The following is a 55,444-nucleotide window of genomic DNA, read 5'->3' on the forward strand; positions in this document are numbered from 1 at the left end:
GAATATTGCCGATAGACTTATAAGCTTCAATTACTCCGGCAGCCACACGGTCGCAACGAACAATACCACCAAAGATGTTGATAAGGATTGCTTTTACATTGGGATCTTTCAAAATGATTTTGAAACCCGCTTCCACTGTTTGTGCATTGGCTGTACCGCCCACATCCAGGAAGTTGGCAGGCTGCCCGCCACTTAACTGAATCATATCCATGGTTGCCATGGCCAGGCCGGCGCCGTTTACCATGCACCCCACATTGCCATCTAACTTAATAAAGTTGAGATTATGATTGCCTGCTTCTACTTCAGTAGGATCTTCTTCTGATGTATCACGCATGTTAGCAATATCAGGATGACGCATCAATGCATTGTCATCAATATTCATCTTACAATCCACAGCAATGATTTTATCATCAGCCGCTTTAAACAAAGGATTAATTTCAAGCATACCGCAATCTAAACTTACGTATGCATTATATAGATTCGTTACAAACTTCACACAGTTTTTAAATGCTTCTCCGCTTAAGCCGAGATTGAAAGCAATTTTACGTGCCTGGAAACCTTGCAGCGGTCCACCAGGATGTACCCATTCTTTAAATATTTTTTCAGGCGTATCATGTGCCACATCTTCAATATTCATTCCGCCTTCGGTACTGTACATGATTACATTTTGCTTTTTGGTACGATCCAGCAAAATAGAAAGATAAAATTCTTTGCGCTCACTGGGTCCATCGTAGTACATATCCTGTGCTACCAGAATTTTGTTAACCACTTTACCGGCAGGGCCTGTTTGGATGGTTACCAATGTGCCTCCTAAAATGCCTTTGGCAAACTCCGTAACCTGGTCAATATTTTTTGCCACCTTCACGCCATTTACACCGGTTTCTTTAATTGCTCCTTTACCACGGCCGCCGGCATGAATCTGTGCTTTGATAACAGCAAAACTGTTACCAGTTTGTCCTTTAATCTGGCGGTAAGCTTCTTCTGCTTCGTGTACAGTACTGCAGGCAATACCTTCCTGTACCGGCACATTGTATTTCTTTAAAAGTTCCTTGGCTTGATACTCGTGGAGGTTCATATGGAAAAAATTTCGGCGAAGATAGGGAAGATGCTGTTTTGGAAGACAATGCTTTTACAATGTTCCGGTTAAAATATTGCTGTTTTCTGTTTGATCTGCATCTTTATCAGGGGCATTAAATTGTTATGTTGAACCTGCAGGGCGAACAGGCAAATGAGCGCTACACAGCAATTCAAAACAACTATATTTGTCGCCTTAATCTTTACTATGAGTGATATTCTTAAAAAGATCGGAGAAACGGTTGATTTTATCCGCCGTCATTATAATGAACCCTCGCAGGTAGGTGTGGTTTTGGGCAGTGGCCTCGGGCATTTTACAGATGAACTGCAGGTGCAAAAGGAAATCAGTTATAATGATATCCCGCATTTCCCCGTTTCAACCGTTGAAGGACATAAAGGCAAATTGGTTTTCGGAAAGCTTGGCAATAAGAATGTTGTAGTAATGGCCGGCCGTTTTCATTATTACGAGGGTTATAGCATTGAAGATGTAGTATATCCTATCCGTGTGATGAAATACCTGGGTATTGAAACCCTGATCTTAAGTAATGCCGCCGGTGGTGTGAACCCTGCTTTTAATGTGGGTGATTTGATGATCATAACTGATCACATCAGCCAGTTCAGCATCAATCCGCTCATTGGTAAAAACGAACCTCAATTCGGTACCCGTTTCCCTGATATGAGTGAGCCGTACAAAAAAGAACTCATCAGCAAAGCAAAAGCCATCGCTGCTGATTTAAAAATTGTAGTAAGAGAAGGAATTTACCTGAGTGTAACAGGCCCCACTTTTGAAACAAGGGCTGAATATAAAATGATTCATGTGCTGGGTGCTGATGCAGTGGGTATGAGTACCGTGCCGGAAGTAATTGTGGCCCGTCATATGGATATTCCTGTTTTTGCCATGAGTGTGATTACAGATTTGGGCATCCGTGAAGAAGAAAATGTGATTACACATGAAGAAGTGCTGGAAGCAGCACAGGCAGCGGAACCAAAGATGACGGCCATTGTTAAACATCTGGTACAGCAACTTTAAGAAGCTGTTTGGAAGCACAACAATGAATTCAACTATTTTTACAGCATCATTCACTTGGTCGGTGTCTTCACCGACCAAGTAGTTTAAGCAAGTACAGATTCAGATGATCCGCATTTTTTATTTAATGATTCTTATTGCTGCAACTGTTTCAGTTGTGGCACAACGCCCCGGTGGCCCGGGCGGCGGACGTAACCTGCTGCAGAATATGCCCAGCGGATTTGGCAGTTCACTTGGTGGCAGGGGAGGTGGATTTGGTGGTGGAAGTTCAGGTCCGTTCAAGGATTCATTGATACACCGTACCGGATTGGAAGATTCTGCAACCATTGCTTACCGCTATTTAGATACCGCCCGTTTTTATTTTCTTGACTCGAGTGTGAATGATTTCAGCCGTCGCTGGTATTTACCATGGACGCATGTTTTTTTAGGGAATACCGGAAGTGCTTCCCGTTCTCTCTTGTTTCAGCCTAACCTGCAGGCAGGATGGGATCATGGAATGCATGCATATGATGCGTACATACAAAAAATTCCGGAAGTAAAATTTTACAATACCACACGACCTTATACACAATTAGTATATGTGCTGGGCAGTAAAGCGGAGCAAAATATTACCGTATTTCATACACAAAACATCCGCTACAACTGGAACTTTGCTTTTAAATACAATCTCATCAATGCACCGGGTGTGTTCAGAAACCAATTGAACAACCACAATAATTATCTTTTTAACAGTTGGTATATCTCTCCAAAGAAAAGATACACGGCTTTCTTTATTCTTTCTGCCAGCAAGTTAGCAGCCAGTGAAAATGGCGGTATCAGCAGTAATCGGTTCTTAGACAGTTTACCGGCTTTCGGTAATCGTTTAAATATTCCTACCAACCTGGGCGGAGGTGCAGTTGGTATACAGGCTTTGTTTGGCAATACAGTCAATACCGGTAACCGTTACAACGTTACCAATTGGCTGCTGCGTCAGCATTACGATGTAGGTAAAAAGGATTCTATAATTACCGATTCCAATGTGATGTATCTCTTTTTTCCGAGACTACGTTTTCAACACACATTACAATACAACCGCTACCAGTTTGAATATAATGATGTAAAAGTTGATACTGCCGGTTACCGTAAACTGTATGGGTTAACAGATCTTCCTTCAAAGTTCGGTATCAAAGATTTCTGGCAGATACTGGATAATGAACTGGCTTTGTATTCTTTCCCTGATATCAAAAATCAACAACAGTACTTAAAGGTTGCAGCAGGCTATCAGAACCTGCGTGCAGATTTTGGAGTGAACACTACCAACTTTAATAATCTGTATCTGAAAGGAGAATACCGTAACCGCACTAAAAATAAAAAGTGGGATATGGAACTGGCCGGCACCTTTTTCTCAGCCGGAGAATATGCAGGCGATTACCAGGTAAGTGCCTCACTGCAAAGACTCATTGGAAATAAACTGGGCTTTCTTACACTTAGTTTTACCAATGTAAACCGAACTCCTTCTTTTGTACATAACGATCTCAGCAATTTTAAACGACTCAATATCGGTAACACAGATTTCAACAAAGAAAATACTACAGTAGCCGGTGTTCAATATGATTTGCCGCAAAAGCAATTGAGTTTAGGTGCCAAATATTTCCTTGCCGGGAATTATATCTATTTTAAAAGCATTTCCCAAGCGGAGCAGGAAGGCACACTCTTTAATGTGCTGCAATTATCTGCCCAGAAAAAATTCCGTTTGAGTAAACGCTGGAACTGGTATGCTGAGGCTTTTGCACAACAGGCTACTCCTAATGCGCCGGTAAACCTGCCCCTGCTCTTTACCCGTAACCGACTTGCATATGAAGGAAAAATGTTTAAGAATTTAAACCTGAGCACAGGCCTCGAGTTACGTTATCACACACCGTTTAAAGCAGATGGTTATTCACCTGTTCTGGGTCAGTTTTATTTGCAAAATGATACTACTATCAGCAATTTGCCTGATATAGCTGCTTTTCTTCATTTCAGGATCCGGAGCTTTTATATGTTCATTAGAGCTGAAAACCTGAACAGTATGCAGGTTTCGCCATCCTTTGGGTTCTTTAATAACAACCTGGTAACTCCTTCCCAGCCGATGCCCGGCTTTTTTATACGTTTTGGCATCTTTTGGGGCTTTGTTAACTAAGTTTAGGTTTTGTGACTTGTTTGCGGAGAATCTGCATTCTATCTTTGTAGTCATTATGCTGAAGAAGTTATTGATAGCATTTATTGCGATGTTTTACCTTGCCGTAAGCAGTGGTATGGCTGTAAACATCCATTATTGCATGGGTAAAATTTCTTCTGTTACGTTTGGCTATGAAAACGATGATAATGACGAAACCTGTGGCAAATGTGGAATGAATCAATCTGAAAGTCATTGTTGTAATGATGAGATTCAGTTTATTAAACTTACTGATGTGCAGCAGGGTTTTAAGGAATCAGCATCGATGGCGCCATTTACTTTTTCAAGTCCCGTGACAATTATCTCTCTCCAGCAATCTTTACAAGGTTGTTCTAAAGAATTACAAAATACTTACTTTGAACCGCCACCTCTTGTTCTCAACAAAGTTTACCGGGCGGTAAATGTTTTCAGAATTTAAGAATCAGTTCGTTGTTGCTTCAATAAACAACATTGATATGCGTTACTCATTTGAGTAACTTTGTATACATCTTGAATCGTATAAATCGGTTCCGGGTTATACCAAAGGAACATAATGATCATTAAAAATTCAAAACCAAAATACATTTTATGAAAACGTTTCAAATTTTATTTGCCTGCTTCTTTTTAATGGCAGGTGTTGCCAATGCACAAAAAGCAAGTGTAAAAACTTCATCTTTTAAAGTGTGGGGTAATTGTGGTATGTGTAAAACCACTATTGAAGGCGCTGCAAAAAACAGCGGGGCATCTTATGCCAACTGGGATATGAACTCCAAACTGTTAACCGTAAAGTACGCAGCTTCTAAAACAAATGAAGATAAAATTCAGAAAGGCATTGCTGATGCCGGTTATGACAATGTAAAATATACAGCGCCTGAAGCCGCTTATGATGGATTGCATGAATGCTGCAAGTACGACCGTAAAGCAGCTGATGTAAATTCAAAAGGCGATAAGGGTACAAAAGATGCCTGCTGTATGAAAGATGGAAAATGTGAAGGTGGTAAAGACTGCTGCAAAAAAACTGAAGGTAAAAGTGATTGTTGTGCAAGCGGTAAGTGTGCAGAAAAAGGCGGCTGCTGTGCAGATATGAAGTGTGAGAAAGGCGAAGGCTGCTGCAAGAAAGATGGCGCTACTGCAAAAGCAGATTGTTGTAAAGGTGGCTCCTGCAGCCATAAATAATTTTTTGAGTGAAGCGGACGCTCCGCTTCACTCATTTTTTTATCTATTAAATAGTGTGGTATGAAATATATTTTTCTGGTGTTTTTGTTTTTTAGTACATCCGTTAATGCACAATTTAAAAGTGCCCGCTTACAGGCATTGGGTTTAACCTGTGCTATGTGCAGCAACTCAATTACCAAGTCGCTCAAGACAATTCCCTTTATTGAAACAGTAGATGTAGATCTGAAAAATACCAGCTATGATTTAAAGTTTAAAGATGGTTCCGATGTGGATTTTGATATGATCCGTAAAAAAGTAGAAAGTGCCGGTTTTTCGGTGGGTATGCTGGTTGTATCAGCTGAGTTTAAAGAGGTAGCCATTAAAAATGATGCGTTGGTAATGGTAGGCGGACAGCTGCTGCATTTTGTTTCAGTAAAAGACCAGGTATTAAATGGTGAAAAGAGTTTTCAGATCATCAATAAATTTTTTGTTCCGCTGAAAGAAGCAAAGAAATATACTTCACTAAGCAAAAGTGAATTGCTCAAAACGGAAAAAGCAGGTGCTCAAGGAAAAGGTCTTGGTGCAGATGCATCCGCACGTGTATTTAATGTGACTATTTAAACGGTGCATGGCTGCGCCAGAATATTATTGTATGCTTCGTTTATCTTCAATCATCCTTTTAATATTTGCCTGTACTTCACTAAGTGCACAGGAGTTATATGTGTTTACAAATCCTGCTTCAAATATTCCGGGCAAAGCGCTGGTAGCCAAGCTTAGCAGTAAAAGCATGGTTTCGTATCACAATAATCAACGGGAATACCGGGTGGCTCCAGAGTTGCAGGCGGGTATTACTAAAAATTTAATGGTGGCAGGCGGTGTTAGTTTCTCTAATATGTTTTTTGATGATGCCATGCGTTTTGAAAGCGCCCGATTATATACCAAATACCGTTTCTACAGCAATGATGCGGCACACCGGCATTTTCGTGCTGCGGTTTTTGCACAAGGTGCGTGGAGTAACAATCCTTTAGTGTACCAGGAGCTGAACCTTGATGGCGACAACAGTGGTCTTCAGATAGGTGTAGTAGGCACGCAACTGGTCAATAAATTTGCTGTATCAGGTGGCGTTAGTTATGTAAGGCAATTGGAGAAAGCAAACAAGATTGAATTTTTCAGAGGCTTTTCTGATGAAGCCGTGCAATATAACCTGTCCATGGGTTACCTGCTGTTTCCCCGCAGTTATGAAAGTATTTCTCAAACAAACCTGAATTTGTATTGTGAGTTTCTTGGCCAAAAAAATACAGATCTTGATGTTGGCTTCCTGGATATTGCTCCTGCATTACAGTTGATTTTTAACAGCCGTGCAAGACTCAACATGGGGGCACGTTTTCAGTTAAAAGGAACAACACACCGCATGGCAGACCGTTCAGTGTTTTTAAGTCTTGAATATTATTTTTTAAATGCAATTAAATAGTGGTGATTCGCAGATTACTTTTCTTCATCTTGTCTTTATTTCAAAAAAAGAACTGCTGTAAATAACGGAGTACAGAAACCTTAGCTTTGTAAACGATGTTCAAAAAGCATGGTATTACAAAGGCTATCTGGCTCATTTCACTTGTAAGTTTACTTACTGATGTGGCCAGCGAAATGCTCTATCCTGTAATGCCCGTTTATCTCAAAACAGTAGGGTATTCCGTTTTTTTAATTGGCGTGCTGGAAGGTTTTGCAGAAGCCATTGCCGGTTTCAGTAAAAGTTATTTCGGCAGGTGGAGCGATGCTTCGGGTAAACGATTGCCTTTTGTACGTTGGGGCTATTTACTCAGCGCTGTTTCAAAACCCATGCTGGCGGTAACGGCACAATGGTGGTGGGTTTTTTTATCAAGATTTTTAGACCGTACCGGTAAAGGCATACGAACAGCACCAAGGGATGCTATGCTCAATGCTGCCTCCAATCATAACAACAAAGCAAGTGTGTTTGGTTTTCACCGTATGATGGATACAACAGGTGCTGTATTGGGCCCGGCCATTGCATTATTGTTTTTGTACTTATACCCCGGAAGTTATCAACTGTTGTTTATACTTGCTTTTATACCGGGTATGCTGGCAGTTGGCGTTACCGTACTGCTGAAAGAACAAAACAAAGCGGCGGCTGCAAAAAGAATCCCACCATTTCATCAAACATTTACTTATTGGAAAAAAGCCCCGGCTTCTTATGAAAAGCTCCTGGTTACTTTGATATTGTTTGCACTCATTAACAGCTCAGATGTATTTCTTTTGCTCAGGATTAAAGAAGCTGGTGTAAGTGATACCGCAGTAATCGGTATGTATATTTTTTACAACCTTGTTTATGCTATGGCTGCATTTCCGCTTGGTAAAGCTGCTGACCGTTTCGGGATGAAAACGATTTTTCTCGCAGGGCTTGTTTTATATGCAGCTACCTACGCCGGCTTTGCATTTGCAGCTTCACATCTGCATTTTGTACTATTGTTTTTATGTTATGGATTGTATGCAGCGGCTACTGAAGGTGTAGCCAAAGCATGGATCAGTACACTGGTTCCGGCCGGTGAAAATGCTTCTGCTATCGGGTTTTATACCGGCTTACAAAGTGTTGCCGCCCTTACCGCCAGCACACTTGCAGGTTTTATATGGATGAATGCAGGTTCTGTTTATGTTTTTGTTCCGGTGGCGGTGGCTGCCATTTTGATTGCGCTGTGGCTGCAATTCAGTTTCCGTTCCCCGGTTGAATCCCCCCGGTAACTCATTCTGCTGGTAAAAATATTTTGCTTTACTGAATTATTTTCTAAATTTGTCTAAATAAAAATTTAGACAAGTCTAAAAAATGAAACAGGTTTTACTTTTATGTTTATTGATGCTCAGTTGTTGTGTAGCTTCAGCACAACAGTTGGTACGTGGTGTAGTGATTAACCGTTTCACAGAAGAGCCTGTGGCTTTTGCCACCCTGCACATTTCCAAAGGGCATAAACATGTAACTACAGATGGAAGGGGAGCTTTTGAATTGTTACTTCAGGATGATAGTCTACAGGAACTCCGGGTTTCAGCTACCGGCTATAAAACAGAAATGATCCGCTTTTCCATAACAAAATCTTTTCTTGAAATACCGTTAGCTCCTGTTGATAAACAACTGGAGGAAGTAGTGGTGAGTGGTACACTTAAAAGTATACATCGCTCTTCCAGTCCCTTACCTGTAGAAACTTATCCTGCACGCTTTTTTAAACGTACTGCCAATAACAACCTGTTTGATGCATTAAGTATGATTAATGGTGTACAGCCGCAACTTACCTGTAATGTTTGCAATACAGGTGCCATTCAGATCAATGGTTTGGAAGGGCCTTATACAATGGTGTTGATTGATGGGATGCCTGTGGTGAGTTCTTTATCATCTGTTTATGGTTTTATGGGCATTCCCAATTCCATCATCAAGCGAATCGAAGTAGTGAAAGGGCCTGCGTCAACTTTATATGGAAGTGAGGCATTGGCAGGTGTCATCAATATCATTACGAAAGATCCGGCCACAAAAAATGAAATCAACGCCGGTACTACTGTTTCTTCCTATGGCGAAGTGAATACTGATTTTGCTGCCAATCTTCGGTTCAAAAAAGCAAGTGCTTTATGGGGAGTGAATCATTTTATGTTTCAAAACCGATGGGATGTAAATGGAGATGGTTTTACAGATGCGGCACTTCAAAACAGGATTTCAGTTTTTAATAAATGGAGTTTTCAAAGAAACAATCAACTGCCGGCTACTATTGCTGCACGCTATGTTTATGAAGACAGGTGGGGTGGTCAACTGCAATGGCAAAAAAAATACAGGGGTGGAAATGAAGTTTATGGTGAAAGCATTTACACCAATCGCCTGGAACTGTTAGGCACTTATGGTTTTAAGATAGGCAATGAACAAATTACGGCTGATTATTCTTACAACTTTCATCACCAGAATTCTTATTACGGTACAACTTATTATTCTGCCAATCAACATGTGGCATTTGCACAGGTACGGTGGAATAAACAAGTCAAAAATCATGAGCTGCTCTTAGGTGTACCGCTACGTATGAACCGTTATGATGATGCTACTGCTGCTACTCAAAAACCTGATGGAACCAATCTGCCTGCTGTTACCCGTTCTGTAGGTTTGTTTGTACAGGATGAGTGGAAGCTGATGCAGCAGATGACCTTACTTGCCGGAATGCGTTATGAACATACCAATCAACATGGTGCTGTTTTTTCACCGAGGGTGAGCTTAAAACTGCAAGCTGCGGAAAATCAAACGATCCGTTTAACCGGTGGAAACGGATTCAGAGTGGTGAACCTGTTTACAGAAGATCATGCAGCACTTACAGGAGCCAGAACTGTGATTATCAAAAATCAATTAAAGCCGGAGCGTAGCTGGAATGCAAATATTAACTGGCTTTCGCATTATCATGCAGGCAACGGATTACTTACCATTGATGCCAACTTGTTTTATACTTATTTCACGAATCGTATTGTTGCTGATTATTTCGTAAATCCTGAGTGGATTGTGTATGATAACCTGAGCGGGCATTCTGTTTCAAAAGGTATATCCGCTACGCTGGACTACAATACAGGAAAAGGGTTACGCATCAATGTAGGAGCCACCTTTATGAACGTTTATACTGTAAATGAACAAAAAGAAAAGGAACAGCAGGTATTCGCTCCTTCTTTTACAGCAAACTATGGAATAGGGTATACCATTCAACCATGGCGCTTAACGATTGACTTTACCGGTCGCACACAAGGGCCCATGCGTTTGCCTATTCTTCCAAATGATTACCGGCCTGAATATTCCCCGGTATATTCATTACTCAACCTTCAATTTGCAAAAAAGATAAAAGCAAATGCAGAATGTATGTTTGGTATTCAAAACCTGTTGAACTTTTTACCTACAGATCCCATTATGCGTCCCTTTGATCCTTTTGACAAAACGGTGGATGATCCCGTAGCAAATCCGTTTGGATATACATTTGATCCATCGTACAATTATGCACCCATGATGAAACGTCGTGTGGTAATTGGGCTTCGCTGGACGTTTAACTAAATCGTTTTATAACGAGTAAGCAAGACTTTTGATTATAGTTTCAATTACATCCGTTCCGGTACTTTAATACCTAATAACTGCATGGCGCCTGCAATAACATTGGCGGTGAAACTGCAAAGCAATAAACGTAATTGTTTTTTGTCGGCTGATTCTGCATTCATTACCGAATGTTCTGTGTAAAATGAATTGTATGTTTTTGCCAGGTGATATACATAATTGGCAATATGTGACGGGTCATGTTCTTTACAGGCCTGTTCAATTACTGCCGGGTAATTTTCAAGCTCAATCAGTAGCTCTTTTTCCAGTGGAAGCAGGTTTGCTGAAACTGTTGTAGTATCTGTTGCTTTTTCTTTTCTTAAGATTGATTTGATTCTTGCATGGGTGTACTGGATAAAAGGTCCGGTGTGTCCATGAAAGTCGATAGACTCTTCCGGGTTAAAGATCATTTTCTTTTTAGGATCCACACGCAGCAAATAATATTTCAACGCACCCAGGCTGAGAGTTTGATAGAGTTCTTTTAATTCTTCCTCAGTAAAATCTTTTACTTTACCCAGTTCTTCTGTTTTCTGTTTGGCTACCTGCTCCATTTCATCCAGTAAATCATCTGCATCCACTACAGTTCCTTCCCTGCTTTTCATTTTGCCGGTAGGTAATTCCACCATACCATAGCTTAAATGATAAATACCATCTGCATAGGACAATCCCAGTTTTTTACAAATGAGCTGCAGCACTTTCATATGATAATTCTGTTCATCACCAATCACATAAATACTTTCATCCATTTTAAATTCTTCATATTTCTGCTGCGCCAACCCGATATCCTGGGTGATGTACACGGAAGTGCCATCTTTCCTTTGCACTATTTTTTTATCCAATCCATCTGCAGTTAAGTCAATCCATACACTACCATCTTCTTTTTGCACAAATACATTTTTCTGTAAACCTTCCTCTACCGTTTTTTTACCCAGCAGGTAGGTATTGCTTTCATAATACATTTTATCAAAATCAGATCCGATGCGCAGATAGGTTGTATCAAAGCCGGCATAAACCCAACTGTTCATTTCTTTCCACAACTCTATTACTTCGGGTTTGCCTGCTTCCCAGTCCAATAACATCTGCTGCGTTGCTTTCATGATGGGGGCTTCTTTTTCAGCAGTTGCTTTATCCATACCGCCTGCTATCAATGCATCAACCTGTTTCTTATATTCATCGTTAAACTTAACATAGTAGTCTCCCACAAAGTGATCGCCTTTAGTATTAGTGCTGCCAGGGGTAGCACCGTTAGCAAACAACTGCCATGCAATCATGCTCTTGCAGATATGAATGCCTCTGTCGTTTACAATGCAGGTTTTGGCGATATCATAGCCATTGGCTTTATAAATTTCGGCAATGCTCCAGCCAAGAAAATTATTTCGCAGGTGACCAAGATGCAGGGGCTTATTGGTATTGGGGCTGGAATATTCTACCATTACTTTTTGGTGCTTTACATCGCCTTTACCAAAACAGATGTCGTTATGGTTTTTAGTGAGTACGCTTATCCAGTAAACATCGGCCACCACAAGATTGAGAAATCCTTTAATAAGGTTGAATGATGTAAACAGATGAGTGTTTTGCTCTAAAAGATAGTTGCCTAATTCATTACCCAGCAGTTCAGGGCTTTTGCCAATAGGTTTGAGCAAGCTAAACAGTACAATTGTATAATCACCCTCAAATTCGGGCTTGGTTTTATTGATCTGGAAATCTTTAGCAGTAAACGTTTTGCCATACAATTGTTCCAATGCGTTAATCGTTGCCGTTTGTATCTGTTGCTGAATACCCATAGTTTATATTGAGCCGCAAAAATAGAATAAAAAAAGCTGCTTCGGGAGCAACTTTCAAACTGAGTTATTTAATGAATTAACCACCAACTCTGAATTGAAAATTTCCATTACCGCCACGCATCATTTCACTTTGGGGTTTGATATCGTAACCTTTTGGTATTTCAAATACTTTGTCATCAATCTTGGCATTTTTATCAATCTTGGTTACCTCGTAAAATATCTTCATTCCATTACGCTGCACCATTTCCATTTCCATGGGAAAACCTTTCAGTTTGTTAATGCCGGGCACTTCTGAACGCATCATGCCGCTCATGCGCATGCCTTCTCCCATTTTAAATTCAGGTGTGTACCAGAGTTGTTGTTGTATTTCTTCACCCTTAGAGTTTTTATAACGTATTACGGCTTTGTAACAGGTAAAACCGGCAATAACTTTTGAATCGCTCAGGTATTCAATAAATGTTTCGGGTTTGTAGGCTTGTATTTTGGTTTTACCAGAGTCTGCACCAGCCATCAGTTTTTTCATCTCCTCTTCATTACTGTAAAAGCCCATTTTTTTGCCCATCATTTCCATGAGGGTGGTAGTGGTTTTTGTATCAGCATGATAATAGCTGTAGTTTTTTCCCATGCCCATATCATTCTCCGTCTTCATGTTCCCGTTTTTGAAAAACATCCTGGATTTCATATCCAGATCTCCGAAACGCATCACATTACCACCTCCGTCAGGTGAGGGTGGCGCATCACTTTCCGGTGGAGTAATACGCATTCGCATTTCAATAATGCCTTCCGTTAAAACTTCCTGGCTGAAGGCCGTAGCAAAACAGGTGATAAGGAAAAATGTGTTGATTATTTTTTTCATAAACAAAATTTGAGCAATGAAATTACGATCGCATTCGTAATTAGCTTATTCCGTTCATCCTTTTTGCGGTTCTTTAACTAAAAATTTCCAACGGAGGCTATAAAAAAATGAAGGGCTGATGAAAATCAGCCCCGTAACCTAAACCAACTGTATATGTATGAGAAAAAAGTTATTGGTTAATCATTTGATCCAATTGTTGATCTGCCTGTACTGCACCTTTTGTTAAGCTCTGCAGATTTACAAAAGTGGCATCCATCTGCTTGTCTGCAGCACGTGCAGCTTCTGGTGAAATGTTTTTGATGCTGTTTGCAGAAAACATTACATCCATTGCAGCATCAGCTTCGCTCAACTGTGGAGTCATGTTCTTTTTAAATGCAACAACCAGGTTCTTCATTTCCAGTTCATCATTGATTGCCACATCCATACCGGCATCAGCTGATTCCATTTCAGTAGCTAAATTGCTGCTGAAGTTGGCAAATAAGGTATTGCTGTAAAAAACACCGTTCATTGCATTGTCAGCATTTTCCAGCTCCATGCTCATTGATTTTCCAAAAGCTACAGCCATCTTATGTGCCATACGCTCAGCGGTTCTGAAATTGGCGTCCATATTCTTGTCGGCCTTTTTCACCAGTTCACTTTTAGTGGGGTTGAGTGCAGCAATGCGGCTGTTCATGTTTGTAAGAACTTCTTTATTGCGCAGACCGTTTTTAAAGGCGGAGTCACCGGCACGGCTGGTATCTTCAGTGGTAAAACTCATACCAACTGTAGCCATAAGCATCAAGGCAACACCAGCTAACAGGCTGGAAACCAAGTTCTTATTTTTCATTTTGAGTGTTCCGTTCATTTCGGAGTTCACTTTCAAATTTGTTCTCATCGTTTTGATGTTTTTAGTTTTTTATATCGTCCCTTTCGGGGCTTTTAATCTCATTGACATAACAAAGATACTATCAAGAGCAGGTACTTTGCAATACATAATACCTTGTTTGGCTCTATAACTTGATGAGTGGTAATTTTTGATTTTTACCGGCATCAAGCCTTTGTTTTGGTTTCGAATCGTTTGTTTTTGGATGCCCTTTTACTAGTTCTTGCAGTTTAACAGGGATTGAGTCGAAGTAAACTGACTAAGGCGGGGTTTCATTAACCAGGTCTTAGATTAGGTGTTGAGGGCACCTTTTTTGATTTGCGATGCAAAGATACAACAGGTAGTGTTATCAAAAAACAAATTTTCAAAAAATTTTGAAAATTGTAAAGTTTTTGACATTTCAGCCTGTCAGAGCATTTGTCATATCATCAAAGAACTTACATATGAATAGACGCAGCAAGGTGATTTTTGTTACATCTGTTACACAAAGCTAAACTGCTTTTTGGGGCGAAAGGAGGTAAAACAGGATGGAAGGACGCAATGAAAAGTTAACAGAAAAGCACTGCTTATTAACGGGGCAAATGCTTTCATGAATGGTGTTTTTGGGCAGATGAACTGTAATACCCGAAAGCGGTGATTAGGATGAATGGTTTTCAGGAAGCTTTAGCAGCACCGGGCTCAACTTTTTGGCAAGCCAGCTGTCTTTGATGGGGATCATCCAGTTATTTTCCAGTTCCTTTTTAGTAAGTACTGTATTATTATAATATATGGTATCCGGGTTAATAAAGCCGTTCTCAACAGCATACTGCAATTGGCCCAGGGGCAGGAGCTGAACTTTATCTTTTATGATGAAAGCCAGGTTCTGGCGGTCGAACATGGATACCTTATATAATTGTTCTATTTCCTTGATCAGCCGCACACTGCTGTCAGTACTGCAGCCGCTTACCCCGGTTGCACGTTCATCGGCCATCAAAACAATGAATTGACCGAAGAAAAGCGTTCCGAAACCTTTCACCGGCGTACCATGACTCTTCCAATTAGCCACAAAGTGATTAAGTAAATCTTCAATCTGCAGGGCTTCACTCATGGTAAAAAGACGGCTGCTTTGGTAAATCCACACACGGGACTCAGGAGCAAAATCAGCGGGCAATAAATGTTTATATTCCAGGTTCATGCTCTAAAAAGGTATTTGCACCATGCAAAGATAGTTAACTGTGTAGTTGCAAGCTAAATATGAATGCTTTGATGCAATGGGATGAAAATTGTTGCGGAAATTAATCCATGAACTATTGAACAGAAGGCACAGCTACTTTGGTATGTTATTTTTTTCTTTACGGGAGTTCCTGTAATTACGAAATGCTTCAAAACCTGCAAATGAAATACCCAGCACAACAATCACTAAAATGTATAAGGGCCAATTGGGCAATAAAGAGGATGTTGACTTGCCGGATAAATAGTTCACCAACCATTGTATTGCAAAAAATACCAGGAAGATGATTCCGCATAGCAGTGAAATAAAGAAAGCAACACCTGCATAATGTAACAATGCCTGAGAAGTTGAGCTGAATTGAGGCAGATTTTCTTTTTCTGCTTTTTGTGTTGACGAGCGCCAGTTTTCGCTATCAAGCAGACCCAGTACAAGTGCAAAAGTTACATAGCGTAAAAGACTTAAGCGGAGAACACGTAAAAGGGAAACATCTCCTTCAATCCAGTCAATGATCAGCCGGATAATGATAAATACCAACAGAAACAAGACTGTTCGTTGTATAAAATTGCGCCAGTTAAACCGGGTTAATAACTTTTTCATTGATTGGTTGAAGCGTTCTGCAAAATTCTAATTGATGTTTGCCGCAACAATTTCAGCAATATCCAGCACTTGCATGCTTTCCTCTTTTTCAGCCACTTTTACGCCGTCGGTCATCATCGTATTGCAAAAAGGGCAGGCCGCTGCAATAATGCCCGCACCGGTAGCGATGGCTTCATTGGTTCGCTCCCAATTCACACGGGTGCTTCCTTTTTCTTCTTCTTTAAACATTTGTGCACCACCGGCGCCGCAACATAAACCGTTACTGCGGCAGCGTTTCATTTCCACCAGTTCAGCATCCAGTGCTTCCAGTACTTTACGGGGTGCCTCATAAATATCATTGGTGCGGCCGAGGTAACAACTATCGTGGTACGTAATTTTTTTGCCTTTAAAACTTCCACTTTCTTTCATCTTTACTTTTCCTTCATCAATGAGTTGTTGTAATAAAGTAGTATGATGAATTACTTCATAGTTTCCTCCTAAGGCCGGGTATTCATTTTTTAAGGTGTTAAAACAATGCGGGCAGGTGGTTACAATTTTTTTGATGCCATAGTTATTTAGCACCTGGATATTATTGTAAGCCATCATCTGAAACAGAAATTCATTACCGGCACGTCGGGCCGGGTCGCCGGTGCACATTTCTTCTTTTCCAAGTATAGCAAACTTAATTTCTGCTTTTTCCAGTATGGTGGCAAATGCCTTGGTAATCTTTTGCGCCCGTTGGTCAAAGCTTCCGGCACAACCCACCCAGAACAGTACGTCAATTGTTTCGCCAGTAGACATAATTTCTGCCATTGAAGGAATTCGCATAGTTTCAGAATTTGTTCCAAAACTATGGCAAATGAACTAAAAACCTGTTTGTTGAACTCACTTATTAAGGCAGCGTTTATCTTTGAGCCACATGCTTAAGAAATTTATTGAACGATTGACAAATTGGGAACTCTGGCCTTTTGCCGTACTGTATTTTCCATTGAGCTTTTTCTGGATTGGCTATATGTTGCGGAGCCGAGCTGTTTGGTTTTTTACACCTTCCAATCCCACCATTGCATTTGGCGGTTTTGAAGGAGAGGGTAAAAAGGAAATGTACGACCAGTTACCGCCGCATACCATTCCCCGTACCATTTATATTATGCATGACCTGCCTTTTGATGAAGTGCTGGAACGAATTGCAGATGCCGGATTTGCCTATCCATTTATTGTAAAGCCAGATATAGGCATGAAAGGGATTCTGTTTCGGAAAATTGATAATGAAGAACAATTACGCAAATATCATGAACGTATTCCGGTAGAGTACATTGTACAGGATTTGATTGAACTGCCTGTGGAAGTAAGTGTGTTTTACTACCGGCATCCGGCGCAACAAACAGGAACCGTAAGCGGCTTTATTTTAAAAGAGTTGTTGCATGTGGTGGGCGATGGAACTTCAACATTAGAACAACTCATTCAAAACCATCCCAGGGCCAAACACCGGTATGATGAAATGCTGCACCGGCATGGTCATCGGTTTGACCGGGTTATTGAAAAAGATCACATTTTTTATTTATCATATGCAGGTAATCATAACAGGGGAGCACACTTCACAAACCTCAAACATGAAATAGATGAGCGCCTGTGCCGGGTATTTGATGAGTTAAGCTTATACTCCAAACATTTTTATTACGGACGGTATGATATTAAAACCACCAGCCTTGAGGATTTGAAAGCTGGAAAGAATTTTTTGATCCTCGAGTACAATGGCTGCGGTGCGGAGCCCAACCATATTTACGATTGTAACATGAAGCTATGGGATGCCTACCGGGAAATTCTAAGGCACTGGAAAGCTCTTTATGAAATCAGCAAATACAATCATCGGAACGGATATCCGTACTGGAGTTTTAAAAAAGGATATGATTTTATTAAAACATCTCAACAACATTTCAAACTGCTCGAAAAATTTGATTAATTTAGGTGTAATATTACGCTGTGAGCGGTGATCAGAAATTCCTCTTACTACGTAATTACAATTATTCACTATGAGCGGCGACCAAAAATTCTTCTTAATACGTAATTACAATTTGTGGGCCCATATTTCAGATGAGGAGTATGAAGAGCTGAACCTGGTGCATCATTTTATTGAAGCACCTAAAGGTGAGTATGTTTACTTTGACAACCATAATCACAATAAGCTTTATTTCTTAAAAGGCGGCACCATCAAGATCGGTCATATTGATAATGACGGTAAAGAAGTGATTAAAGAAATTATAAGAGAAGGAGAAGTGTTTGGTCAATTTACGCTGGAACGTAACAATTTAAATGGCGAGTTTGCACAGGCTTATAAATCAGATGTTTCGCTCTGTGCTTTTAATATTGATGATTTTGAAAAGCTGTTAAAGAAAAAACCTGAGCTGGCTTTTCATTTCAGTAAGCAGGTAGGGCAAAAATTACACCGTTTGCAAAACCGCCTGCTCAACCTGCTCAATAAAGATGTAAAAACAAGATTGGTGCATTTTTTAATCATGCTCGCACAGGAAGAAGGTGAAACAGAGAACAACGACACCTATACGATTCACAATTTTCTTACTCATGAAGATATGGCTCAGTTGATCGCCAGCAGCAGGCAAACAGTTACCACCATGCTTAATGAACTGGAAAGCGATGGATTGGTAACGGTTAACAGACAATTGATAAAAATCCACTCTGTTAAAAATCTCCAAAAGGCGGTGGGTGTCTTTTAGCTGACAGACAACAGGTATCAGCAGGTGTAGCTTTGTTTCATCAATCAAAAAAAATGAAACAACTATTTGTCATCTCTTTACTGCTCGTTTCCGGTTTCGCATTTGCACAGGATCAACAGCGTGTACAGCAATTCAATCTTGAAAAAGGGGTAGCCGTTAAAGGTTATGATCCCGTTGCTTATTTCACACAAAATAAAGCCGTTAAAGGAAAAGCACAATTTGCAGTGATTCACTTGGGCGTGAAATACTATTTTTCTTCCAATGATAATAAAGAAGAGTTTAAAAAGAACCCGGCTAAATATGAGCCGCAATACGGCGGATGGTGTGCTTATGCGATGGGTGAAACAGGCGAGAAGGTAGATTTTGATCCTGAAACCTTCAAGATTCTAAACGGAAAGCTCTATTTGTTTTACAATAAGTTTTTCAACAACACTTTGCCAAAGTGGAATAAGGATGAAGCCAATCTGAAAACGAAGGCCGATGTAAACTGGAAAAAATTTTATCATCTCTAAGCACCAAACATGAAATTTTTTGTCACATTTTTATTAGTACTGGCTGCTGTTTCATTACAGGCACAAAAAACAGAAGTATTTGCTCCCTCCGGTATTGCCTTGAATGGTTATGACGTGGTAGCGTTTTATGAGAACAAGGCAGTGAAGGGAAGTGATTCAATTACTACAGAGTGGAAAGGGGTAAAGTGGTATTTCAGCAGCCAGGCTAATAAAAACAGCTTTCTGCAAAAGCCGCAGCAATATGAACCACAGTTTGGGGGCTGGTGTGCTTATGGTGCTTCCCGTGGTTATAAAGCACCCACTGAGGCAGCTACCTATGCCATCATCAACAATAAGCTTTACTTCAACTACAATATGAAAGTAAAAGAACTGTGGGAGAAAAACCGGCAGGCATATATTGATTCAGCCAATGTAAAATGGCCTTCTTTTAAAAACAAGTAAACTTTATAACCAAAACCAACGTATATGAAATCTCAACAAATACTTCTTTGGGTGTTGCGCATTCTTGCGGCGCTCATCATGGTACAATCATTGTTCTTTAAGTTTTCAGCCAGTGAAGAATCTGTGTATATTTTTACAACAGTGGGTATGGAGCCATGGGGCCGTATTGCTACCGGAACAGCAGAATTGATAGCAGCCATTTTACTACTCTGGCCAAAAACAACCGTGTGGGGCGCTGTTCTTGCAGCCGGAGTTATGAGTGGTGCTATTTTCTTTCATCTTACTTCACTGGGTATTGTTGTAAAAGAAGATGGCGGGCAATTGTTTATATATGCCCTGATCGTTTTTATTGCGTCGCTTATTCTTATCTGGTACCATAAAGAACAACTTTTCTGTTTCTTCAAAAAAATGCTGCCAGCTAAAGCGTCATAACATATTATTTAACGAAATGTATTTATCAGAATGAAATACCTGATTGTCTTTTTAGTCTTCCTTTGTCAAACAGCAGTTGCTCAGACGTATTCACCGGTAGATGCAGGTGATGCTGTACAGTTCCGGATCAAAAATCTTGGTTTTGACGTAAACGGCAGTTTCCGTGGATTAAAAGGAAAAATTCTTTTTACAGCCGATAATCTGTCTGCATGCAATATTGATGTTACCATTGATGCCGCAACCGTTAATACCGATAATTCCACCCGTGATAAACACCTGCGGGGGAAAGATTACTTTGATGTAACTGCTAATCCTCAAATAAAAATAACTTCTGAAAGGGTTGCAAAATCCGTTACCCCCGGTTACTACGTATTTTTTGGAAAGCTCAGTATGAAAGGAGTGGTGCAAAACATCAGTTTTCCGTTTAAAGCCACTGAGGAGAGCGGGGGCATCCGTTTTACGGGAACCTTTTCTATAAAAAGGAGAGATTTTGGAGTAGGTGGCCGAAATACTATTTCGAATGATGTGGATATTAAACTGAATGTATTAACCAAAAAACTTTAATTTTAATTACAACAGATTATCTATGTCACTTTTCAGTTCCATCAAAGAATCATTCACACAATTAAACGTAGCGCTGGACAGTATTGATGAGTATGAATATACACTTCCTTCTCCTCTTTTAAGTAATGCTACTATTGGTCAGCATACCCGTCATATCATTGAATTGTATCAATGCCTGTTGAACGGATATGAAGCGGGATTGGTTTGTTACGACCACCGGAAACGGGATGTTGCCATTGAAACAAATAAAACACTGGCACAACGTTTAATGGTTGAAATTACACAGCAAACGGAGCGACCCAATAAAGAAATGCAATTGAAAGCAATATACGGTGATGCAACAGCGGAGGAGTTGAATGTAAATACCAATTACTACCGTGAACTGGCTTACAACCTGGAGCATACCATTCATCATATGGCTTTAATTAAGGTGGGATTGAAAGAACTGAACAAAGCAGCAGTGAGTGATAGCTTTGGCGTTGCATCATCCACCACAAGACATCGTCAACATTAATATGCCGCTTAAAAATTCTATGAAGAAGAAGTTTCATATGGCGGTATGATTCGTTTCCGATTCTGCGAGCTTAAAAAATGAGATAAAGATTCAATAACTTTTGTATCCATGTGCACTGTTACTTACATACCCTCATCAAACGGATTTTATCTTACCAGTAACAGGGATGAAAAGAAACTACGTCTCAAAGCAGAAGCTCCCCGTTGGTATTCTTTTGCAAGCGGTCAGTTGATGTACCCGAAAGATGGTACAGCAGGTGGCACCTGGATGGCTTTGCATGAAAACGGAAATGCCATGGTGTTGCTGAATGGTGGATTCAACAATCATCAATCAGCACCTTCTTATCGTAAAAGCCGTGGGCTCATTTTCCTGGATATTTTTGATCATCCGCAACCTATTGCTGCATTTGAGCAGATTAACCTACAGAAGATAGAACCCTTTACATTAGTTATTCGTCAGCAGCAATATTTATTTGAAGCGGTATGGGATGGTGAAGAAAAAGTTCTTACAGAATGTGATGTGCAGCAGCCCCGCATCTGGTCTTCTGCTACGCTTTATCCGCCGGATGTGGTAGCGAGGCGAAAAGAATGGTTTGAAGCCTTTATCCGTAATAACGGCACGGTGAATGATAATCATATTCTCAACTTTCATCACTTTGCAGGCGATGGTGATAAAACCAATGACGTGCTCATGAACCGCAATGATGAAATGTTTACGGTAAGTATTTCCATGCTTAACCGCAACAAACTGGATTCTTCTTTTCAATATTTTGATTTACGCAATGGTGAAAGTTCCAGGCAATTATTTACTCATCAAACACAGCCCGCTGTAACGAATGAAGTGGAATAGACTCTTTACCCATCATCCTTTCTTTATTCGTTTGTTTAACTGGGAGTACTGGAGTTTTAATACGGTGTATGGTCCTGTTTACATCATTTTTGCTGTTTTCATAATGCGTGCCGGTTTCCGGTATTTTTTTTCTGCCGCAAATCCATCTATTAAGAATGGTGGTTTTTTGATGGAAGAAAAGCAACACATCTATCCATTAATACCAACGGAATTTTATCCTGCTTATTTCTTTGTTCCGGTAGGCACACCCGAAGCGGAAGTGCAAAAACAATTTGAACAAAGCGGTTTTTCATTTCCTGTAATTGCCAAACCTGTTGTAGGTATGCAGGGTAAGGCGGTAAAGAAAGTAAAAGATCTGCAGGAGTTATTACAGTATACATCGCTTTGCACGGTTGACTTTATGGTGCAGGAATTTTCATCGTACACCATGGAAGTGGGTATTTTTTATCATCGCATTCCCGGTGAAACAAAAGGAACCGTTACAGGAATTGTAGCTAAAGAACCTATGAAAGTAACAGGCGATGGTGTTTCTTCATTGTACCGGTTAATTTGTGAAGAGCCGAGGTATATTTTACAGATGAACCAACTCAACCGTATTTATGGGGAAACATTGCTGCATGTACTGCCGAAAGGAGAGGAAATGATTTTAGTGCCTTATGGTAATCATGCACGTGGCTCCAAATTTTTGGATTGGACGGAAAAAGCAGATTCGGTCTTTATTGATAACATTGATAAAGTGTGCCGCCAAATCAACGGATTTTATTACGGAAGGCTTGATGTAATGTACAGCAACTGGGAGGAATTGCGGAACGGAACCGGTTTTCATATTATTGAATTGAACGGAGCCGGAAGTGATCCCACGCATATGTATGATCCCAGACACTCCATCTTTTTTGCATGGAAAGAAATTGTAAAGCATTGGTTGATTTTATTCCGCATCAGCCGTCTGAATCATAAAAAAGGGATTGCTTATATGAGTTGGAAAGAAGGCGCTGCCATGTTCAAAGCAAATACAGCATTGGTTAAAAAACTGGATGCTTTCGGAGAAAAAATTTAGTAACCTTTTATGCATTCATAAAGTCTTACAATCGGGTTCCTTATTGTTGTGATTAGACTTTATATTTGTTCAATGCCGCCTGTTGTTAAAATACTGCTCTGGGGATTTATCATTAGTTTTTTGGGCTCTCTTCCATTAGGCACCCTCAATGTGGCAGCCATGCAAATCGGTATTACTGATGGCATCTCACCTGCACTCTGGTTTTCTGCCGGATCTTTAACTGCTGAAATTATTTATGTGCGATTGTCACTCGTAGCGATGGATTGGGTACGCAGGCAGGAAAAATTATTAAAAGCATTGGAATGGATTACAGTGATTATTGTACTGGCATTGGCAGCTTCCAGTTTTTGGGCGGCCATTCATCCGGAAGGGGAAAAGAATGTAATCTTATCCAACACCATGCATCGGGGATTGCTCGGATTTGTGATGAGTGCCATTAACCCGGTACAGATTCCGTTCTGGTTTGGATGGAGTACGGTGCTGTTTACAAAAAATATTCTCAAGCCCGGCTTCTGGAATTATAATTCATACATACTTGGTATTGGTATAGGAACGCTTGTAGGTAATTGTGTATTTATTTTCGGTGGGAAATTAATGGCAGAGCGTTTGAATGCGAGTACTACTATCATTAACTACATCATCGGCTCTGTATTTTTAATGACAGCCATCATTCAGATCATAAGAATCTGGCGAAAGAAAGATGCCATTCATCAATTAGAACATCCGGAAGAAGTAACAGCAGGGTTGGAAGAAAAGATTCATTAATTGTTCTGCATTTCTTCCGCCCATTTATCTCTCTCATCCGGACTGAACTTCCACGGTGCAAAATTATTCTCCACATTGCTGAACATGGCATTCCATTCGCCGGGCGCATTACTGTCTTCCATAATTAACGAACGTCGTAATTCTAAAATAATGGAAAGCGGGTTGATGCTTACCGGGCATTCTTCCACACAGGCATTGCAGGTAGTGCAGGCACGCAACTCTTCAACCGTAATATAATCGTTGAGTAATTTTTTTCCATCATCAATAAAAGAACCATTGGCGTTGATATTCTTTCCTACTTCTTCCAGTCGGTCTCTTGTCTTCATCATAATAGCACGGGGGCTTAACAATTTACCGGTAGAATTTGCAGGGCATGCTGCGGAACATCTGCCACACTCTGTGCAACTGTAAGCATCCAACAAACTTTTCCAGCTCAGGTCCATCACATCTTTTGCACCGAATTTGGAAGGAGGTGTGGCATCAGTAGGAGCAAGCTCCGGCTGCATCATATACTTCACCTCGTTTTGTACCGATGTCATATTGTTCATTTCACCGGTATTGGTGAGGCGGGCGTACCATGCGTTAGGGAAGGCGAGTAAGATGTGCAGGTGTTTACTCCACGGTAAGTAGTTTAAGAAAGCAAGAATGCCAAGGATGTGCAGCCACCAGGCACTGCGTTCCATAAGAATTAAACTGTTTTCACTCATGCCCTGAAAGGAGGGAGCCAGCAGGCCGCTGATGATGAAATTTCCGGCATCATGATAATGAGCACTTCCATTGAGTTGTAATGCACGGTCTGCAGCATTCATGAGTAAAAACAAACTCATCAAAACAATTTCTGTGATGAGAATATAATTAGCATCACTACGGGGCCATCCGTTTAAATCTTTGCTGAGAAAACGTTTTATCTTCAATGCATTTCTCCGGGCAAGAAAAATCACACAACCAATCAGCACCGTTAAAGCCAATACTTCAAAACAGTTGATGAGGAAAGTGTAAAATCCGCCAAGTGGCGAAAGAAACAAACGGTGTGTACCCAGTAATCCATCCAGCACAATTTCCAGCACTTCAATGTTAATGATGATAAAACCAAGATAGATGAACAGATGCAGCACCGCAACGAACGGATTTTTAAACATCTTCTTTTGACCAAAGGCCAGCAGCAGCATATTTTTCCAGCGTTGAGGTTTGTTATCCGTCAGGTCTTCATCCATTCCTAATAAAATATTGCGACGTATTTCTTTTGCTTTTTTGCTGAAAAACCATACGGCAAATCCCAAACAGGCGGCGAAAATAATTTGCTGAGCTATCTGCATACAATCGTATTTGTATTGCTAAGATAAGGAGGAAAGATTTAGGGTAGAAGGGGAAAGGCGTAAGGTAAAAGGCATGAACCTTATCTCGAAATTGTACTATGGTTTCCTTTAGCCCTACACCTTTAACCTTACACCTTTTTCCTATCTTTAAATCATGAACGTTGAAAAGAAATACATTCTCGATAAAGAAACAGCAGCACGCAAAATCAAGCGGCTGGCTTATGAAATTGCAGAAAGGAATTACGACACCCAATTGGTGTACCTGGCAGCCATTACACAAAGCGGAATGGCCGTGGCTCACCTGCTCATGAAAGAGCTGAAGGAAATCAGCAATCTTTATATCACTTTAATTGAAGTATCGCTGGATAAGAAGAACCCGGCAGATGTGGTATTGAGCCTGAATACTGATTTTACCGGTCAAACCATTCTTTTGGTGGATGATGTGAGCAACAGTGGTCAGACCATGCTATATGCACTCCGTCCCTTCCTGCAATACCATCCCCGTAAAATACAAACACTGGCACTCGTTGAGCGTACGCACAAAACCTTTCCTGTAAATATCGACTATGTAGGTATGAGTGTAGCCACCACCGTGGAAGAGCACATTTATGTGGAATTTGAAAAAGGAGAGATCAGCGGGGCGTATATGTATTGATGAATTTATTGCAATGGAATGAATTTTTATCGAGTATTATATTGTAGTGATTACTCCAAAAAAAAAGGGGAATTCGGAATTGTAGATATCAATAAATCTCTCAATGAATATTTACTTGAAGATGGATTAGCTTTTCCAGATGGATTGTTTGATGGAGTTGAATTTTATTTGAAAGGTCCTGCAAAAAAGAATTTAGCAGATTTTCAAATGACCTATTATCCATGGCGATTAATTTCAGAAAAAATGTTTCAGGTTTTAAAAAAATACTCATCATCTAATTACTTTATTTTTTTTTGCCTTAAAAGTTAAAAAAACAGAAAATGAAAGGAGCAATTATTATTTAATGCATTTTACAAAGAAAGATGATGTGCTTGATAAAACACAAACTGGTAGTAGCTTGATGAATCCTGTAATTAAGACTGAAAGTTTATCCGAAAGAGATGTTTTTGTTTATTTAGAATATGACCCTTCTGTTTTCTGCATATCTGAAAAAGTTAGGGAGGAATTTGAAGCAAATTTAATTACTGGTTGTAGTTATCAAAAGATAACCAGGTAAATTATAATCAATTCAACCGCACCTCAAACAGCTTGCTCCAGTTCTTCCCGGTAACAAAGATTCTGTTGCCGGTGCTGTCCCATGCAATGCCATTAAAGTAGTCGGAGGGTGGTTGGGTAAGTTCAGGATAATCATTCTTCAATCCGCTGAAATCTATTTTACCCACCACATGGCCGTTACCGGGGTCAATCTTCAATACTTCGTCGGTTTGGTACACATTGGCATAAATAAATCCATTGATGTACTCCAGTTCATTGATGTTATTGCGAAGACCTGTGTTATCCTGCACACTGATGTGAGTTATTTCCTGAAATGTTTCCGGGTCACGGAAGTAAATTTTATCAGAGCCGTCGCTCATAATTAAATACTTACCATCATTGGTTAAACCCCAACCATCGGTATTATAGGTAAACTCCTTTGTGAGTTTAAAATCAGCGAGGTTATACACAAAAGCCTTTTTATCCTGCCAGGTGATCTGGAACACTTTATTGTTCATCACAGTAATTCCTTCACCAAATAATTTGCCTTTTAATACAATTTGCTGCAAAGATTTGCCGGTCGTAACCTCCACCTTCCGCAGCTTGGAGATATTTTCGCCAAAGCCCGGGTTTCCGGTTCCTTCGTATAGAAATCCGTTCAGGTATTGGAGCCCCTGGGTATAAGAGCTGGTGTCGTGCGGATACACATTTAATAAGGTATAAGTCATCTGCTGCGGGGCGGGCAGGGTTGCCACGGGATCAGCAGGTTTGTCAGGGGTATTATTATTACAGGAGCTGAGGCCGGCCAGCAGTACAGTGGCGGCAGCAAGGGTCCAATTCTTCATTCAGTTCTACTTTAGCCTCAAAAGTAGGGAAAAGCAGTGCCGTTGTTTACCAATTGCTTGTGAAGATTTTCTTTTAGTCATGGTTTCCGTTGTGTCATGAGTGCTTCTTTTCCGGAAATTTGCTCCCTCAAAGGCCGGGCAAACGGTCTTTTTTGAAAAAAGTGGGGGATTTTTCTAAAAAACTTCCTCAAAGGTTTTGCCCGAATATCTCTATCCCATACCTTTGCGCTCCCAAATAAATCTTTGGGATAGATCTTATGGCTCAACGTATCAGAATCAAATTACAGTCTTACGACCATAACCTGGTTGATAAATCGGCTGAAAAAATCGTGAAAACCGTACGCAGTACAGGTGCAGTTGTAACAGGTCCTATTCCTTTGCCTACACGCAAGAGAATTTTCACCGTGTTACGTTCACCCCACGTAAATAAGAAGAGCCGTGAGCAGTTCCAGCTTTGCACACACAAGCGCTTACTGGATATCTATACAAGCAGCAGCCGCACCGTAGACGCTTTGAGTAAGTTAGACTTACCAAGTGGTGTGGATGTAGAAATTAAAGCATGACGTGCCGTCCCGCAAGGCGGGATATTCGTCTTAAGTTCTTATAAATAACTGTCACCTCTCAATTTTCCTGCATTCAGGAAGAAAAAAGAGCTCTGATATTAAAAATTTTCTCAGCGTAAGTTGAGGTAACATATAAACTAGCCCTTCGTGGTTAGTTTACCATCAGTACTTCCGATTCGCACAGTGCGAAACAAAGGAAAAGGTTGGTGGTAAACGGGGATTGAAGATTCCGACTTTCATCGGGTTCTGTCTCTACAACCTTACAGGGCATAAACTGTAAACAAATGAAAGGTATTATCGGTAAGAAAATCGGAATGACCAGTATCTTCAGTCCCGATGGCAAGCAGCAAAGCTGCACCATTATTGAAGCTGGTCCCTGTGTAGTTACGCAGGTTAAAACACAAGACGCTGATGGTTACAGCGCATTACAATTGGCTTTTGGCGAAAAGAAAGAGAAAAACACAACTGCAGCTGAAAAAAATCACTTCGCCAAAGCAAGCACTTCTCCCAAGAAAGTAGTTAGAGAATTCCGCAATTATTTCATTGAAAAAAATATTGGTGAAACCGTTACTGCCGACATTTTCGCTGAAGGCGAGAAAGTTGATGTGGTAGGTACTACAAAAGGTAAAGGTTTCCAGGGTGTTGTAAAACGCCATGGCTTTAGCGGTGTGGGTGATGCTACACACGGTCAGCATGACCGTCAGCGTGCCCCCGGTTCACTCGGTAACTCATCTGATGCTTCACGTGTAATGAAAGGTATGCGTATGGCCGGCCGTATGGGTGCTGACAGAGTGAAAGTAAAGGGTTTGAAAGTATTGAAAATTTTCCCCGAAAAGAATTACATCCTTGTGAGCGGTTCCGTACCGGGTCATAACGGTTCAATCGTTTATATCCAGAAGTAATCACCAATTAATTCAGAAGTCATGCAAGTAGAAGTATTAAATAAATCAGGAAAAGCAACTGGCCGCAAGGTGGAATTACCCGAAGAGATTTTCGGAATTGAGCCGAATGACCATGTTATTTACCTCGCCGTAAAACAATACCTCGGTGCACAACGCCAGGGTACACATAAAGTTAAAACCCGTGCTGAAGTGAAAGGTGCCAGCCGCAAGCTGCACCGGCAAAAAGGTACAGGTGGATCCCGTAAGGGTAATATCCGTAACCCTTTATACAAGGGTGGTGGTACCATCTTCGGTCCTAAACCTCATGGTTACGATATCAAGTTGAACCGTAAGGTGAAAGATCTTGCTAAGATGAGTGCTCTTGCTTACAAAGCAAAAGAAAACGCTATCCTGGTAGTGGAAGATTTTAATATGGAGTCTCCCAAAACCAAAGAACTGGTTACTGTACTCAGCAACCTCAACATCAATGGTAAGAAAACATTGTTTGTATTGCCCGAGTATAATGATAACCTCTACCTCAGTCTGCGTAACGTACCTTCTGTATTGGGTGCACAGCTGGCTGATATCAATACCTACGACATTGTAAACAGCGATGTACTGGTATTAACAGAGAATGTTGCCAAACTTTTTAACGAAGAAGAAGTAGCAGCTTAATTAAAGACTAATTAAAACAACGTCCTGATGAGACAGAGTGAAATATTGATCAAGCCGATTGTTTCTGAAAAAAGCAATCGTTTAACAGAAAAAAAGAACACATACGCTTTTCGTGTTGGTCGCCAGGCAAATAAACTGGAGATCAAAAAAGCAGTAGAAGATTTCTACAATGTAAAAGTGGAAGATGTTCACACAATTGTGGTGCCCCGTAAAGCAAAGAACCGCATGACCAAAGCCGGTTATGTACAAGGAAGTAAGCCCGCTTACAAAAAGGCTTATGTAACTGTTGCTTCCGGCGAAACAATTGATCTGTACGGAACAGTATAAGAAAACAATGAATGGTCCGCAAGACCGCAAATATTGCAAACGATAAAACGATTTTAAAATGGCATTAAAGAAATACAAACCGGTTACAGCAGGTACCAGATGGAGAATTGGTAATGCGTATGCCGAGATTACAACAGATGCTCCTGAGAAGAGCTTGCTGGAAACAGTTAAGGCAACAGGTGGCCGTAACGCACAAGGTCGTCGTGCAATGCGTTACATCGGCGGTGGCAACAAAAAGTTATACCGTAAGATTGACTTCAAACGTAACAAGAAAGAAGTTCCCGCAAAGGTTGCTTCTATTGAATATGATCCCAACCGTACAGCATTCATCGCATTGTTGAATTATGCTGATGGTGAAAAGCGTTACATCCTTGCTCCCCAGGGATTACAGGTAGGTGCCACTATTGTAAGTGGTGATGCGGTAGCTCCTGAACTGGGTAATGCATTACAGATGAAGAATATGCCTTTAGGTACTATGATTCATAATATTGAAATGCAGCCCGGCCAGGGTGGTAAACTGGTACGCAGTGCCGGTACAAGCGCTCAGCTTACCAACAAGGAAGAGAAATATGCGGTATTAAAAATGCCCAGTGGTGAGTTGCGTAAAGTATTGATCAACTGTTTTGCTACAGTAGGTGTGGTAAGTAACAGTGATCATAACCTTGAAACAGCAGGTAAAGCCGGTGTAAACCGTTGGAAAGGTATTCGTCCCCGCAACCGTGGTGTAGCCATGAACCCTGTTGATCACCCAATGGGTGGTGGTGAAGGCCGCAGCAGTGGTGGTCACCCACGCAGCAGAACCGGTAAATATGCAAAAGGTGAAAAAACACGCTCTAAGCATAAGGGTTCAAATAAACTCATTATTCAGCGTGCTGATGGCAGCAAACTGGCGAAGTAAAAATCTGAAATCTAAAATCGATCCTTCGACTCCTCTCAGGATTCAAAGGAAAAACGAAAAAAAATAAAACATGGCTCGTTCGATTAAAAAAGGTCCTTATGTAGCTGCTCATCTTGAAAACAAGGTGTTGGCTATGAATGAAGGTAAAAGCAAGAAAGGTGTAATTAAAACATGGAGCCGCCGCTCTACAATTACTCCTGACTTTGTAGGTCACACATTTGCAGTGCACAACGGAAACAAGTTCATCCCTGTGTATGTAACAGAATTCATGGTGGGTCACAAGCTCGGTGAATTTGCCCCTACAAGAAACTTTAAAGGACACTCAAGCAAGAAGATTGCATAATAGCATTTGAAGATTGGCAATTTGAAAATTGGAAGATTCCATCATCAGATTTTCAAATCTTCAAATTACAAATGAATAAAAATGGAAGCAGTAGCAAAACTCAGAAATTATCCCACATCGCCACGCAGAATGCGTTTGCTGGCTGATGAGATCCGTGGTATGGATGTTGAAAAAGCATTGGCTTTACTGGAGTTTCATCCCCAGCATTCATCTACACCTTTGGGTAAATTATTATTAAGCGCCATCAGCAACTGGAAACAAAAGAATTCTGGTGTTGAAGAAAACGACTTGATTGTAAAAACAATTTTCGTGGATGGTGCCAGAACCATTAAGCGTCTTCGTCCTGCACCCCAGGGCCGTGCTTACCGTGTTCGCAAGCGCAGCAACCATGTAACAATCATTGTAGATAAGAAAAATTAATTGATCATACTATTTAAACCATTCTATGGGTCAGAAAGCAAATCCAATTGGTAACAGGTTAGGTATCATCCGTGGCTGGGACAGTAACTGGTACGGCAACAAAAAAGATTTTGCCGGCAAGCTGATTGAGGATAACAAAATCAGAACCTATCTCAATGCCCGTATCAATAAAGGTGGTATTTCTAAAATCGTTATTGAGCGTACACTCAATAAGCTGATTGTTACCATTCATACTTCCAAGCCTGGTATCATCATTGGTAAAGGTGGCGGTGAAGTAGATCGTATCAAAGAAGAGTTGAAAAAACTTACGAGCAACGAAGATGTTCAGATCAACATCCTGGAGATCCGTCGCCCTGAAGTAGATGCCAACATTGTAGCGGATACAATTGCCCGTCAGATCGAAAACCGTATCAACTATAAGCGTGCTGTGAAAATGGCGATCGCTTCTGCACTCCGCATGGGTGCTGAAGGTATCAAGGTAAAAGTAAGCGGCCGTTTAGGTGGTGCTGAAATTGCCCGTACTGAGGAAATCAAACAAGGTCGTACACCATTGCACACTTTCCGTATGGATATTGATTATGCGAACGTGTTTGCATTAACCGTTTACGGTAAAATCGGTATCAAAGTATGGATCTGTAAAGGTGAAGTATTGAGCAAGCGTGACCTGAACCCCAACTTCATTGGTGGTGGTAAAGAAGGTGGTAACGAAAGAAGAGAAGAGCGCAGAGATGACAGACGTGGTGGTGATAGAAGAGACGACCGCAGAGGCGGTGGTGGTGGCCAGCGCCGTGGCGAAAGAAAAGGACAATAAGTAAATACGGAGTACGAGGTAAGAGGTACGACGTAAGAAAAGAAAACAACAAACAGTAACAAGAAATATAAACAACAATGTTACAGCCGAAAAGAACGAAACACAGAAAATCGCAGAAAGGCCGCATTCGTGAAGTAGCCAAGCGTGGCACCAGCATTTCATTTGGCTCTTATGCTTTAAAAGCTTTGGAACCGGTTTGGTTAACCAACCGCCAGATTGAAAGTGCCCGTCAGGCCATGACACGTGCTATGAAACGTGAAGGGAATGTATGGATCAGAGTGTTTCCTGATAAAGTAATTACACGTAAGCCTGCGGAGGTACGTATGGGTAAAGGTAAAGGTAACCCTGAAGGATGGGCTGCTATTGTAGAACCCGGACGTATTTTGTTCGAAGCTGATGGCGTACCTGAAACAGTAGCAAAAGAAGCAATGGCACTGGCTGCTCAGAAGCTTCCTATCAAAACAAAGTTCATTGTGCGCAGGGATTTGGTAGCGTAATAAAATAGTACAACAGATAAACTGATTATCATGGCTAAGAAAACTGATTTTTTAAAGAGCATCCAGGATTTAAACGCAACTGATCTTTCAGCACGTATTAAAGAAGATGAGCTCCGTCTCAAAAAACTGGAGTTTGCACATGCTATCTCTCCGTTGGAGAATCCCATGAGCATCCGTGGTTTGAGAAAAGATATTGCCCGTTTAAAAACCGTGTTGAAACAAAAACAGGCAGTTGCTTAATACAGCTGATTGATTCAGCGAAAGCTTAAAAAACTAAAGTAATGTCAGAAAGAAATTTACGTAAAACGAAGACAGGTGTTGTTACCAGCAGCAAAATGGATAAGACCATTACAGTAGCTGTTGAGCGTAAAGTAAAACACCCCATCTACGGAAAGTTTGTAAAGAAAACAACCAAGTTCCATGCACATGACGAAAAGAATGAGTGTGGAGTAGGTGATACTGTGAAGATCATGGAAAGCCGTCCTCTGAGCAAAACCAAGCGTTGGAGACTGGTAGAAGTGGTGGAGAAAGCAAAATAAGTAATTGCAGATTGGCGATTGCAGATTGCAGACTGGAATGCACTGCTCCCAAATCTGAAATCAAAAATCTGAAATCTAAAATAGTTTAAGATGATTCAGCAAGAAAGCAGGTTAAACGTAGCCGATAACAGCGGTGCTAAAGAAGTACTCTGCATTAAAGTATTGGGCAACAGTGGCCAGGATTATGCAAAAATCGGTGACAAGATTGTAGTTACTGTTAAGGATGCATTGCCCGGCGGTGGTATCAAAAAAGGTACCGTTGCTAAAGCAGTAATTGTGCGTACCAAAAACAAGTTGCGCCGTAAGGATGGTTCTTACATTCGTTTTGATGACAACGCTGTTGTTATTCTTAACGCAAGTGATGAGCCCCGTGGTACACGTATCTTCGGCCCTGTAGCAAGAGAGTTGCGTGATAAAGGTTATATGAAGATCATTTCATTGGCGCCTGAAGTGCTGTAAAAACAGCAGTGAGCTTTTAGCTATGAGCTATGAGCCCACATAAATGAAAGTTTCTAATTGCTCGAAGCTCATCGCTGACAGCTCAAAGCTTAATAAAAAATGAAGACAAGATTTCAACCAAAGTTCAACATCAAAAAAGGCGATTCAGTAGTTGTAATTGCCGGTGATGATAAGGATGTGAAGAAACCACGTACGGTATTGGAAGTATTTCCTGATAAAAGCCGTGTACTGGTTGAAGGTGTAAACGTTGTAACCAAGCATACCAAACCCAGTGCACAAAACACAAAGGGTGGTATTGTAAAAAAGGAAGCGCCTATCCACATCAGCAATGTGATGATCTGGGATGGCAAGCAGGCTACCAAAGTGCAACGCACCCGTGAAAACGGTAAGCTGGTTCGTGTATCCAAAAAGAGCGGACAGGCTATTAAGTAATTAAGAACAAGTGTAAATAAGATATACAATGAGCACAACAAAATATACTCCCCGTTTAGCCAGCAAATACAAAGCTGAAGTTGTTCCTGCTTTGATGAAGCGCTTTGGTTATAAGAGCATCATGCAGGTGCCTAAGCTTGAAAAAATCTGTTTGAACCGTGGTGTAAACGGTGCAGTAAATGATAAGAAGCTGGTGGATATTGCTTTGGAAGAATTAACTATGATTACCGGACAAAAAGCGGTAGCTACTTCTTCCAAGAAAGATATCTCTAACTTTAAGTTGCGTAAAGGAATGCCGATTGGTGCACGTGTTACATTACGTGGTACCAACATGTATGAATTCCTGGATCGTTTAATCTCCAGTGCATTACCCCGTGTGCGTGACTTTAAAGGTGTAAATGATAAAAGTTTTGACGGCCGTGGTAACTATACGATGGGAGTTACAGAGCAGATCATTTTCCCTGAAATTGATATTGACAAGGTAAACAAGATCACCGGTCTTGACATTACGTTTGTAACGACTGCTTCTACTAACGAAGAAGCGTATGAGTTACTGAAGGAAATGGGAATGCCTTTCAAAAACGCTAAAAAGGATTAATTAAAATAACAAGCATCAAAAAGCAGGAACCAACCGGGACTTGTGATTTGAAATTTGGAACTTAAATAAAACAAAATGGCTAAAACATCAGTAAAAGCCCGTCAAAAGAAAAGAGAAAGAATGGCAGCTCAGTATGCTGAGAAGCGTGCTGCTTTAAAAGCTGCAGGTGATTATGCTGCTCTGGATAAACTTCCAAAGAATGCATCGCCTGTACGTTTAAAGAACCGTTGCCAGTTAACCGGCCGTCCTAAGGGTTACATGCGTTACTTTGGTATATCACGTGTTATTTTCCGTGATATGGCACTTAACGGACAGATCCCAGGCGTTAAGAAAGCCAGTTGGTAATCCTCTTTTTGAGATGAATGTGTGCAGGTTTTGAATATGATGCACACGAAGCAAACAATTTTAACATCATTCAACTAACGAATTAAAAAATGGTAACAGATCCTATTGCAGATTTCCTCACACGTGTACGTAACGCTCAAATGGCAGGGCACCGCATTGTAGAAATTCCTGCAAGCAATTTAAAAAAGCGTATTACAGAAATTCTGTATGAGCAAGGTTATATCTTAAAATATAAGTTTGAAGATAACAACACACAAGGCGTTATTAAAATCGCTTTGAAATACGATCCTCAAACACGTGTTCCGGCTATTCAATCAATGGAAAGAATCAGCCGTCCCGGTTTGCGTCAATACGCCAAGCCCGATGAGTTTCGCCGTGTAAAGAATGGTTTGGGTATTGCCATCGTAAGTACATCAAAAGGTGTAATGACTGATAAGCAGGCAAAAGCCAATAATGTAGGTGGTGAAGTTCTTTGCTACGTATATTAAAATTTGATAATTGGCCAATTTGAAAATTTGAAAATGGTTTCAAATTGGCAGCTATAAAAACTCAGTCGATAATTTAAGTTCTCTATACGGCAACTGAAAACGCTGAGGTTCATTTTCAAATTAACTAATATTCAAATTTTCAAATTGTATGTCTCGTATAGGTAAAAAGCCGGTAACAGTTCCCCAGGGTGTAACTGTAACAGTTGGTAAAGACAATGTAATTACAGTAAAAGGTCCTAAAGGTGAATTGAAAGAAGCCATTGACCGTGATATCACTGTAGAAGTAAAAGATGGTGAAGTAACGTTCAGCCGTCCTACAGATCAGGGTCGTCACCGTGCTTTGCATGGTTTGTACCGTGCTTTAGTTAGTAACATGGTAAAAGGTGTTACAGAAGGTTTCACCAAGAAACTGGAACTGGTGGGTGTAGGTTATAAAGCCGCTAACCAGGGTAATATTCTTGACCTTGCTTTAGGTTACTCACACAACATCATTGTTGAGGTTCCGAAAGAACTGAAAGTAGCTACTGCCCAGGAAAAAGGTCAGAACCCTACCATCACTTTAGAAGGAATTGATAAGCAATTGCTGGGTGCTGTTGCAGCCAAACTCCGCAGCTTACGTAAGCCTGAGCCATACAAAGGAAAGGGCGTGAAGTACAGTGGTGAATTTATCCGTCGTAAGGCAGGTAAAGCAGCAGGTAAGTAAAGCCCCCATCCCCTAAAGGGGAGTTAGGGAATAAATTTTCAAATTTCTTCCGGCAGTATCGGGAGAGTTAAATAAAGAAAGATGAAAACAGGAAGTAAATTAGTACGGAGACAAAAAATCCGTCACAGCATCCGCAAAAAAGTTGCAGGTACACCCGCCAGACCACGTTTGAGTGTGTATCGCAGCAATGCTGATATCTATGTACAGTTGATTGATGATGTAAACGGCGCAACATTAGCATCTGCATCATCTGCTGACAAGGACATTAAAGCACAAAAAGGTACCAAGATTGAAAAAAGCAAGCTTGTAGGTGCAACAATTGCACAGAAAGCAAGTGCTCTTGGCCTGGAAGCTGTGGTATTTGATCGTGGTGGTAATCTGTACCATGGCCGTGTGAAAGCTGTGGCTGATGGTGCTCGTGAAGCCGGATTGAAATTCTAATTTTTAAATCGTAAACATTTAATTTTTTATAAATGTCGAAAGTAATTACAAACAAAGTAAAAGCCGGTGACCTGGAACTGAAAGAAAAGGTAGTTGCCATTAACCGTGTGGTGAAAACAACCAAAGGTGGTCGTGCCTTCAGTTTCTCTGCAGTAGTGGTAGTAGGAAATGAAAATGGGGTGGTTGGTCATGGTTTAGGTAAAGCCAAAGAAGTTCAACAGGCTATTGCTAAAGGAATTGAAGATGCGAAGAAGAATCTCATCAAAGTTCCTGTTATGAAGGGTACGATCCCTCATGATCAATTAGCAAAAGAAGGTGCTTCTAAAGTATTGATCAAACCAGCTGCACATGGTACGGGTGTAATTGCAGGAGGAAGTATGCGTGCAGTACTGGAAAGTGCCGGTGTTACTGACGTATTAGCAAAGTCATTGGGTTCTGCTAATCCTCATAACGTGGTGCGTGCAACCTTCAAAGCTTTAGCAATGTTGCGTGAGCCACTGAATGTTTCAAGAACAAGAAACCTCGGTTTGAAAAAAGTATTTAACGGATAATTGAATACAGTCGTCAGTCGTCAGTCGACAGTCGACAGTCAAAAAAAGACTAGAATATGAAAAAAGTAAAAATCACTTTGGTAAAAAGCCCGATCGACAGACCTGAGCGTCAAAAGCTCACGCTGAAAGCGTTGGGTTTAAATAAAACCAATTCTTCTAAAGAAGTAGAAGCTACACCACAGGTGCTGGGCATGATCAACAAGGTGAACCACCTGTTGAAAGTAGAAGAAGTTGCATAATTTGAAAATTTGAAAATGAGCCAATTTGAAAATTTTGGTTCTTTCATTTTCAAATCTTCAAATTCACAAATTTTCAAATTATAAATGCGAGGGGTGATTCCCCGTAAGTTCAAAATCAGATAAAAGATGAAACTGCACACTTTAAAACCTGCAAAAGGTTCTGTAAAAAAAGAAAAACGTTTAGGTCGTGGTGAAGCATCCGGTAAGGGTGGTACTTCTACAAAAGGTAACAAAGGCGGACAAAGCCGTGCCGGTTACAAAAGCAAAATGGCGCATGAAGGTGGACAGATGCCTATTCAGCGTCGTGTTCCCAAGCGTGGTTTTAAAAACCCGGATCGTGTAGAATACAAAGTATTCAACCTGGGTCAGATTGAAACGATTGCTGAAAAATATGGCTTCAGCGAATTCTCTCTTGAAAATCTTTATACCAACGGATTGATCAGCCGCACTGATAAAGTAAAAGTATTAGGTAACGGTGAAATCAAAACCAAACTCACCTTCAAAGTAAACGCTGTAAGCGCTAAAGCAAAAACAGCTATTGAAAGTGCCGGCGGAAGCGTTGAAACTGTAAAGTAATTTTCACGATATTTGCCCGACCCATGCCAAAGCAGGGTCGTTTTTTTGTTTCGGGTAAAAATTAAAAAAGAAATTTTCCAGTGAAAAAACTAATTCAAACCCTTAAGAATATCTGGAGCATCGAGGAGTTAAAGGATAAAATCGTTTACACTCTTTTATTGTTACTGGTATATCGTATCGGTTCTCATATTGTACTGCCGGGTGTTGATCCTAACGGTTTAACCCAGTTAGGTGAGAAAGCCAAAGGCGGATTGCTTGGTATTTTTGATTCATTTGCGGGTGGTGCCTTTTCAAGTGCATCTATTTTTGCATTAGGTATCATGCCCTATATCTCTGCATCTATCTTTATGCAGCTGATGACCATCCTTGTTCCTCAATTGCAAAAATTGCAGAAAGAAGGTGAAAGCGGTCGTAAGAAAATCAACCAATGGACAAGGTATCTCACCGTTATTGTTACATTGTTCCAGGCAAGTGCGTATGTAACGTACCTGCGTGATCCTAACGTAGCAGGTGGTGCTATCAGCCAGGCTTTATCAGCCACTACTTTCTGGGCCTTAACTACCATCATCTTAACTGCAGGTACTTTGTTTGTAATGTGGTTAGGTGAGCGTATTACTGATAAAGGTTTAGGCAACGGTACATCCCTCATCATCATGATTGGTATCCTTGCACGTTTCCCTGCATCTGTTGCTGCAGAATTTGATTCCAAGATGAACCGTGGCGGTGGTGGTCTCTTAATTTTTATGATTGAGATAGCTGTACTAATTGCTATCATCATGGGATTGATTGTACTGGTTCAGGGCGTAAGAAAGATTGCCATCAATTATGCCAAGCAGATTGTAGGCAACCGTCAGTTTGGTGGTGCCCGCCAGTTCTTACCCATTAAAGTAAACAGTGCAGGTGTAATGCCTATCATTTTTGCACAGGCCATCATGTTCCTTCCTACCTTGCTGGTTGGTTTTAATGCCACAAAAGGTATTGCGGCCACACTCAGCGATCATGGTAATATCTGGTACATGGTGATTTACTCAATTCTTGTAATTGGGTTCACCTTCCTGTACACAGCGTTAATCTTCAATCCGAAACAGATTGCGGATAACCTGAAACAAAACAACGGATTTATTCCCGGTGTAAAACCCGGCCAACCGACTGCTGATTATATCGGTAGTGTAATGGATAAGATTACTTTACCAGGTGCTATTTTCCTTGCTTTCGTTGGTATTTTACCGGGTATTGCAAAGAATTTAAATGTAACAAGTGGTTTCTCCACCTTCTTTGGTGGTACATCACTGTTAATCATGGTAGGTGTAATTTTGGATACCTTACAGCAAATTGAAACACACTTACTGATGCGTCAATATGATGGATTGATGAAAGGAGGAAGAATACAGGGACGCCAGACTGCATCAACAACAAGTATTTAAAAAAATAGTACAAAGCGAAACCCTGGCAAAACAGTCAGGGTTTTTTAATAAGTTATGATTCACTTACGCTCACCATTGGAAATAGAACTCATCCGCAAAAGTGCTTTGCTGGTGGGTGATGCCATTGCAGAAGCAGCCAAAATGCTGAAGCCGGGTATTACCACGATGCAGGTAGATGCAAGAATAGAGCAGTTTATCCTGGAACATGGAGCCATTCCCTCTTTTAAAAATTATCAGAACAGTTATCCTTATGCCAGTTGTATATCAGTGAATGATGCAGTGGTACATGGATTTCCTACGAATAGTGTTTTGAAAGAAGGCGATGTGGTTTCAGTTGATGTGGGTGCATTTATGAATGGCTATCATGGCGACAGTGCTTATACGTTTATCATTGGCTCTGCAGGTGATGATGTAAAGCAATTGCTCCGCATCACAAAAGAATCATTGTACAAAGGCATTGAAAAAGCTGTACACGGGAACAGGGTGGGTGATGTTTCATTTGCCATCCAGGATTATACAGAGAAGCAGCATGGTTATGGTGTGGTGCGTGAACTCGTAGGTCATGGTATTGGCAGAAAGCTGCACGAAGATCCGCAGGTGCCCAATTATGGAAAACGTGGTAACGGTGCCAAGTTGAAAGAAGGAACCATCATTGCTATTGAACCCATGGTGAACATGGGTGTAAAAGAAGTGTATCATGCAGAAGATGGCTGGACCATTTTAACGCAGGACGGAAAGCCCAGTGCCCATTATGAGCATACAGTTTGCGTAAAACGTGGCAAAGCAGATATACTTTCATCGTTCGCTGCTATTGAGGCTGCGGAAAAAGCCAATCCAAATTTGGATGCTTCTTATTACTGATGGTTTAGTAAATTACAGCTTCAATAAGCTGTATGAACAAAAAAATAATATTCATGAGTGTGGCACTATGCTTCACTCATTTTTTATGGGCACAAACGCCGCAGTTATTAAAAGTGCGTAAGCATTTTGAAGATAACCAGCATGCCATCATCAATGAGTTTGTTTCCTTTCTTTCTATTCCCAATATTGCCGGTGATTCGCCCAATATCCGGAAGAATGCAGAGTTCATTATGAGTGCCATGAGCAAACGTGGTATTCAAAATGTGCAATTGCTCTTTCCTACTTCTACCAAAGCTGTTCCTGCTGTTTATGGTGAAGTAATAACACCGGGTGCCACACAAACCATCATCTTCTACGCACATTATGACGGGCAGCCTGTGATTCCTGCTCAATGGGCAAAAGGGTTATCACCATTTACGCCGGTGCTCACCAGTGAATCATTGGAAAAGGGTGGTAGCATCATCAACTTTCCAACAACAACACCATATGATCTTCAAAACAGGATCTATGCAAGAAGCGCCAGTGATGATAAAGCAGGTGTCATGGCCATTATTAACGCCTATGACGCATTGGTAAAATCAGGACTGAAGCCAAACGTGAACATCAAGTTCTTTTTTGAAGGCGAGGAAGAAAGAGGAAGTGATTTTTTACATGAGATTTTGCAAAATTATTCGTCATTGCTCAAAAGTGATTTATGGATTATTTGTGATGGTCCTGTACACCAGAGTGGATTAAAGCAGGTGGTATTTGGTGTTCGTGGTGATGCACATGTTGATATTACAGTGTACGGGAGCAAACGTCCATTGCACAGCGGTCATTATGGAAACTGGGCGCCAAGTCCACCCATGATGCTGGCCAAACTATTGGCATCTATGAAAGATGAAAATGGAAAGGTGACGATCAAAGGTTTTTATGATGATGTGATCCCTTTAACAGAAGCCGAGAAAAAAGCATTGACGCTTGTACCTCCTGTGGATGTACAAATGAAAAAGGAGCTGGGTTTTCCTGAACAGGAGATGAAGGGAATGAGTTTGGCGGAAGCGATCAATCTGCCATCTCTCAATATCAATGGTTTTCAAAGCGGCGGTGTAGGTAAGAATGCAAGCAATGTCATTACCATTTCTGCTACGGCAGTACTGGATCTGCGTTTGGTGGCGGGTAATGATTATCAAAAGCAACAGCAAAAAGTAATTGAGCATATTAAAGCACAGGGTTATTATGTGATCGACCGTGAACCAACGGATGAAGAAAGAAGCAGGTATGCAAAGATTGCCAAAGTAACATTGAGCAGCGGTTACAATGCGCAAAAAACACAAATGGACTTACCCATCGCACAAAAAGTAATTGCAGCTGTACAATCAACCACGAATGAGCAGGTGGTACTTATACCAACTGCCGGAGGCAGTTTGCCATTGTACGTATTTGAAAAGTATTTGAATGCAAAAACCATTTCGGTTCCTATTGCCAATCATGATAACAATCAACATGCAGAAAATGAAAACATCCGTTTGCTCAATTTCAGAAATGGTATTGAAACCTTTGCGGCATTGATGATGATGAAGTAGACTAAGACCTGCCTGTCAGCAGACAGGGATAAAGGAGGGAAGGAGTAAAGGAGGTTCTTGTTATTTTTTGAAAAGAAGAGTAGTTCAGCATCGGAATGAATAATTCAAAAACTTTGATTGTAATAGGTGGCGGTGCCGCCGGTTTTTTTTGTGCAGCGAATGCAGCAAGAATGAACCGGCAGTTAAAAGTGATTTTGTTAGAAAAGTCAAACAAACTTCTTTCCAAAGTAAAAGTGAGTGGTGGTGGCAGATGTAATGTAACACATTCCTGTTTTGATCTGAAGGATATGAGCCTTCATTATCCTCGTGGTGAATATTTTGTACGCAAGGCCTTTCATCAATTTTTTACAACGGATACCATAGAATGGTTTGAAAGCAGAGGTGTGAAACTGAAAGCGGAAGGTGACGGAAGAATGTTTCCTGTAACTGATTCCTCACAAACCATCATCGATTGTTTATTGCGTGAAGCGAATCAATATGGTGTGGAGATACTGATGAACAGGGAAGTAGAGAAATTGAAAACGGAAAATGGAAAGTGGAAAGTGGTGTTGAAGAACAATCAGGAGTTGGTTGCTGATTTTGTTTGTGTGGCCAGCGGTGGTTTTCCTAAGTTAAATCAATTTGACTGGTTGAAGGAAACAGGCCATACAATCATCGAACCTGTTCCTTCATTGTTCACTTTCAATATTCCCAAACACCCGTTGAATGAGTTAATGGGGGTGAGTATTGCCAATGCAACAGTAAAAATTCAACAAACCAAATTAAAGAACAGCGGACCATTATTAATTACTCACTGGGGATTGAGCGGACCTTGTGTGCTGAAACTTTCTGCATGGGGTGCTAAGGAGTTGCAGCAGTTGAATTATCAGTTTACGATTTCTGTTAATTGGTTGGGTGACAGCAAGGAAGAAGAAGTAAGAAATAAAATACAAAGTACAAGAGCGGAGAGTGCTTCTAAGAAAATCAGCAATACCAATTTGTTTCAACTGCCCAATCGTTTGTGGCACTACTTACTAAGTACATCTGATATTAATGAAGACATGCGCTGGGCCGATTTGCCTGCAAAAGCACAAAACAAACTTATTCAGCTTTTAATCAACCAGGAACTGAAGGTTGCAGGAAAAACAACCTTTAAAGAAGAGTTTGTTACGGCAGGCGGTATATCATTAAAAGAAATTGATCCTAATACTATGCAAAGCAAACTGCAAAAAGGATTATTCTTTGCAGGAGAGATTTTGGATGTGGATGGTATTACAGGTGGTTTCAATTTTCAACATGCATGGACGAGTGGGTTTGTGGCAGCAAAGGCGATTGCTACGTCTGAAGCCCTCGTCTGACGTAGCGATTGTAGTGCTCTTACTTTTTATAAATCACTCCGCACCGTCATGCTGAGGAACGAAGCATCTCTGTATAATAAAGCTGCAACTATATTGTTAGCAAAATAAAACTCAATCAGTTTCAAACTTACGGGATGTCTCGTGCCTCGACATGAAGGTCTCCGATGAGTGTAACTTTCCTGATAATTTAAAGACTTATTTCTCCGCCGTCAGACGAAGGCGTCAGACGGCTTGCCTCTGCTAATTTTATCTGTTCTAATCTGTTCAATTAGTTAAATCTGTGATTCTATCTTTTTTTTACCTGTGCCTCCATCTTCTTATCTTTAGTCAAACCCAACTACCATGAGCTCCCGCAGAAAATTTTTAACACAACTCACTGCCGCAACAGGTGCTTTCACTTTCTTTCCATTAACCAATAAAGCATTTGCTCATGAAGCAGAACATCGTTTTCAACAGTTTCAATCGTTGAATGATGTGGATGCCATGCAGGATGAAGATTTCTGGGGATGGATCAAAGAGCAATTCACTGTTTCGCCCAATTTATTAAATCTCAACAATGGTGGCGTGAGTCCGCAACCAAAAGTGGTGCAGGATGCACATATCCGTTTTTATCAGTTCAGCAATGAAGCGCCGAGTTATTATATGTGGCGTACACTGGACGAAGGAAGGGAAGGACTTCGTGGAAAGTTAGCCGAGCTTGCCGGTTGTAATGCAGAAGAATTGGCCATTAACCGCAATGCAACAGAAGGATTAAACACCGTCATCTTTGGTTTGAATTTAAAAGCAGGTGATGAAGTAGTGTTGACCAAACAGGATTATCCCAACATGATCAATGCATGGAAGCAACGGGAGAAACGTGATGGCATCAAACTCGTGTGGCTCAATCTGAATTTACCGGAAGAAAATGAAGAGGTCATTGTTCAGCAATATGTGAATGCGTTTACTTCCAAAACAAAAATTGTACATGTAACCCATCTCATCAACTGGACGGGACAGTTTTTGCCTATCAGAAAAATCGCTGATGAAGCACACAAACGTGGTATTGAAGTGATTGGTGATGGCGCTCATTCTTTTGCACACACTGATTTTAAAATTCCGGATTTGGGTTGTGATTATTTTGCTACTTCATTACATAAATGGCTGTGTGCTCCCTTTGGCAGCGGGCTGCTGTGGATCAAAAAAGAAAAGATCAAAAACATCTGGGCTTTGCTCAGCAATGATAAACCTGATGGGGAAGATATCCGTAAGTTTGAAACACTCGGTACACGCTCTTTTGCCAGTGAGATGGCGATTGGTAATGCAGTTGATTTTCACAATGTGATGGGTAGTAAACGCAAAGAAGAACGGTTGCGTTATTTAACGGATTACTGGACAAGCCGTGTGAGTGATTTAAAACGTGTTTCATTTTTACAACCTAAGACCAAACACATGTACTGTGCTTTGGCCAATATTGCCATTGAAGGAATGAAACCTGCTGAGTTTGCTTCCACACTTCATTCCAAATATAAAATTCATACGGTGGCGATTGATTGGGAAAACATTCATGGCACAAGGGTTACACCGCATGTGTACACATCTACAAAGGATATGGATCGTTTGGTGAAGGCGGTGAGGGAGATGCTTGGGTGAATTCTAGTTAAATAGATTAATCCAAAATTCTGTTGTTTTTATTTCGGCAGGAATTTGTTCAGTTCCTTTTTTGAGTAGGAATTTAATCCCTTCTTTTTTAGTGATATCAAAAACATCATGAAATAATTTATTACTGGTTTTTTTAATATTTTCTGCTAATTTGCTTAATCCTTTTGTTAGTTTACTCTTCGAGGTTTTTGGTAAATTCTCTTTAAGTAGTTTTGTTTCTTTAATTAGTTCATCTTTTTGCTCATCAGGAATTTCTTCCGAATTAATTACTTTGTATTCAATGTAATTAATGAAGTAATATATTACTTCTTGTTGTTTTAAGTCGAAAGGGTTATAAGCTGAGTCTTCATCTTCATTTGTAAAGTAATTTTTAAATTCATTCTCATAATAGTAGTCAAAAGGATTAAAAAATTCATATGTTACTTTTTCGATATTTAATATGAGTGTATACCATTTTTGAAGTTGCTGTTTTAATGGCTCAAGTTCAATGACATAACTCGTATAATCATTGTTGTATTGGTTATGCGGTTTGTAGTCGATTGTGTAGATTGTTTTTTTTGTTGATTTGTCAAAATTGACATGTCTAATATTAAAAAGATAATCTAATTTATAATCAGCGATACTGAAATATGTCTCAGTACTATTGAGGACTTGGATAAAATTGTCCCTTTCATCAACGAATTTCAATAAATATTTTTTCAAGTTAAGAGCCTCTTCCTTAGATACGTATGGTAGATTTTCAAAAGCTTCTCGTCTCATAATAAGATTCAAGTATTTTATTAGTTAAATTAATTAATACCTCCAACTCTCCAAATCAACTCCCTGCGGACTTCTGGTCTTCACTTCTTCTGCCCATTTACTAATGAACATGCGGTGATAACGTAAACGACTGATATAATTCGGCTGAGTATGATCGCCATTCCAGCAATGTTCAGCTCTATCACCGTAGTCAACAAAGGCATCAGGAGTGGGATTGGTTAACTGCTTTAAACGCTCTTCAAACAAATACACCGCATTGTTCAAATAGTAGTTGTCCATATCACCGCAATACACTCTTATTTTTCCTTGGAGTTTGTTGCCCAGTTTATTCCAATCACGCTGCAGGATATAACTCAAATCAAAATTCTCTTTCCAATATCTTGCAACAGTTGAATCAATCTCACCTGTGTACTTATTCCAGATCGGCTGCGGATAACCATCAGCACCGCAGGGAGAAAACACCGATTCCCACACATCAAACTGATCACCACTTCTGCTGTTGGTGCCCAATGCCAGTTCACGAAGATTCATGTCCCGCAACATCGCATCAACATGACCCAATTAATTTCTGTGTCCGGGTCTTAATGTTTTACGGAAAGGTCCTTCCTGGTAGTACGCATTTTTATCTTTATAAATATCTACGACCATGTAAGCACGAAAGTCAATAGGATCAGGACAGGCACTGTAACAACCATTGTATTCATCAGGATAAAATAGTTGGGCAGCCAATACTTCCCAGCCACCGGTACTACCACCATACATAAATCTCGCCCATCCGGCACCGATACCACGGAAACGTTTTTCAATTTCAGGAATGAGTTCATACGTAATGGCATCACCATACGGACCATTATTGGCACTGTTTACGGCATAGCTGTCGTCATAATAAGGAGTGGGGTGTTGAATTTCTATGGCAAGCACTCTTGGAAAATTCGGCCCTGTCCATAGTTTGTAAAAATCATATTCTTCCTGCTGTACAATTTTGTTATAGCCTGTTAAGTTGAAGCGGGCAATGTAATCAGGCTTCAAATCAGGATCAGGAGGTGTGGTTCTGAAACCGCCAAAATCATCAGGGAAATGTCCATGCATAATGGCTAATGGATATTTTACATTGGGATGTGTGTCCCAACCTTCCGGCAACAACACATGTGCGCCGATGTACATGGGTCGTCCCCAGAACTCCGTTAGTAGCTTGCTTTGTATTTTAATATGTTTGATATACTTCGTGTCTTCGGGTTCTTTAATAGGCGGAATTTCAGAATCAAGTTTAATGGTGTGTGCATCAATGCCTGCGTTATTGAAACGGAGTTGAACAGGCTTGTTATACAAATTGCCGGGTGCAAGGTTCCAGTGTTGTCCTTCGCCTCTGTCCATGGGCAATTTTACCGTGTGTCCATCTTTACGTTTAAAGGTTTCATATTTATGCAGTAGTACTTGCACATAGTAAGTTCCGTTCTTCAACTGCTTCATATTTTCCACCGGGTAACCGAATGCTTTGGCATCAATGGTTTTTACTTCGCCGGGTTTCCAGTTATCTACATTGATTCCAAATACCTGTTGGGTTTGTGGACCATCACTTATTTGAAAGCGTGGTTCAGCTTTGTTATTGGTACTGATGAGTAATAGCAATCTTCCGTCCAGCGGTTTGTTGCCGAACTGCGAGGGATAGGGTATGAGGAATTTGGTTTGGCTGAAAAGTACTGATGTAAGAAGTAAGAGATAAGATGTAAGAAGCAGTTTCATGTGCAATGATTTGGAAAAGAAAGTTACGATTTTGCACCTCACCCTCCAACTGCATTAATAAGTGTGAAAATGTTTTATTGTCGAAACTATAAACATTCAATAATTGTTTTAAAACAACAGATACAGTCTTTGCTTAATGGTAAGGTATCTGACGCCTCAGCGGCGTCCTGATAACGGTCTCCGAATTTTAAACCGGTTGTGGTGTCAGGACGTTGAAAACGTCAGACACCTTATAGGACAAATTAAGCATTGAGTTAAAGCCTTACCGAAATTTTAATATTGTTTGTGCCTTTTGTACGGATTGTATTAATTTTCGTGCTCATACTAATTATGTATTTACTTGTAAAAGTTCTCACACATTTTACCATCTGGCTTACGTGTAAGCGGTTCAGTATTTTCAACAAAACAGTTACTGCAACGGAAACGCCACTGGTGCTCGGTTGTCATCACCCTAATTCTTTTTTAGATGCGATATTGATTGGTGCCCAAATGAAAAAGCGGGTTCATTTCCTCACACGCAGCGATGTGTTCAAAAATAAATGGGCGGCCATGGTGATGCGTTCTGTAAACATGATTCCCATTTACCGCATCCGTGATGGTAAAGAAAATCTCGGTAAGAATGATGTGACATTTGAACTGTGCCGCCAGATCATTCAACGGGGTGAACATGTATTAATCTTTGTAGAGGGTTTCTGCAATCATCAAACTACCTTACAAACGCCTCTTAAAAAAGGAGCACCCCGTTTGTTGATACAAGGTTGGAAAGATGGAGTGGAAGTACAGTTGCTTCCTGTGTGGATCCGTTTCAACTCCTTCACGGTATTTCCTAAGGAAGTGGATATCCATTTTGGAAAGGCATTTGGAAAAGATATTGCAGGTGCCTCTAATGAAGAGGCGCTAATGATGCAGAATATCAATAAAGAAACGGAACGGCAGTTACAGCAGCTTTCCCAAATTCAACATGCAGCTTCAAAAAAGCAATCGGCTTTTCTTTCACTGCCCGCCCTGCTGGGAATACTTACGCACTTTCCTTTGTTTATTCCCGTTAAAATGCTGGCGCAAAAATTCCAGGGCTCCATCCATTATGATAGCATTTTGTTTACAGGTCTTGCTTTAACGTACCCGTTATACTTGTTACTGGCAGCTGTTCTTGTTTTTTGCACAGTTGCCGGATGGGCCGCCTTGGTTACTGTTTTACTGCTACCTTTATTGGCACGCTGTTATACTCTTTGGAAGTAAACTTAATTTTATGAACAAAAAAGTTCTGGCACTTTTACAGTTTGTTTTGTTTGCTGCAACCATTGTTATTAATGCTATGGCCAATGCGTTGCCCATAAATGGGTTGAGTACAGGTGAAGTGAGTGCTCTTTACTCCAATCTTTTTGTGCCGGCAGGATTTACCTTCAGTATCTGGGGAGTGATTTATCTTTTTCTGCTGGGCTATGTTGTTCTCAGCGGCATTGTGTTATGGAAGTTTGATGATGATGAACCGGCATTACAGCATGTGCGTTCCATTGGGATACTTTTTTTAATCACCTGTGTGTTGAATGCCGCCTGGATTTTTTCATGGCATTACCTGCAAACCGTTTTATCACTCATCATCATGCTTTGGTTGTTGCGCTCCTTGATGGCTGTTTATACAAAAATGCAAAAGCATCGTAGTGTTATCACGGGTGTTTACTTCCTTGTTTTGTATGTGCCGTTTGTTATTTACCTGGCATGGATTTCTGTTGCCACCATTGCCAATGTTGCAGCATTGCTGATAAATATTCAATGGAGCGGATTTGGAATCAATGAATGGATCTGGAGTTGTATTATGATTGCGGTTGCTTTTTTGCTTACGGTATGGTTTACTTACAAACAAGGTGAATTGTCTTTCGGGCTGGTTACAGCATGGGCCTTCTTTGGTATCTACAAAGGACAGTTATCAACGGATATTACCGTAAGTGCTGCGGCACTCACTGCATCTGTTTTAAGTTTAATTTTTGCAGTGGTAGGTTTTATACGTTGGACCCGCCGAACACCTCTGGAAGGAATTATCTGATCAGAAGCGTTTCTTCACAACATAGGTTTTTCCGATGCGGTCATGCAACGATCTGTATTTTTCATCTGTAAGCAGAAAAATCATTTCGATCAGGTAGATTACAAAAACAGAAGCTGCCAGTACCAATGCCATTACTACAGCCGGTGTTGAAAACAGATCCATCGGGTTACTCATCATATCTAACTGTGATTCACTGTTTCCATACATCGTTTGAATTTCGATGGCAATGCCTCCTGCCTGTATGGCGAGATAAATGAGGTTTCTCAGAAAAATATGCTGAAAAGTGGGCGGCATGAGTTCATAACTTACAATGCGTATACCCAAGGCCATTTTTCCAACGGTGGCTCCGTACCGGTACTCAAGAATAAGGTGATAAAACAGAGGAACTGATCCAAATAAAACAATCAATGCCAGGTTGTTTTTTTCCGGCATCATCCAGTCAGTCACGAGATTGAAAACGGTTAACAAAATTCCATCCAGGAATAAAGCTCCAAAGCGGGGCCAGAAACCAACAAAGGTGTAGGAGGGTTGTTCAAAATCGTTAAGCAGGCTTTCTTGAGGGTTTTCCATAAAAGGTTGTTTTCGTTGCAGGGATTCTTTTTTATTTTTTTACAAGAACTACTTTAGTATCTGTCCATCGGTCGTGCCATGGATTACCACCTAATGCGGAAAACGGTTCAAATGGAACTGCTCTTGAAAAACCTCTTTTAAAAGCATCTTCCCAGGTTATGGGTGAGCCATCGTCTTTTACAGCTATTGTGCCTGTTATCAATTTACCCAAAGTGCGGCCTTTGAAAAGACCTTCTGTAAGTGACATGAATAAGCCATAGAGCAACAAGCCCAATAACCTGTCAACTAATCCTGACCATGGACTGCTTGACTCATCCTGTAAAAAAGAAGATTCCGGGTTGATGAAATAAATAATGATGCCTAATGCAGCTCCACCTGCAAAAACGAAAATGTAAAAGCAAATAAGATCAATCAGGTAGTTGGCAAATCGTTTGCCCTGGCTGGCTTCTTCCTGTAGTACGGTACGGTCGTATTCGTTGAGGAAGTCGGGTTGTTGTTCGTTCATAATGGTGTAAGTTGAAGACGAATATAAAGGCCGTTTTTCAATTTTTAAAATTTTGAAGAAACGATTCCCGGCCTTTGATTCCTGGCTGAAAATCATCCCTTTTGAAGCCTTATGCCGGGGCTTTCGGTTTTGGCGGCAGACACCTTGAATAAATGATCAAAAAAGGGGTAATTCGCCCTCAAAAAAGCCCTCAATTCCTTTGCCTGCAAGGGTTTTCACCCTACCTTTGCCGCCCCGAACTAAATAAACAATCTCGGGACTATTTTATGTCAGAAAATCAAATTGTTAATCCAAACGCTGATGCACAGGAGAATGCAACAGTAGCCGAGGCTGCTGAAGTATCTACAGCGACAACAAAGGCACCTGTTATTGAAACGGCTCACGACGATTTCGACTGGAGCGTTGACAAACGTAATGTTGTTATTTACAGCAAAGAAGAGTATGCCAAATTCGACACTGTTTATGATGGCACTTTCAAGCAGGTAAATGATGGCGAAATGGTAGAAGGCCAGGTAGTGGCGCTGACCAAAACAGATGTGGTTGTAAACATCGGTTTTAAGAGTGATGGATTGGTTTCTTTAAACGAATTCCGTGATTTACAAGGTTTGAAAGTAGGCGACACCGTTGAAGTAATGGTGGTTGAAAAAGAAGACCGTGAAGGTCACCTGCACCTCAGCCGTAAGCTTGCCCGCATTACACGTGCATGGGAGCGCATTATGGAAGTGCATAAAACCGGTGAAATTGTTACCGGTTTGGTTACCAGCAAAACAAAAGGTGGTTTGATCGTGGATGTGTTCGGTATGGAAACATTCTTACCGGGATCACAGATTGATGTGAAGCCTGTAACCGATTATGATCAGTTTGTTGGTAAAACAATGGAATTTAAAGTTGTTAAGATCAACGAAAACATTAAGAACGCAGTAGTGAGCCACAAAGCGCTCATTGAAAGCGATATTGAACAACAGCGTGCTGCTATCATGAGCAAGCTGGAAAAAGGACAGGTACTGGAAGGTACTATCAAGAACATCACAGACTTTGGTGCATTCCTTGACCTGGGTGGTGTTGATGGCTTGTTGTACATCACAGATATCAGCTGGGGCCGTATCAACCATCCTTCAGAAGTATTGAAGATGGATCAGAAACTGAACGTGGTTGTTCTTGATTTTGATGATGAGAAGAAGCGTATCAGCCTTGGCTTGAAACAATTAACTCCGCATCCTTGGGATACTTTGAGCGAAAGCATTAAAGAAGGTGAAGTGGTGAAAGGTAAAGTAGTGAACATTGAAGACTACGGTGCGTTCCTCGAAATCATGCCGGGTGTAGAAGGTCTGGTACACGTAAGTGAAATCAGCTGGGCTAACACACCAATCAATGCAAAAGAATTCTTCAAGATGGGTGATGAGCATGAAGCCAAAATCGTTACACTTGATAAAGACGCACGTAAGATGAGTCTTTCTATCAAGCAAATGAGCCAGGATCCATGGAGCACAATCGAAGAAACATTCCCTGTAGAAAGCAAGCACAAAGGTTTGGTGAAGAACATCACTCCTTACGGTGTGTTTGTAGAACTGAAAGCAGGTATTGGTGGTATGATCCACATCAGCGATCTGAGCTGGACCAAGCGTTTCAACCATCCCGGTGAATACACAAAAGTGGGCCAGGAAATTGATGTAATGATCCTTAGCATTGACAAGGAAAACCGCAAGCTGCAGTTAGGTCATAAGCAGCTCGAAGAAGATCCCTGGAATGCATTGGAAGAAAGCTTTGCAATCGGCAGCGTTCATGAAGGTCATGTAATTAAGAAAGATGACAAAGGTGCATTGGTTCAATTGCCTTATGGTATTGAAGGTTTTGCTCCTGCCCGTCACCTGAATAAAGAAGATGGCAAAACAGTTGTGGCTGATGAAACCATCCAGTTTATGGTGATTGAATTTGACCGTAACGAAAAGCGTGTAGTGTTAAGTCACACCCGTATTTGGGAACAAGTGAAAGCAGAAGAGAAAGATGCTGAGCGTAAAGAAAAAACTGCTGAAGCGGCACGTACTAAGAAAGCGGTGAAAGATGTACAAAGCAAAGTAGAGAAAACAACCCTCGGTGATTTAGGTGTATTGGCAGATCTGAAAAAGAAATTGGACAGTGATGCTGCAGCTAATGAAAACGCAGGAAGTTAATTTCTATAAGTAGTTCATAAAAGCCCGTTGCAATTGCAGCGGGCTTTTTTTATACAGACGCTTCTGATGGGTATTTTCTATCTTCGTTTACAATACATTCTATGCGCTACTTTATAATCGGGTTTATGGGCAGTGGTAAAACACACTGGGCACGCCAGTGGGGTGAAGCATTTCAGTTGCCTGTTTACGACCTGGATGCTGAAATAGAAAAGAAAAGCGGTAAAACCGTAGTGCAGTTGTTTAAAGAAGAAGGAGAGGATGCTTTTCGTAAACTGGAGCGTAGTGTACTGCATTCTTTCAGTGAAAAGGATTCGTTTATATTGAGCTGCGGTGGTGGTACTCCCTGTTTTTATGATAACATCAAATGGATGAACAAACACGGAGTTACTATTTATCTCAAAGCAACTCCGCTGCAACTGGCGCAGCGTTTACTTACAGAAAAAGATACAAGACCTTTGATTAAAGACGTACCGGATGATTTGCTGGAGTCTTTTATTGCACAAAAACTAAACGATCGCATTGAGTGGTATACACAAGCGATGTATCATTTGCCTGTAGCACATCTTGCCAACGAAAATTTTGATCGAATAAAGTACCGGCATGAAAGATAAATTTTTAAAGATTGCATTTCTTGCGGCTGCTCTTGCTGTAGCATTGGGAGCCTTTGGTGCACACGCCTTAAAGCAATTGTTAGAAGAACAGCAATTGCAGACCTATCAAACAGCAGTTCAATATCATTTTTACCATGCGCTGGCACTGGCACTGGCCGGTTTGCTGCAACTGCATTATAACAGCAAGTGGTTGCGTTATGGCGGCAATCTTTTTTTGCTGGGATTGTTACTCTTTTGCGGTTCCCTTTACCTCATGAGTTTTTTAAAAGCAGGAGGCGTACAGGGCGTTAATTGGTTAGGAGCGATTACACCTCTTGGTGGTGTAGCTTTCATTGCCGGATGGCTGTGTTTGTTTGCAGGAGTTATGAAACCTGATCAGTAAGCGGAAGCGTTAATATAACAGTGGTACCGTTTCCTGCTGCAATGGAAAAACTACCTCCGATATTTTCCATACGCCTCTGCATATTCTTCAACCCGTTACCATATTCATTAAGCTTATCGGCCTGTATGCCTTTGCCGTCATCTGTAATATGTATAATCAAATGTTCATTGCAGGTAAACTCAATTGTTACATTAGAGGCCTGTGCATGTTTGATGATGTTGTTGAGTGATTCTTTCATTACAAGAAACAGGTTACGGCGTTTATTTCCGCTTAACTCAACATCGGGAATGTTTTCAGGTACAAGAATCCTGTAATTCAAATGAAAATTATCCAGGAATTCAGAAGCATTGCTGCGCATGTAAGCAATGGTACCTGTAAGGGTATCATTGCCGGGGTTCATACTCCAGATAATACCATTCATTTTACTCATCAGTTCATTGGCATTATTGGAGATGCGTGCAATTTCTTCCAGCGGTTGATCCTTGGTTTTTTTGCGGGCAATTTCACTCAGCAAACGGATGGCTGTTACACCGCTGCCCAGTTCATCATGCATATCGGCACTGATGCGGGTGCGTTCATCCTGCTGGGCTTTCAGTACCGCAATCTGTTTTTCATATTCTTTACGGTCGGCTTCCTGTTTGAGTACGGCATCCATTTGCGCTTTTTCAATCAGCTCTACTTTGTTTTTGTAAATCAAACCCAGCAAAAAGAAAACCATTTCTATAAAAATGCCTACTTCAAAATAGAGTAATGAATTCCGGAATAATCCTCTTTCAGGCATAAACGGCAGGTTCCGGAAGATGATGAGTAATTGAGACAGGCCCGCAAAAACAAGATTGGCAAGATTGCCCGCCACCAGGAAATTCATGAATTTATCTCTCATGAAAAAGCCAAGTATAACATAGGTAAGTCCCACGGCAATCATGAAAAACTTGCTGATGTTTTCAGTATTGTCCAATAGTTGAAACGGTTGGTTGGTGAAATACATCCAGCTAAAAAAGATAAGGAAAAGTAATACTGTAATTTCAGCGCCGGTAAGCACAAAATTTAAAATCTTATTTCGCTTAGCAGTGCTTATAAAGAAACGTGTAAACCGGATATAAAAAATATAACCGGTGAAGAGTAAGGCATAATCGAGGTATTCCTCATTAAAGAAATTAAAAGGCCTGGAAGATTCATAATAGGCAGCTTTCAGAAACAGCATCAGCGCCACACAAAATGCGTACAGCGAATAATATAAAAATTCACCTTTCCTGTTCTGGAAATAAGTAAAAAACGAAAACAGCAGCATCATAAAGAGCATGCCGGTGATGGTGTAGGTAATAATATCCAGGCTGTCCCAGTTGCTGAGCCTGTATTTAAGAAAGTATTTGTAAAAAGGTTTTTTAATAAAATAAGGACGGATGGCAGAGATGGTTGTCCTGGCATAATTGGTACGCACCATCAATTGTATTTCCTTGTTGGGTTCAAGGGTTATCTGGTTATAGGCCAGTTCTCCATCTCCGGGTGTGGTTTTTGGCAACTGTTTCCAGGGGGCGCCTGTACTGTCTCTTGTAAAAAGCTCAATGTTTTTAGAAAAAAAGCCGGCGGTAAAATAAAGGGTATCGGCCGAAGGTGAATCATTATCTATCCAGAAAAGCATGTAAACATAGCCGTCAATCATCAGTGGCTTTGGCACCCGTTCGTTCTTAAACTCATAAAGGTGCATGAACATTTTATTCCGGAGTTCAAGTGGGTTTTTTGTTCTGAGCGTATCTACATAAATATGGATATACTTGCTTACCTCATAGGCATTCTTAATCCTCGATGTTTTGATAACGGTAAGTGTTGAATCATCATGCGCATAGGTTTGGCTTGCCGCAAGCAGAAGAATAAATAGAAGCCGGGAATAACGCATGGTGCTAAGTTAATGCGCAAAAGTTAGGATATTTATCAGTAATACACAATTTGCATTGCTGTTTCGTGTTTCCCTTTCTTTATCTTTGTTTGAACAGCCCCGTGCGCATGA

At 40.7% G+C, this 55,444-nt stretch carries 68 protein-coding genes (2 of these 68 running past the window's edge); 53 read left to right on the forward strand and 15 right to left on the reverse strand.

The features are described 5' to 3' along the window. Positions 1-1,075, reverse strand: partial view of an ADP-forming succinate--CoA ligase subunit beta gene (gene sucC / locus PDL71_RS06570; RefSeq protein WP_407527031.1) — the 5' portion only. It extends 137 nt beyond the left edge of the window; the window shows 1,075 of its 1,212 coding nt (coding positions 1-1,075); it begins with the start codon at positions 1,073-1,075; its stop codon lies off the left edge, out of view. A gap of 207 nt (positions 1,076-1,282) precedes the next feature. On the opposite strand from sucC, the gene PDL71_RS06575 reads away from it, so the two are divergent. The 8 genes from PDL71_RS06575 to PDL71_RS06610 all read left to right on the forward strand — a co-directional run bounded on the left by PDL71_RS06575 (position 1,283) and on the right by PDL71_RS06610 (position 10,500). Continuing rightward, positions 1,283-2,104, forward strand: coding sequence for a purine-nucleoside phosphorylase (locus PDL71_RS06575; protein ID WP_407527034.1), 822 nt, complete (start codon positions 1,283-1,285; stop codon positions 2,102-2,104). A gap of 103 nt (positions 2,105-2,207) precedes the next feature. Further along, the gene (locus tag PDL71_RS06580) at positions 2,208-4,259 is read left to right on the forward strand and encodes a putative porin (protein ID WP_407527037.1); all 2,052 of its coding nucleotides are present in this window, start codon (positions 2,208-2,210) and stop codon (positions 4,257-4,259) included. Between the two features lie 55 nt (positions 4,260-4,314). Next, the gene (locus PDL71_RS06585) at positions 4,315-4,713 is read left to right on the forward strand and encodes an HYC_CC_PP family protein (RefSeq protein WP_407527039.1); all 399 of its coding nucleotides are present in this window, start codon (positions 4,315-4,317) and stop codon (positions 4,711-4,713) included. A 149-nt stretch (positions 4,714-4,862) separates the two neighbouring features. Beyond that, positions 4,863-5,450, forward strand: a complete 588-nt coding sequence (locus PDL71_RS06590) for a heavy-metal-associated domain-containing protein (RefSeq protein WP_407527042.1) — start codon at positions 4,863-4,865, stop codon at positions 5,448-5,450. Positions 5,451-5,510: 60 nt separating this feature from the next. Beyond that, entirely contained in the window at positions 5,511-6,050 is a 540-nt protein-coding gene (locus tag PDL71_RS06595) for a heavy-metal-associated domain-containing protein (RefSeq protein ID WP_407527045.1), read from the forward strand. Positions 6,051-6,081: 31 nt separating this feature from the next. Continuing rightward, positions 6,082-6,900, forward strand: a complete 819-nt coding sequence (locus PDL71_RS06600; RefSeq protein WP_407527049.1) for a hypothetical protein — start codon at positions 6,082-6,084, stop codon at positions 6,898-6,900. A 95-nt stretch (positions 6,901-6,995) separates the two neighbouring features. After that, a complete protein-coding gene (locus PDL71_RS06605; protein WP_407527052.1) occupies positions 6,996-8,183 on the forward strand; it encodes an MFS transporter in 1,188 nt (395 codons plus the stop codon). Between the two features lie 82 nt (positions 8,184-8,265). Further along, positions 8,266-10,500 carry a TonB-dependent receptor gene (locus PDL71_RS06610; protein WP_407527054.1) on the forward strand — a complete coding sequence of 745 codons (2,235 nt, stop codon included), beginning with the start codon at positions 8,266-8,268 and terminating at the stop codon, positions 10,498-10,500. Between the two features lie 44 nt (positions 10,501-10,544). On the opposite strand, the gene argS is transcribed toward PDL71_RS06610, so the two are convergent. From argS to PDL71_RS06640, 6 genes are all read right to left on the reverse strand, one after another. Beyond that, positions 10,545-12,320 carry an arginine--tRNA ligase gene (argS, locus tag PDL71_RS06615; RefSeq protein ID WP_407527057.1) on the reverse strand — a complete coding sequence of 592 codons (1,776 nt, stop codon included), beginning with the start codon at positions 12,318-12,320 and terminating at the stop codon, positions 10,545-10,547. Between the two features lie 76 nt (positions 12,321-12,396). Continuing rightward, complete coding sequence (locus PDL71_RS06620) at positions 12,397-13,176, reverse strand: hypothetical protein (protein WP_407527059.1); 780 nt, start codon at positions 13,174-13,176, stop codon at positions 12,397-12,399. Between the two features lie 169 nt (positions 13,177-13,345). Further along, positions 13,346-14,050 carry a hypothetical protein gene (locus PDL71_RS06625; protein ID WP_407527062.1) on the reverse strand — a complete coding sequence of 235 codons (705 nt, stop codon included), beginning with the start codon at positions 14,048-14,050 and terminating at the stop codon, positions 13,346-13,348. Between the two features lie 625 nt (positions 14,051-14,675). Continuing rightward, positions 14,676-15,212 (reverse strand): hypothetical protein, encoded by a 537-nt coding sequence (locus PDL71_RS06630; RefSeq protein ID WP_407527064.1) that lies wholly within the window; start codon positions 15,210-15,212, stop codon positions 14,676-14,678. A 132-nt stretch (positions 15,213-15,344) separates the two neighbouring features. Beyond that, positions 15,345-15,845 (reverse strand): hypothetical protein, encoded by a 501-nt coding sequence (locus tag PDL71_RS06635; protein ID WP_407527067.1) that lies wholly within the window; start codon positions 15,843-15,845, stop codon positions 15,345-15,347. Positions 15,846-15,872: 27 nt separating this feature from the next. Next, the gene (locus PDL71_RS06640; RefSeq protein ID WP_407527069.1) at positions 15,873-16,652 is read right to left on the reverse strand and encodes a (Fe-S)-binding protein; all 780 of its coding nucleotides are present in this window, start codon (positions 16,650-16,652) and stop codon (positions 15,873-15,875) included. A gap of 91 nt (positions 16,653-16,743) precedes the next feature. Here PDL71_RS06640 and PDL71_RS06645 point away from each other — a divergent pair, with 91 nt between their 5' ends. The 10 genes from PDL71_RS06645 (at position 16,744) to PDL71_RS06690 (ending at position 23,690) form a co-directional block, all read left to right on the forward strand. Further along, positions 16,744-17,784, forward strand: a complete 1,041-nt coding sequence (locus tag PDL71_RS06645) for a hypothetical protein (protein WP_407527072.1) — start codon at positions 16,744-16,746, stop codon at positions 17,782-17,784. Between the two features lie 70 nt (positions 17,785-17,854). Next, the gene (locus PDL71_RS06650) at positions 17,855-18,556 is read left to right on the forward strand and encodes a Crp/Fnr family transcriptional regulator (protein ID WP_407527074.1); all 702 of its coding nucleotides are present in this window, start codon (positions 17,855-17,857) and stop codon (positions 18,554-18,556) included. A 53-nt stretch (positions 18,557-18,609) separates the two neighbouring features. Beyond that, positions 18,610-19,068: a YHS domain-containing (seleno)protein gene (locus PDL71_RS06655; protein ID WP_407527076.1), complete on the forward strand. Its 459-nt coding sequence runs from the start codon at positions 18,610-18,612 to the stop codon at positions 19,066-19,068. Positions 19,069-19,077: 9 nt separating this feature from the next. After that, positions 19,078-19,509: a YHS domain-containing (seleno)protein gene (locus PDL71_RS06660; RefSeq protein ID WP_407527079.1), complete on the forward strand. Its 432-nt coding sequence runs from the start codon at positions 19,078-19,080 to the stop codon at positions 19,507-19,509. A 24-nt stretch (positions 19,510-19,533) separates the two neighbouring features. Next, positions 19,534-19,941, forward strand: a complete 408-nt coding sequence (locus PDL71_RS06665) for a DoxX family protein (protein WP_407527082.1) — start codon at positions 19,534-19,536, stop codon at positions 19,939-19,941. Between the two features lie 30 nt (positions 19,942-19,971). Continuing rightward, entirely contained in the window at positions 19,972-20,505 is a 534-nt protein-coding gene (locus PDL71_RS06670) for a YceI family protein (protein ID WP_407527084.1), read from the forward strand. A 22-nt stretch (positions 20,506-20,527) separates the two neighbouring features. Then, positions 20,528-21,019 (forward strand): hypothetical protein, encoded by a 492-nt coding sequence (locus PDL71_RS06675; protein WP_407527087.1) that lies wholly within the window; start codon positions 20,528-20,530, stop codon positions 21,017-21,019. A 108-nt stretch (positions 21,020-21,127) separates the two neighbouring features. Next, positions 21,128-21,868 (forward strand): NRDE family protein, encoded by a 741-nt coding sequence (locus tag PDL71_RS06680; RefSeq protein ID WP_407527089.1) that lies wholly within the window; start codon positions 21,128-21,130, stop codon positions 21,866-21,868. After that, positions 21,855-22,925: a hypothetical protein gene (locus PDL71_RS06685; RefSeq protein WP_407527092.1), complete on the forward strand. Its 1,071-nt coding sequence runs from the start codon at positions 21,855-21,857 to the stop codon at positions 22,923-22,925. Before PDL71_RS06680 ends, PDL71_RS06685 begins: the two co-directional genes overlap by 14 nt. 72 nt (positions 22,926-22,997) lie before the next feature. After that, complete coding sequence (locus PDL71_RS06690; RefSeq protein ID WP_407527095.1) at positions 22,998-23,690, forward strand: LysE family translocator; 693 nt, start codon at positions 22,998-23,000, stop codon at positions 23,688-23,690. On the opposite strand, the gene PDL71_RS06695 is transcribed toward PDL71_RS06690, so the two are convergent. Beyond that, positions 23,687-25,006 (reverse strand): 4Fe-4S dicluster domain-containing protein, encoded by a 1,320-nt coding sequence (locus PDL71_RS06695; protein WP_407527098.1) that lies wholly within the window; start codon positions 25,004-25,006, stop codon positions 23,687-23,689. The two genes, PDL71_RS06690 and PDL71_RS06695, sit on opposite strands and share 4 nt — an antisense overlap. Before the next feature lie 154 nt (positions 25,007-25,160). Between PDL71_RS06695 and PDL71_RS06700 the strand changes: the two genes are divergently transcribed. From PDL71_RS06700 to PDL71_RS06710, 3 genes are read left to right on the forward strand one after another with little or no spacing between them, the layout of a single operon-like run. Beyond that, a complete protein-coding gene (locus PDL71_RS06700; protein WP_407527101.1) occupies positions 25,161-25,661 on the forward strand; it encodes a phosphoribosyltransferase family protein in 501 nt (166 codons plus the stop codon). Between the two features lie 18 nt (positions 25,662-25,679). Next, positions 25,680-25,970: a hypothetical protein gene (locus PDL71_RS06705; protein ID WP_407527104.1), complete on the forward strand. Its 291-nt coding sequence runs from the start codon at positions 25,680-25,682 to the stop codon at positions 25,968-25,970. 34 nt (positions 25,971-26,004) lie between these two features. Beyond that, positions 26,005-26,217 carry a hypothetical protein gene (locus tag PDL71_RS06710; protein ID WP_407527107.1) on the forward strand — a complete coding sequence of 71 codons (213 nt, stop codon included), beginning with the start codon at positions 26,005-26,007 and terminating at the stop codon, positions 26,215-26,217. Between the two features lie 7 nt (positions 26,218-26,224). Here the strand turns inward: PDL71_RS06710 and PDL71_RS06715 are convergent, their stop codons facing one another. Beyond that, on the reverse strand, positions 26,225-27,040 hold the full coding sequence (locus tag PDL71_RS06715) for a glutaminyl-peptide cyclotransferase (RefSeq protein ID WP_407527109.1): 816 nt from the start codon (positions 27,038-27,040) through the stop codon (positions 26,225-26,227). A gap of 257 nt (positions 27,041-27,297) precedes the next feature. On the opposite strand from PDL71_RS06715, the gene rpsJ reads away from it, so the two are divergent. The 26 genes from rpsJ (at position 27,298) to PDL71_RS06845 (ending at position 44,642) form a co-directional block, all read left to right on the forward strand. Continuing rightward, positions 27,298-27,603 (forward strand): 30S ribosomal protein S10, encoded by a 306-nt coding sequence (rpsJ, locus tag PDL71_RS06720; RefSeq protein WP_129132889.1) that lies wholly within the window; start codon positions 27,298-27,300, stop codon positions 27,601-27,603. A 284-nt stretch (positions 27,604-27,887) separates the two neighbouring features. Continuing rightward, positions 27,888-28,505, forward strand: coding sequence for a 50S ribosomal protein L3 (gene rplC, locus PDL71_RS06725; RefSeq protein WP_407527112.1), 618 nt, complete (start codon positions 27,888-27,890; stop codon positions 28,503-28,505). Between the two features lie 21 nt (positions 28,506-28,526). After that, entirely contained in the window at positions 28,527-29,159 is a 633-nt protein-coding gene (gene rplD, locus PDL71_RS06730) for a 50S ribosomal protein L4 (RefSeq protein WP_407527115.1), read from the forward strand. A 27-nt stretch (positions 29,160-29,186) separates the two neighbouring features. Continuing rightward, positions 29,187-29,486: a 50S ribosomal protein L23 gene (rplW, locus tag PDL71_RS06735; protein ID WP_407527118.1), complete on the forward strand. Its 300-nt coding sequence runs from the start codon at positions 29,187-29,189 to the stop codon at positions 29,484-29,486. A 58-nt stretch (positions 29,487-29,544) separates the two neighbouring features. Then, a complete protein-coding gene (gene rplB, locus PDL71_RS06740) occupies positions 29,545-30,384 on the forward strand; it encodes a 50S ribosomal protein L2 (RefSeq protein ID WP_407527121.1) in 840 nt (279 codons plus the stop codon). A 70-nt stretch (positions 30,385-30,454) separates the two neighbouring features. Next, positions 30,455-30,727, forward strand: coding sequence for a 30S ribosomal protein S19 (gene rpsS, locus PDL71_RS06745; RefSeq protein WP_407527124.1), 273 nt, complete (start codon positions 30,455-30,457; stop codon positions 30,725-30,727). A gap of 81 nt (positions 30,728-30,808) precedes the next feature. Then, positions 30,809-31,147 (forward strand): 50S ribosomal protein L22, encoded by a 339-nt coding sequence (gene rplV, locus PDL71_RS06750; RefSeq protein ID WP_407527127.1) that lies wholly within the window; start codon positions 30,809-30,811, stop codon positions 31,145-31,147. Between the two features lie 25 nt (positions 31,148-31,172). Further along, a complete protein-coding gene (gene rpsC, locus PDL71_RS06755) occupies positions 31,173-31,958 on the forward strand; it encodes a 30S ribosomal protein S3 (protein WP_407527130.1) in 786 nt (261 codons plus the stop codon). A gap of 77 nt (positions 31,959-32,035) precedes the next feature. Then, complete coding sequence (gene rplP, locus PDL71_RS06760; protein WP_407527133.1) at positions 32,036-32,455, forward strand: 50S ribosomal protein L16; 420 nt, start codon at positions 32,036-32,038, stop codon at positions 32,453-32,455. Positions 32,456-32,485: 30 nt separating this feature from the next. Continuing rightward, positions 32,486-32,695 (forward strand): 50S ribosomal protein L29, encoded by a 210-nt coding sequence (rpmC, locus tag PDL71_RS06765; protein ID WP_407527136.1) that lies wholly within the window; start codon positions 32,486-32,488, stop codon positions 32,693-32,695. Positions 32,696-32,736: 41 nt separating this feature from the next. Then, on the forward strand, positions 32,737-32,994 hold the full coding sequence (rpsQ, locus tag PDL71_RS06770) for a 30S ribosomal protein S17 (protein ID WP_407527138.1): 258 nt from the start codon (positions 32,737-32,739) through the stop codon (positions 32,992-32,994). Positions 32,995-33,084: 90 nt separating this feature from the next. Beyond that, positions 33,085-33,453 (forward strand): 50S ribosomal protein L14, encoded by a 369-nt coding sequence (gene rplN / locus PDL71_RS06775; RefSeq protein WP_129132878.1) that lies wholly within the window; start codon positions 33,085-33,087, stop codon positions 33,451-33,453. 99 nt (positions 33,454-33,552) lie between these two features. Next, positions 33,553-33,885, forward strand: a complete 333-nt coding sequence (rplX, locus tag PDL71_RS06780; RefSeq protein ID WP_407527142.1) for a 50S ribosomal protein L24 — start codon at positions 33,553-33,555, stop codon at positions 33,883-33,885. A 28-nt stretch (positions 33,886-33,913) separates the two neighbouring features. Then, positions 33,914-34,483 (forward strand): 50S ribosomal protein L5, encoded by a 570-nt coding sequence (gene rplE, locus PDL71_RS06785; protein ID WP_407527145.1) that lies wholly within the window; start codon positions 33,914-33,916, stop codon positions 34,481-34,483. A 75-nt stretch (positions 34,484-34,558) separates the two neighbouring features. Then, positions 34,559-34,828, forward strand: a complete 270-nt coding sequence (rpsN, locus tag PDL71_RS06790; protein WP_407527148.1) for a 30S ribosomal protein S14 — start codon at positions 34,559-34,561, stop codon at positions 34,826-34,828. 89 nt (positions 34,829-34,917) lie between these two features. Continuing rightward, entirely contained in the window at positions 34,918-35,316 is a 399-nt protein-coding gene (gene rpsH / locus PDL71_RS06795; protein WP_407527151.1) for a 30S ribosomal protein S8, read from the forward strand. A 148-nt stretch (positions 35,317-35,464) separates the two neighbouring features. After that, on the forward strand, positions 35,465-36,019 hold the full coding sequence (rplF, locus tag PDL71_RS06800) for a 50S ribosomal protein L6 (protein WP_407527154.1): 555 nt from the start codon (positions 35,465-35,467) through the stop codon (positions 36,017-36,019). 81 nt (positions 36,020-36,100) lie between these two features. After that, positions 36,101-36,460, forward strand: coding sequence for a 50S ribosomal protein L18 (gene rplR, locus PDL71_RS06805; RefSeq protein ID WP_407527157.1), 360 nt, complete (start codon positions 36,101-36,103; stop codon positions 36,458-36,460). A gap of 32 nt (positions 36,461-36,492) precedes the next feature. Next, complete coding sequence (gene rpsE / locus PDL71_RS06810; RefSeq protein ID WP_407527160.1) at positions 36,493-37,011, forward strand: 30S ribosomal protein S5; 519 nt, start codon at positions 36,493-36,495, stop codon at positions 37,009-37,011. Between the two features lie 56 nt (positions 37,012-37,067). Next, on the forward strand, positions 37,068-37,250 hold the full coding sequence (gene rpmD / locus PDL71_RS06815; RefSeq protein WP_407527163.1) for a 50S ribosomal protein L30: 183 nt from the start codon (positions 37,068-37,070) through the stop codon (positions 37,248-37,250). Between the two features lie 126 nt (positions 37,251-37,376). Beyond that, the gene (gene rplO, locus PDL71_RS06820) at positions 37,377-37,826 is read left to right on the forward strand and encodes a 50S ribosomal protein L15 (protein WP_407527165.1); all 450 of its coding nucleotides are present in this window, start codon (positions 37,377-37,379) and stop codon (positions 37,824-37,826) included. An 80-nt stretch (positions 37,827-37,906) separates the two neighbouring features. After that, positions 37,907-39,250: a preprotein translocase subunit SecY gene (secY, locus tag PDL71_RS06825; RefSeq protein ID WP_407527167.1), complete on the forward strand. Its 1,344-nt coding sequence runs from the start codon at positions 37,907-37,909 to the stop codon at positions 39,248-39,250. 54 nt (positions 39,251-39,304) lie between these two features. Then, positions 39,305-40,111 carry a type I methionyl aminopeptidase gene (gene map / locus PDL71_RS06830; RefSeq protein ID WP_407527170.1) on the forward strand — a complete coding sequence of 269 codons (807 nt, stop codon included), beginning with the start codon at positions 39,305-39,307 and terminating at the stop codon, positions 40,109-40,111. 32 nt (positions 40,112-40,143) lie between these two features. After that, the gene (locus PDL71_RS06835) at positions 40,144-41,676 is read left to right on the forward strand and encodes a M20/M25/M40 family metallo-hydrolase (RefSeq protein WP_407527173.1); all 1,533 of its coding nucleotides are present in this window, start codon (positions 40,144-40,146) and stop codon (positions 41,674-41,676) included. Positions 41,677-41,771: 95 nt separating this feature from the next. Next, positions 41,772-43,013: an NAD(P)/FAD-dependent oxidoreductase gene (locus PDL71_RS06840; protein ID WP_407527175.1), complete on the forward strand. Its 1,242-nt coding sequence runs from the start codon at positions 41,772-41,774 to the stop codon at positions 43,011-43,013. A gap of 342 nt (positions 43,014-43,355) precedes the next feature. Further along, positions 43,356-44,642: an aminotransferase class V-fold PLP-dependent enzyme gene (locus tag PDL71_RS06845; RefSeq protein WP_407527178.1), complete on the forward strand. Its 1,287-nt coding sequence runs from the start codon at positions 43,356-43,358 to the stop codon at positions 44,640-44,642. 3 nt (positions 44,643-44,645) lie between these two features. Here the strand turns inward: PDL71_RS06845 and PDL71_RS06850 are convergent, their stop codons facing one another. The 3 genes from PDL71_RS06850 to PDL71_RS06860 are packed head-to-tail and all read right to left on the reverse strand — an operon-like array spanning position 44,646 to position 47,153. Then, a complete protein-coding gene (locus PDL71_RS06850) occupies positions 44,646-45,410 on the reverse strand; it encodes a hypothetical protein (protein ID WP_407527181.1) in 765 nt (254 codons plus the stop codon). A gap of 33 nt (positions 45,411-45,443) precedes the next feature. Then, a complete protein-coding gene (locus PDL71_RS06855) occupies positions 45,444-45,941 on the reverse strand; it encodes a hypothetical protein (protein ID WP_407527184.1) in 498 nt (165 codons plus the stop codon). A gap of 30 nt (positions 45,942-45,971) precedes the next feature. Further along, the gene (locus PDL71_RS06860; RefSeq protein WP_407527186.1) at positions 45,972-47,153 is read right to left on the reverse strand and encodes a hypothetical protein; all 1,182 of its coding nucleotides are present in this window, start codon (positions 47,151-47,153) and stop codon (positions 45,972-45,974) included. 330 nt (positions 47,154-47,483) lie between these two features. Between PDL71_RS06860 and PDL71_RS06865 the strand changes: the two genes are divergently transcribed. Both PDL71_RS06865 and PDL71_RS06870 read left to right on the forward strand, forming a co-directional pair. Further along, positions 47,484-48,392 (forward strand): 1-acyl-sn-glycerol-3-phosphate acyltransferase, encoded by a 909-nt coding sequence (locus tag PDL71_RS06865; protein ID WP_407527189.1) that lies wholly within the window; start codon positions 47,484-47,486, stop codon positions 48,390-48,392. A gap of 10 nt (positions 48,393-48,402) precedes the next feature. Beyond that, positions 48,403-49,197 (forward strand): hypothetical protein, encoded by a 795-nt coding sequence (locus PDL71_RS06870; RefSeq protein ID WP_407527192.1) that lies wholly within the window; start codon positions 48,403-48,405, stop codon positions 49,195-49,197. Here the strand turns inward: PDL71_RS06870 and PDL71_RS06875 are convergent, their stop codons facing one another. Then, the gene (locus PDL71_RS06875; protein WP_407527194.1) at positions 49,198-49,767 is read right to left on the reverse strand and encodes an RDD family protein; all 570 of its coding nucleotides are present in this window, start codon (positions 49,765-49,767) and stop codon (positions 49,198-49,200) included. It abuts the gene before it with no gap. 31 nt (positions 49,768-49,798) lie between these two features. Then, positions 49,799-50,272 (reverse strand): RDD family protein, encoded by a 474-nt coding sequence (locus PDL71_RS06880; protein ID WP_407527197.1) that lies wholly within the window; start codon positions 50,270-50,272, stop codon positions 49,799-49,801. Between the two features lie 266 nt (positions 50,273-50,538). On the opposite strand from PDL71_RS06880, the gene rpsA reads away from it, so the two are divergent. The 3 genes from rpsA to PDL71_RS06895 all read left to right on the forward strand — a co-directional run bounded on the left by rpsA (position 50,539) and on the right by PDL71_RS06895 (position 53,436). Continuing rightward, positions 50,539-52,443, forward strand: a complete 1,905-nt coding sequence (gene rpsA / locus PDL71_RS06885) for a 30S ribosomal protein S1 (RefSeq protein ID WP_407527200.1) — start codon at positions 50,539-50,541, stop codon at positions 52,441-52,443. Between the two features lie 101 nt (positions 52,444-52,544). Next, entirely contained in the window at positions 52,545-53,054 is a 510-nt protein-coding gene (locus PDL71_RS06890; RefSeq protein WP_407527203.1) for a shikimate kinase, read from the forward strand. Beyond that, complete coding sequence (locus tag PDL71_RS06895; RefSeq protein ID WP_407527206.1) at positions 53,044-53,436, forward strand: DUF423 domain-containing protein; 393 nt, start codon at positions 53,044-53,046, stop codon at positions 53,434-53,436. The genes PDL71_RS06890 and PDL71_RS06895 overlap by 11 nt, the downstream gene beginning before the upstream one ends. Here PDL71_RS06895 and PDL71_RS06900 read toward each other — a convergent pair. After that, a complete protein-coding gene (locus PDL71_RS06900; protein ID WP_407527209.1) occupies positions 53,417-55,333 on the reverse strand; it encodes an ATP-binding protein in 1,917 nt (638 codons plus the stop codon). The genes PDL71_RS06895 and PDL71_RS06900 overlap by 20 nt on opposite strands. A 107-nt stretch (positions 55,334-55,440) precedes the next feature. Here PDL71_RS06900 and PDL71_RS06905 point away from each other — a divergent pair, with 107 nt between their 5' ends. Further along, positions 55,441-55,444 carry the beginning of a DNA translocase FtsK 4TM domain-containing protein gene (locus PDL71_RS06905; RefSeq protein ID WP_407527211.1) on the forward strand. The gene runs 2,522 nt beyond the window's last position, so the window shows 4 of its 2,526 coding nt (coding positions 1-4); it begins with the start codon at positions 55,441-55,443; its stop codon lies off the right edge, out of view.

This window comes from Lacibacter sp. MH-610, from assembly GCF_045780045.1.
GTDB lineage: Bacteria > Bacteroidota > Bacteroidia > Chitinophagales > Chitinophagaceae > Lacibacter.

Excerpts from the sequence above, each read along its gene's own strand:
- PDL71_RS06900 (WP_407527209.1), bottom strand. The coding sequence starts at position 55,333 with ATGCGTTATTCCCGGCTTCTATTTATTCTTCTGCTTGCGGCAAGCCAA.
- rpsA (WP_407527200.1), top strand. The coding sequence starts at position 50,539 with ATGTCAGAAAATCAAATTGTTAATCCAAACGCTGATGCACAGGAGAAT.
- rplD (WP_407527115.1), top strand. The coding sequence starts at position 28,527 with ATGCAAGTAGAAGTATTAAATAAATCAGGAAAAGCAACTGGCCGCAAG.
- PDL71_RS06690 (WP_407527095.1), top strand. The coding sequence starts at position 22,998 with ATGCCGCCTGTTGTTAAAATACTGCTCTGGGGATTTATCATTAGTTTT.
- rplC (WP_407527112.1), top strand. The coding sequence starts at position 27,888 with ATGAAAGGTATTATCGGTAAGAAAATCGGAATGACCAGTATCTTCAGT.
- PDL71_RS06580 (WP_407527037.1), top strand. The coding sequence starts at position 2,208 with ATGATCCGCATTTTTTATTTAATGATTCTTATTGCTGCAACTGTTTCA.
- PDL71_RS06850 (WP_407527181.1), bottom strand. The coding sequence starts at position 45,410 with ATGAGACGAGAAGCTTTTGAAAATCTACCATACGTATCTAAGGAAGAG.
- PDL71_RS06670 (WP_407527084.1), top strand. The coding sequence starts at position 19,972 with ATGAAATACCTGATTGTCTTTTTAGTCTTCCTTTGTCAAACAGCAGTT.
- PDL71_RS06640 (WP_407527069.1), bottom strand. The coding sequence starts at position 16,652 with ATGCGAATTCCTTCAATGGCAGAAATTATGTCTACTGGCGAAACAATT.
- PDL71_RS06895 (WP_407527206.1), top strand. The coding sequence starts at position 53,044 with ATGAAAGATAAATTTTTAAAGATTGCATTTCTTGCGGCTGCTCTTGCT.
- rplF (WP_407527154.1), top strand. The coding sequence starts at position 35,465 with ATGTCTCGTATAGGTAAAAAGCCGGTAACAGTTCCCCAGGGTGTAACT.
- PDL71_RS06865 (WP_407527189.1), top strand. The coding sequence starts at position 47,484 with ATGTATTTACTTGTAAAAGTTCTCACACATTTTACCATCTGGCTTACG.
- rplV (WP_407527127.1), top strand. The coding sequence starts at position 30,809 with ATGGAAGCAGTAGCAAAACTCAGAAATTATCCCACATCGCCACGCAGA.
- PDL71_RS06685 (WP_407527092.1), top strand. The coding sequence starts at position 21,855 with ATGAAGTGGAATAGACTCTTTACCCATCATCCTTTCTTTATTCGTTTG.
- rplB (WP_407527121.1), top strand. The coding sequence starts at position 29,545 with ATGGCATTAAAGAAATACAAACCGGTTACAGCAGGTACCAGATGGAGA.
- PDL71_RS06870 (WP_407527192.1), top strand. The coding sequence starts at position 48,403 with ATGAACAAAAAAGTTCTGGCACTTTTACAGTTTGTTTTGTTTGCTGCA.
- map (WP_407527170.1), top strand. The coding sequence starts at position 39,305 with ATGATTCACTTACGCTCACCATTGGAAATAGAACTCATCCGCAAAAGT.
- PDL71_RS06875 (WP_407527194.1), bottom strand. The coding sequence starts at position 49,767 with ATGGAAAACCCTCAAGAAAGCCTGCTTAACGATTTTGAACAACCCTCC.
- PDL71_RS06860 (WP_407527186.1), bottom strand. The coding sequence starts at position 47,153 with ATGAAACTGCTTCTTACATCTTATCTCTTACTTCTTACATCAGTACTT.
- rplN (WP_129132878.1), top strand. The coding sequence starts at position 33,085 with ATGATTCAGCAAGAAAGCAGGTTAAACGTAGCCGATAACAGCGGTGCT.
- rpsQ (WP_407527138.1), top strand. The coding sequence starts at position 32,737 with ATGTCAGAAAGAAATTTACGTAAAACGAAGACAGGTGTTGTTACCAGC.
- PDL71_RS06845 (WP_407527178.1), top strand. The coding sequence starts at position 43,356 with ATGAGCTCCCGCAGAAAATTTTTAACACAACTCACTGCCGCAACAGGT.
- PDL71_RS06625 (WP_407527062.1), bottom strand. The coding sequence starts at position 14,050 with ATGAGAACAAATTTGAAAGTGAACTCCGAAATGAACGGAACACTCAAA.
- PDL71_RS06650 (WP_407527074.1), top strand. The coding sequence starts at position 17,855 with ATGAGCGGCGACCAAAAATTCTTCTTAATACGTAATTACAATTTGTGG.
- PDL71_RS06585 (WP_407527039.1), top strand. The coding sequence starts at position 4,315 with ATGCTGAAGAAGTTATTGATAGCATTTATTGCGATGTTTTACCTTGCC.
- PDL71_RS06605 (WP_407527052.1), top strand. The coding sequence starts at position 6,996 with ATGTTCAAAAAGCATGGTATTACAAAGGCTATCTGGCTCATTTCACTT.
- PDL71_RS06590 (WP_407527042.1), top strand. The coding sequence starts at position 4,863 with ATGAAAACGTTTCAAATTTTATTTGCCTGCTTCTTTTTAATGGCAGGT.
- PDL71_RS06715 (WP_407527109.1), bottom strand. The coding sequence starts at position 27,040 with ATGAAGAATTGGACCCTTGCTGCCGCCACTGTACTGCTGGCCGGCCTC.
- rplW (WP_407527118.1), top strand. The coding sequence starts at position 29,187 with ATGAGACAGAGTGAAATATTGATCAAGCCGATTGTTTCTGAAAAAAGC.
- rpsH (WP_407527151.1), top strand. The coding sequence starts at position 34,918 with ATGGTAACAGATCCTATTGCAGATTTCCTCACACGTGTACGTAACGCT.
- rplR (WP_407527157.1), top strand. The coding sequence starts at position 36,101 with ATGAAAACAGGAAGTAAATTAGTACGGAGACAAAAAATCCGTCACAGC.
- PDL71_RS06835 (WP_407527173.1), top strand. The coding sequence starts at position 40,144 with ATGAACAAAAAAATAATATTCATGAGTGTGGCACTATGCTTCACTCAT.
- PDL71_RS06665 (WP_407527082.1), top strand. The coding sequence starts at position 19,534 with ATGAAATCTCAACAAATACTTCTTTGGGTGTTGCGCATTCTTGCGGCG.
- PDL71_RS06635 (WP_407527067.1), bottom strand. The coding sequence starts at position 15,845 with ATGAAAAAGTTATTAACCCGGTTTAACTGGCGCAATTTTATACAACGA.
- rpsJ (WP_129132889.1), top strand. The coding sequence starts at position 27,298 with ATGGCTCAACGTATCAGAATCAAATTACAGTCTTACGACCATAACCTG.
- rpmC (WP_407527136.1), top strand. The coding sequence starts at position 32,486 with ATGGCTAAGAAAACTGATTTTTTAAAGAGCATCCAGGATTTAAACGCA.
- rpmD (WP_407527163.1), top strand. The coding sequence starts at position 37,068 with ATGAAAAAAGTAAAAATCACTTTGGTAAAAAGCCCGATCGACAGACCT.
- PDL71_RS06630 (WP_407527064.1), bottom strand. The coding sequence starts at position 15,212 with ATGAACCTGGAATATAAACATTTATTGCCCGCTGATTTTGCTCCTGAG.
- PDL71_RS06840 (WP_407527175.1), top strand. The coding sequence starts at position 41,772 with ATGAATAATTCAAAAACTTTGATTGTAATAGGTGGCGGTGCCGCCGGT.
- rpsN (WP_407527148.1), top strand. The coding sequence starts at position 34,559 with ATGGCTAAAACATCAGTAAAAGCCCGTCAAAAGAAAAGAGAAAGAATG.
- rplX (WP_407527142.1), top strand. The coding sequence starts at position 33,553 with ATGAAGACAAGATTTCAACCAAAGTTCAACATCAAAAAAGGCGATTCA.
- PDL71_RS06660 (WP_407527079.1), top strand. The coding sequence starts at position 19,078 with ATGAAATTTTTTGTCACATTTTTATTAGTACTGGCTGCTGTTTCATTA.
- rpsS (WP_407527124.1), top strand. The coding sequence starts at position 30,455 with ATGGCTCGTTCGATTAAAAAAGGTCCTTATGTAGCTGCTCATCTTGAA.
- PDL71_RS06675 (WP_407527087.1), top strand. The coding sequence starts at position 20,528 with ATGTCACTTTTCAGTTCCATCAAAGAATCATTCACACAATTAAACGTA.
- argS (WP_407527057.1), bottom strand. The coding sequence starts at position 12,320 with ATGGGTATTCAGCAACAGATACAAACGGCAACGATTAACGCATTGGAA.
- PDL71_RS06855 (WP_407527184.1), bottom strand. The coding sequence starts at position 45,941 with ATGAATCTTCGTGAACTGGCATTGGGCACCAACAGCAGAAGTGGTGAT.
- rplP (WP_407527133.1), top strand. The coding sequence starts at position 32,036 with ATGTTACAGCCGAAAAGAACGAAACACAGAAAATCGCAGAAAGGCCGC.
- rpsC (WP_407527130.1), top strand. The coding sequence starts at position 31,173 with ATGGGTCAGAAAGCAAATCCAATTGGTAACAGGTTAGGTATCATCCGT.
- PDL71_RS06610 (WP_407527054.1), top strand. The coding sequence starts at position 8,266 with ATGAAACAGGTTTTACTTTTATGTTTATTGATGCTCAGTTGTTGTGTA.
- PDL71_RS06705 (WP_407527104.1), top strand. The coding sequence starts at position 25,680 with ATGAATTTTTATCGAGTATTATATTGTAGTGATTACTCCAAAAAAAAA.
- PDL71_RS06595 (WP_407527045.1), top strand. The coding sequence starts at position 5,511 with ATGAAATATATTTTTCTGGTGTTTTTGTTTTTTAGTACATCCGTTAAT.
- rplO (WP_407527165.1), top strand. The coding sequence starts at position 37,377 with ATGAAACTGCACACTTTAAAACCTGCAAAAGGTTCTGTAAAAAAAGAA.
- PDL71_RS06655 (WP_407527076.1), top strand. The coding sequence starts at position 18,610 with ATGAAACAACTATTTGTCATCTCTTTACTGCTCGTTTCCGGTTTCGCA.
- PDL71_RS06880 (WP_407527197.1), bottom strand. The coding sequence starts at position 50,272 with ATGAACGAACAACAACCCGACTTCCTCAACGAATACGACCGTACCGTA.
- PDL71_RS06575 (WP_407527034.1), top strand. The coding sequence starts at position 1,283 with ATGAGTGATATTCTTAAAAAGATCGGAGAAACGGTTGATTTTATCCGC.
- PDL71_RS06620 (WP_407527059.1), bottom strand. The coding sequence starts at position 13,176 with ATGAAAAAAATAATCAACACATTTTTCCTTATCACCTGTTTTGCTACG.
- PDL71_RS06680 (WP_407527089.1), top strand. The coding sequence starts at position 21,128 with ATGTGCACTGTTACTTACATACCCTCATCAAACGGATTTTATCTTACC.
- PDL71_RS06890 (WP_407527203.1), top strand. The coding sequence starts at position 52,545 with ATGCGCTACTTTATAATCGGGTTTATGGGCAGTGGTAAAACACACTGG.
- PDL71_RS06645 (WP_407527072.1), top strand. The coding sequence starts at position 16,744 with ATGCTTAAGAAATTTATTGAACGATTGACAAATTGGGAACTCTGGCCT.
- rplE (WP_407527145.1), top strand. The coding sequence starts at position 33,914 with ATGAGCACAACAAAATATACTCCCCGTTTAGCCAGCAAATACAAAGCT.
- PDL71_RS06700 (WP_407527101.1), top strand. The coding sequence starts at position 25,161 with ATGAACGTTGAAAAGAAATACATTCTCGATAAAGAAACAGCAGCACGC.
- rpsE (WP_407527160.1), top strand. The coding sequence starts at position 36,493 with ATGTCGAAAGTAATTACAAACAAAGTAAAAGCCGGTGACCTGGAACTG.
- PDL71_RS06695 (WP_407527098.1), bottom strand. The coding sequence starts at position 25,006 with ATGCAGATAGCTCAGCAAATTATTTTCGCCGCCTGTTTGGGATTTGCC.
- PDL71_RS06600 (WP_407527049.1), top strand. The coding sequence starts at position 6,082 with ATGCTTCGTTTATCTTCAATCATCCTTTTAATATTTGCCTGTACTTCA.
- PDL71_RS06710 (WP_407527107.1), top strand. The coding sequence starts at position 26,005 with ATGCATTTTACAAAGAAAGATGATGTGCTTGATAAAACACAAACTGGT.